Source organism: Sphaerospermopsis sp. FACHB-1194, assembly GCF_014696235.1.
GTDB lineage: Bacteria > Cyanobacteriota > Cyanobacteriia > Cyanobacteriales > Nostocaceae > Sphaerospermopsis > Sphaerospermopsis kisseleviana.
Genome location: NZ_JACJPU010000035.1, coordinates 1 through 57,491, shown reverse-complemented (window position 1 = coordinate 57,491; position 57,491 = coordinate 1). Strand labels below are relative to the sequence as shown.

The following is a 57,491-nucleotide window of genomic DNA, read 5'->3' as shown; positions in this document are numbered from 1 at the left end:
GAGTCAGGAGTCAGGAGTCAGGAGTCAGGAGTCAGGAGTCAGGAGTCAGGAGTCAGGAGTCAGGAGTCAGGAGTCAGGAGTCAGGAGTCAGGAGTCAGGAGTCAGGAGTCAGGAGTCAGGAGTCAGGGGAAAGTTAATAAACCAATTACCAATTACCAATTACCAATTACCAAATAAAGTTTATTTTATTAAATCATCGGTTGCAGGTTCACCGGGTAAAAAGCTATCTTTGACAATTTCATCTAAACTATAATTACATTGTTCTGGAAATGTTGAAAATGGTAAGTTTGTTTCTCCTGATGCTAAATCTCTACCATTTTCATAAGCTTCACTGTTCAATATTTCTAGTTGAGATTTTAAACTAGGATTTTCATTTAATAATTTTAAGATATCCCTTCTTTGAATGCGAATTGTTGCTAACCAACTGCGACTGCGTTTACCTGGTTGATATTCCCATTTTAATAAATGTCCGATTAAAATACTCAGACGGTTTCTTAATTCTTGTCGTTCCTTTCTACCCAAAGATTCAATTTCCTCTATTAAATTTGATAAGTCTAAATCATGCCATTGTTGATGTCGTAGAAAGTTAGCTTGTTGTTGAGTCCATTGATAAAAGTCAATTTCATAGAGATGATCTTGAAAATGATCTTTCAGGTTTGCTGCGGTTGGTTGAATTTTAGGGATTTGCATAATCAAAAATCTGGTGAACTGTAATAATTATAATATATACATCATGGAATAGGTGACAGGTGACAGGTGACAGGTGACAGGTGACAGGTGAAAGTTCATAGATACAGCATATTTCATTTTAGTGAGGTACAAACGGAAATCATAAAACCCTTGTGGAACAGGCATCCTGCCTGTTAGCCTTGTACCTCATAACTTAGGAAACGGCTGTAATTATTTGTTACCAATTACCAATTACCAATTACCAATTACCAATTACCAATTACCAATCACCAATTACCCATTACCTAAAATGTCACCACACTTCTTATTGATTCCCCTCTGTGCATTAAATCAAAAGCATCATTAATTTTTTCAATGGGCATTACATGAGTAATTAAATCATCAATATTGATCTTTCCATCCATATACCAATCTACAATTTTCGGTACATCTGTCCGCCCTCTTGCACCGCCAAAAGCTGAACCTTTCCAAACTCTTCCAGTTACTAATTGAAAGGGACGAGTGCTAATTTCTTGACCTGCACCAGCTACCCCAATAATAACACTTACTCCCCAACCTTTATGACAACATTCTAAAGCCTGACGCATAACTTTTACATTACCAATACATTCAAAAGAATAGTCAGCACCACCTTTAGTTAAATCTACTAAATACGCAACTAAATCACCTTCAATTTCGTTAGGATTAACAAAATGTGTCATCCCAAATTTTTCAGCTAAGGCGCGTTTATTGGGATTAATATCCACACCCACAATCATATTCGCGCCAACCATTTGTGACCCTTGGATCACATTTAAACCTATTCCCCCCAAACCGAAAACTACGACATTTGCACCAGGTTCAACTTTAGCTGTATTAATAACTGCACCTATGCCCGTAGTTACACCACATCCGATATAACAAACTTTATCAAAAGGCGCATCTTCCCGAATTTTAGCAACTGCAATTTCTGGTAACACCGTATAATTAGCAAAAGTAGAAGTACCCATATAATGATGAATCATGTCACCACCAATACTAAATCTACTCGTACCATCGGGCATCACTCCCCGTCCTTGGGTAGCGCGAATAGCTTGACAGAGGTTGGTTTTAAAGCTTAAACAATATGCACACTGCCGACATTCGGGAGTGTATAAAGGAATGACATGATCTCCGGGTTTAACACTTTTGACACCTTCCCCCACTTCCACAACCACACCAGCACCTTCATGACCTAAAATAGCGGGAAATAAACCTTCTGGATCTGCACCAGAAAGGGTATAAGCATCAGTATGACAAACTCCACTAGCTTTAATTTCTACTAATACTTCCCCCGCTTGTGGTCCTTGGAGTTGCACGGTTTCAATGGTTAGTGGTTTTCCTGCACTGTAAGCGATCGCTGCTTTCACTTCCATTATTCACTTCTCCCCTAAATTAACTGATCTAATCTAAAGTTAATACTACTGTCACCTGTCACCTGTCACCTGTCACCTGTCACCTACTCACTCAAGATTTTTTCTGAGCGATCGCTTGCCAAACTCTATTACCGTATAGTACATTAGTACCGATTACAAGAGAAACCCCCCAGTCTCACAAACTGGGGTTTTATTGTTTACTTCTAACTCCTGACTCCTATTCCTAACTAGCAACTTGGGTTATTATTTTTGAATGTTTTTTCAATGATTTTCGGGTACGGTGATTCGCAGATTTTGTTAAAATCTAAATCTCAATAACAATTCCTTTATTTTGTAACAAACATGATGAAACCTGCCCTTACTAAAATCGGCACTCAAATGTCTAACTTGACTGGCGTAAGAGCGATTATGAAAGATATTAATGAAACACTCCGAGCCAATCAGGGGCAGGTATTGTATAATTTGAGTGCGGGTAATCCCCTGATTTTACCAGAGGTTGAGCAGTTATGGCGTGACTGTACCGCAGATTTATTAGCTAGTTCTGAGTATGGTGAAGTTGTTTGTCGTTACGGTTCTTCTCAGGGTTATGCACCTTTCATTTCCGTGATGGTGAAGGATTTTAACGAGCGTTATGGTTTAAATTTAACAGAACGGAATATTTTAGTTACTGCTGGTAGTCAAACTATTTATTTCTACGCTGCTAACTCTTACGGTGGCTATACTGATGATGGGGATTTAAAAGAAATTGTTTTACCTTTAAGTCCAGATTATACAGGTTATGGTGGGGTGAGTTTATGCCCAGAAGCGTTAATTGCTTATAAACCTACTTTAGATATTGACAGCGCCAATCATCGTTTTAAATATCGTCCTGATTTTAGCCAACTTTCTATTAATGAAAATACTGGTTGTGTGATTTTCTCCCGTCCTTGCAACCCTACAGGTAACGTTTTAACTAATGATGAGGTTGAGAAAATCGCCGCTTTAGCTGCACCTTACAATGTACCAGTTTTGATAGACTCAGCTTATGCGCCTCCTTTCCCAGCGTTAAATTTTACAGAGATGAAACCTGTATTTGGTGATAACATTCTTCATTGTATGAGTTTATCCAAGGCAGGTTTACCAGGGGAAAGACTGGGGGTAGCTATCGGTGATGAAAAACTGCTGCAAGCTTTAGAGTGTTTCCAAACTAATGCAGGGATACATTCTTCTAGATATGGTCAGGCGATCGCTGCTCGTGCGATAGAATCAGGTGCATTAGCGGATATTGCGGAAAATGTGATTAGACCTTTCTACAAGAATAAATTTGATGTATTAGAAAGTACATTGGAAGCAGCTATGCCTAAAAATTTACCTTGGTTCTTACATCGGGGTGAAGGTGCAATTTTTGGCTGGTTGTGGCTGCAAGATTTACCGATGACTGACTGGGAATTTTACCAGGAATTAAAGAAAGTGGGTGTGATTATTGTTCCTGGTAGTGGTTTCTTCCCTGGTTTAAAAGATGAATGGGAACACAAACATCAATGTCTGCGTATCAGTTTGACTGGTAGTGATGAGGAAATTACTATCGGTATGCAGCGTTTGGCTAAGGTAGCAGAACAGGTTTATCAACGTGAAGCGGTGAGTGTGTAAGAGGAATGAACCACGAAGACACGAAGGACACGAAGAAGAAAGAGAAGAGAAGGAAGGGAAAGGGAGACAAAAGTATAAAATCTTTCCCAGTTCCCAGTCCCCAGTCACCAGTCACCAGTCCCCAGTCACCAGTCCCCAGTCCCCAGTCCCCAGTCCCCGATCTTGATGACTGGATCGAGATTGGTAAAATTGTTGCACCTCAAGGTTTAGGTGGGGAGGTGCGGGTTTATCCTAATACTGATTTCCCGGAACGGTTTGAGGAGGCGGGTACTCGCTGGATGTTGCGGCCAGGGGAGTGTGAACCGCAACCGGTGGAGTTGTTACAAGGGCGGTATATTGAGGGTAAGAATCTATATGTGATTCAATTAGAAGGGGTGAGCGATCGCACTGCTGCGGAAAATCTGCGAGATTGTCGGTTGTTTGTCCCTATTAGCGATCGCCCTGAATTAGAAGAAGGGGAATTTCATGTTATAGATTTAATAGGATTGTCTGTCTTCATGCAGGAATCTGGGGATTTAATCGGAACAGTTGTAGATTTATTACCTTCTGGTCATGATTTATTAGAGGTGAAGTTTGATCCTGCTTTTGATGAAAAAAAAGCTGGAAAAACTGTTTTAATTCCTTTTGTGATGGAAATTGTTCCTGTTGTTGATTTGGAAAATCGGCGGATTGAAATTACTCCTCCTCCTGGTTTATTATCAATTAATGATTAGAAGTATTTAATCAAAAATTCTTGTGGGGTAGTCAAGATGTCTACCCTACTGATCAATTGATAATTGACAATTGACAATTGATAATTTTTTCATCCAACGACGTGAACCAAAATATTTACAAGCTTCCGCAGCAATATTACTTGCTAATTCCAAGGATTGAGGAAAGTTATTTTGTAGGATATAATGACAAAAAGCACCATGAAAAATATCACCCGCGCCTAATGTATCAATGGTTTTAATTTTGGGAACATTGATCAACCCTTTTTCTTTATTACTTAAATATTCTATGGGTTTTTCTCCATGAGTAATGGCAATGTAAGGGATGTTAAAACCTTGCAAATAATTAAAAATATCTGCTTGATTTTTGCACTTGGGAGGATAAAAGTTAGCCGAACAAATAGCATAATCTACAAAAGGTAAAATTTCTTCAAAACCCGCTTTCCAACTTCCTCCATCAATAACAACAGGAATATTTTTATTTTTATTTTTATTTTTATTTTTCGCTGTTTCGGCAATTATTTTACTTACTGCCATTTGATGTCCATCAATTAAAATAATATCAATATTATCTAATATATCATCAGGAATAGAGTTAATATCAGCTTGGGTTTTTACGGCATTTATAGAAATTACTGCTCTTTCTCCTGTACCTTGGGTGACAATGATTGAAGATACTGGTGGGGATGTTTGTTTATTAGGATCTAAGTCAATTATTCTTACTTGGTAATTTGCTAAATCTGTAGTAATTAATTGTGTCATGGAATGAGAACCCAGAACACCTAAAAGTTGAGATTTATTACCCAAGTAACTAAATGTAACAGATGCGTTGGTTGCTGGTCCACCTGCTGCTACAGTATAATCATTAGCAACTAATTTTTGATTGTTCTGGGGTGGTGATTGGGCAAGGTAAATTAAATCTAAAGTAATTAAACCGACAAATAAAGCTGATTTAGTCATTGGTGATTGGTGATTGGTGATTGGAAAATTATACAGGAGAAACAGAAATTATGTTTAAGAACATGGCAATGGACGCACTGGGTTTAAGTGATATTGGTGCTGTGATTAAACCAGAAGATTATAATAAGGTTGATAGTGATGATTACGTAATGCACGAAGAAGGGGAAAAAATCTACTTTTTGATTAAATCAAAAACTGATGAATACTGTTTTACAAATTTAGCATTAATCCATCTTGATGGTAGTTCTGCCATGAGCAAAAAACGGTTACTAAATCGTTATAGCTACAGTCAAAATATCATTAGAGATGTAAGGTTAGAAACCGCAGGAACGGTAGATTTAGATATTGAAATTAAGTTTGTTATGGGGGATAAATCCTATTCTATTGATGTGGCAAAAAATTTTATTGCTCCCTTAAAAGATTTATACAAAGCATTGGTAAAAATTTCTTCCATTCAAAAAGAAAATGGAGTTTATTACCAATATGCTCAAACTAGCTTAAATACTGCTTCTAGTACAGTAGGTAGAGCAACTAATATTTCCACTTCAGAAGAACAGTTTAAGGCTATTAACTGGTATGCTTTTAATTGGTTAAAATATGCCCATGAAACTTATGTGAGAAAAGATTTTGGGGAAATTTTTGAGAAGTTTATTAATAATTAAGCAAGCATTCAGCTATCAGTAATCAGTCATCAGCTTTCAGCTATAAGGTTTGTTATCAAATAAGCAAAATTTTATTGATTTTTTTTAGTTGTTTGCTGATAGCTGACAGCTGAATGCTTACACAAAAACAGCCTTCTACCTGTTGTCTTCTAGAAAATAATAATTATGGCAACTGAACCCAAACCAGGAACATTATACATTGTTGGGACACCGATTGGAAATCTCGAAGATATGACTTTTCGGGCGGTGAGAATATTACAATCTGTAGATATGATTGCGGCTGAAGATACCAGACATACAGGAAAATTGCTGCAACATTTTCAAATTAAAACACCCCAAATGAGTTATCATGAACATAACCGTAATAGTCGCATTCCTGAAATATTAGAATCTTTAAAATATGGAAAAGCGATCGCATTAGTTAGTGATGCGGGAATGCCAGGAATTTCTGATCCGGGATATGAGTTAATTAAAGCTTGTGTAGATGCAGAAATTGATGTTGTTCCTATTCCCAGTGCGACTGCTGCCATTACCGCTTTAAGTGCTTCTGGTTTACCCACAAATCGGTTTATATTTGATGGATTTTTACCTGCAAAAAGTCAACAAAGAAGGGAATATTTAGAATCTTTGTTAATAGAAACCAGGACATTAGTATTTTATGAATCTCCCCATCGGTTGCGGGAGACATTAAAAGATTTAGGAGATATATTAGGGAGCGATCGCCAGATAGTAATAGCTAGAGAATTAACTAAATTATATGAAGAATTTTGGCGAGGAACAATAGCAGAGGCGATCGCCCATTATCAACAAAAAGAACCCCAAGGAGAATATACCCTGTTAGTGGCAGGAATAGAACCCAGCAAACCACAAATTACAGAAGCAGAATTAAAAGCCGAACTATTAGCAATGATGAAACAAGGTGCTTCTCGTTCTCAAGCAAGTAGACAATTAGCAAAAGAAATATCAATTTCTCGGAATAAATTATATCAGTTGGCATTAACAATTGAAATAGATAATGAATAACGAACCACTCCAGGCGCAGAAGACACAGAGATTGATAACTAGCTGGTTGTAATTAAATATAAAATGTGGGATGGGCATACTTCGATAAACTCAGTACAAGTCTTGCCCATCAACAGGCTAGAAGCCTGTTCCACATTTATCTGCTTTCATCTATCTGCTTTAAATATCAAAACAAAAAACCAGGAGAAGATAAAAATAAATCTTCTTCCCGGTTCATAAATACTAACACTTATTCCTCTGCGTTATCTGCATCTTTGGGATTCGTTTCTTCCAAAAAATTAAGACACAAACGCAAAATCTGTATTTACATTCAAACCAATCACACCATTAACAACAGCAACAGTTTTACCAAGTAAACCAACTTCCGTATTACCATTGACAACATTGAGAGTCAAAGTAGCTGAGGAAATACCCCCAACACCAATGACATCTACACCCCTTTGGAAGTCAAGGATAGTATTAGCAGTATCAGGTAATTCAGCATCAGCGATCCAGAACTCATCCGCACCTGCACCACCGGAAATACTAAAGTATTTGGATCTTTGGTATTAACATAATTCATTGCCACACCAATAGCTGCATCAGCCCGCCGTAGTGCTTCCACAGTACCTACAGCATTGTTGTTATTAGCGAAGTTATCCGTACCTTCTTCTTCAATAACTACAAAGAAACCCTCAGGATCTTGGCTGAGAATTTTTAAAGATGCCTCTAGCATCTCTGCAACTGTAGGCGCAGTGTTTAGGTAGAGAGGTAAGGGATTAGCAGTGTTTAATCCTAATTGTTCTTCCCGGCGATCGTCAAAGGTGTGGTTAGCAGCAAAAACTCCGAGTAACTTTGTGGAAGCAGTAGCACTTGCTACGGCAGTGTTCATTTGCTCTTCTGTGTAGACCACAGTATAGCCCAAGGACTTTGCTAAATCAATCAGGTTAGTGGTGGGACGATCTTCGGCATCAGCGAAAGCAGCATCAATTGCGGCGGTAACGTGGAAACCTGTAGTACCTTTGGGCAGTAGGTAAACTTCACCACCTGCCATGATGATCTGAGTGCCAGAACGAATTACCTGTTCAGCAATTTCGGCAGTTTTATCACGGGCGCGGGTGTTATTGCCCACGCGGTTTGTAGTCGCAGCAGCAAAGGCGGCGGTTCCAGGTTCACCAATGTGACCTGATTGAATGAGGGCTGTTGCTTTACCAGCAGCGATCGCTTCTTCTAAAATTGTATAGCCAACTTTACCAGAAGCAGGTGTAATAGTTGTGTTATCCTCTTTTAAACCAAAGGATTCATTAAATACCTCGAAGTGCCATGAAGTGAGAGGGACTTGTACCATCCGGGTGAATGAAAATTACATTTCCCGTCTGTCGAGTCGCTTTGGGTGCTGGTGTGGGGTCAGGATTACGAGATGGTAGTTGAACGTTGAACAGCGTCTCATACATCAACTCATAAATTTTGGTATTGTCTAAAGTTGCAGGTAATTTATCTGCATTTAAACCATGCGCTTTAGAAACAATAGAACCAGAAAAATCTGGTGTACCTGACCAACCAACACCAAACTTGAACACATCACCATCTGCATCAGGTGCAGCCACGAAAGGCGCAGTGTTAGCACCGGTTTGTCCATCTAAGGGTACGTTGCGGTTTGATGTAGTGGGGTTATTATTAACAGTACCTACGGTTGCACCAGTGCGGTCTATTACTTGTAAACCACCAGCATCACTATCAGCAGCCGTCAACATCAAGGTGTTAGGATGTCTTTCGATGAAATCTAATGCTACACCAATGGCTGCATCTGTACGACGTAAACCTTCTAAAGTTCCAGCCGCATTGTTGGCATTACCGAAGTTATCACTACCTTCTTCCTCTACGATAGTAATTGAACCATTGTTAAAGTTGGGGTGTCTTTCCATCAACTTCTGGGTGACATCCAACATTTCAGCAATAGTTGGGGCTGTTTGCCGATACAGAGGTAAACTCTGTCCAGCTAAAACTTCCTCTGGGCGATCGTTAAAAGTGTGAACAGGTGCAAATACACCTAACACTTTTGTTGGGGCTGTAGGTAAATCAAGTAGGGATTTGAGTTGATTTGCTGTATAAACAACTACATAACCCAAGCTTTGAGCTAGTTGGATCAGGTTTTGCGTGGGGCGTTGTAAAGAATTTGTGCTAATAGCATCCAGTTCGGCAGCAGTACCATGGAAACCATTAGTACCCACTGGTAATAAGTTAAGTTCACCACCACCCATGATGAAGTTAACGCCTGACCTGATCACCTGTTCGGCAATTGCCGCATTTTGAGCGCGGGGTACAGTGCGAGTGCCATCAGGGTTAACAATTTCTTGTGTCTTAGCAACAAAAGCAGCTGTACCAGGCTCATAGATCGCTCCAGATTGCACTAAAGCAGTAACTTTTCCTGCATCTCTGGCTTCTTCAACAATGGTTTTATTAGTTCCTGAAAGAGAAGTAATTGGTAAATTATTCAGTTCAAAGCCAAAGGATTCAGCGTAAACTTTAACACCTGTAGCGTGAGTCACAGCACCAGCGTTAGATGTTCCACCTAACTGGTCTTCCATGTGTCCCAGATAAACACCAGCATGGCTGAGTTTGTCCCAATTCAAACGTCCGTCGGGTCCTTTGTCTACAAACCGTGCAAAAGCAAAGTGAGATGGACTTGTTCCATCCGGGTGCATGAAAATGACGTGATTACCAGCCATAAAACCTCTGAATAAGTAGTTCAGTGTTTGAGATATATTTTGATCTCATTTAAACGGGTAATTGTTAAGAGAAGTCACGGCAAAAGGTTAATTGAAAGTTATTTATTTCTTAATTTTTGTTAAATTATGTTTTAATTACAAGTTAAGGATGTAAAAATTTTAATTAATTTTAATTATTTTAAAATATTTATGAATCAGCTTAAATGGGCAAGATAGTTAATTCCAAAATAAGATCAAACTCGTTTGACACTATATAGTTTTGCTAAGTTTGCGGCTAATATTACAATGGAGATAATTGACAAATTGAGGAAAGACCCAGAATGACCCAAGTGGTTCTAGGAGAAAACGAAGGAATAGATTCAGCCCTGCGTCGGTTTAAACGCCAGGTTTCCAAAGCTGGAATTTTGGCTGACGTAAAGTATCATCGTCACTTTGAAACCCCCCTGGAAAAGCGCAAACGTAAAGCAGTCGCAGCTAGACGGAAACGCCGTTTTAAATAAACCTATTCGGTTTAGTAATGGATTGCTTGAGATATCCTTATAAATCAAGCACAATACCTTTACCATGTTCTTAAAATAATTCAGGAAGCTGCGACACACCCCTGATGGGGTGTAATTTTATTGGTGGAACTTAGTGCGTAAGCCTTTTGTCTTGCTTAGATGGAGTTAGCGGAAATCGCTTTCCATCTAACAAAAATGGTGATTGGTGACTGGTGACTGGTGACTGGTGATTGGTGATTGGTGATTGGTGATTGGTGATTGGGGATAAATATTTACTTTCTGACTCCTGACTCCTAACTCCTATCCCTCAGCACTCCAGCTATTACAACGGTTCATGGCTTTTTCTACACCTTGCTTTAAGGTGAGTTCTGCACACTCAACCACAAAGTCTAAAACCACATTCATTAATTTTGATTCTGTAGCAGAGAACTTTCCCAAAACATGAGAAACCGTGTCAGCATTATCATCATTTGCTGCACCTTTGGGTTTACCAATACCGATGCGTAAGCGGGGGAAGTTTTGACTATTTAAATGGGAAATAATACTCTTCATCCCATTATGTCCACCTGCTGAACCAGATAAACGCAGGCGAGTTTTTCCTAATGGTAAATCCATATCATCATAAATGACTAACACAGATTCAGGAGGTATTTTATACCAACTTGTTACCGCTTGGACTGATTGCCCGGAACGGTTCATGTAAGTTAGCGGTTTTAAAAGCCGAATTTTACCGCCTCCAGGTGCTAAACCTTCTGCAAAATGTCCTTGAAACTTACGATTTTCGGTTAAAGAAAATTGCCAAGCGTGGGCAAGAGCATCAATAGCCGCAAAACCAATATTATGGCGTGTTTGATCATACTTAGGCTCTGGATTCCCCAACCCGACTATTAACTGGGGAATAACCAAAGCAGGTTGCTTAACAGCTTCTGTCATCCGATTTTTGGATTTTGGGTTAATTTAGAGGATAAATCTGAAATTTGGAGAATTTTAGACAGAATTATCCTGTTTAGTAGATTCTATTTGTTTAGGTTCGAGTTCAGCAGTGGTTTTTACAGGTTGGTCTAGTTTTTCCGCTTCTTTCTTAAATTCGTTTTGAAACTCATTAGAAGCATCTTGGAAACTGCGAATGGTTTTACCCAAACTACGACCGATTTCTGGTAGTTTCTTAGGACCAAAGATTAATAAAGCTACTACCATAATTACAGCCATTTCTGGCAAACCAATACCAAATATATTCATTATTTTTTTTCCTTTAGCTCATCTTCAAATATATCAGGTGACTGGGGACTGGGGACTGGGGACTGGGGACTGGGGACTGGGAGAAAAATTCTTTATCCGTTTCCTGTTAAGAGTTCCCTGTTCCCTATTAACTGAAAAACCCGGACAGGCCGGGTCTATATTAACTTGTATCCAAGTTATAATAGCTGTGTAGCAATTAGCCGCCTAAACTGCGCCAATCAACAAGTACGTCTTGAATTAACAGAGACTTGTTGTAAACTTGCAGAATAATGAGCAAGAATACGAAAAACAAACCCATAAAAACACCCATTAAAGGTGTTGTTCCCCAACCGGGGGATACTTTACCATATTCAGCGTTTAAGGGTCTGAGGATATCTCCCAATTTAGTCCGTTGTGCCATAGTTCACCTAAGATCAGTTGCCAAAACTTTTTTTATTTTTTTTATTCCCCTCTGTAGGGTGCTGCAATATTTCAGCAGGATTTTAACCTTACGTTTGGGATGATTCTGACTATGACGATAATACCACTATCAGGGTAGGGCGGTTTACCTGACTTTAATGAATGGAGAATATAGTATTTACGTTAAGTTTTGTAATATTCTAGAAGATAACGCTCATAATATAACTCTAAATTTATGGACTTAGAACCTGGTTTAGTGCTTGGTGTTTCTTTTTCTGCCATCCTGATTGCTATTACTGGTATGGCAATTTACACATCCTTTGGTCCACCAAGCAGGGAATTAGCTGATCCTTTTGAGGATCACGAAGATTAAAAGCGTGATTAGTTTGGTATAATGGTGGGCTATGCCCACCCTTGGGGAAGTTAAAATTAAGATCCCCGACTTATCTATACAGGTAAACATTTATGAATCAACCTATTTTACAGTTTATTGAAAATAAGAATTATAAAAATCTGTCTTTACCGCATCCTGTAGAGTTAGATAATTTGAATATTTTTATCGGTTCTAATGGTTCAGGTAAGAGTAATTTTATTAGTTGTTTAAAATTTTTAAAGGACTGTTTAACTACTATTCCTGATGAAAGTCGTGGTGTGAGTAGTTTTGAAGATGCTGTTACCAAAATTGGGGCTGATAGAATTTTAGATAATCGTGTAGAAAGTCCTGCTGTAATTAATTTTAGATATTGTTTTTCTCAAAAATCACAAAATGATACACAGCCTGAAAAAAGCACAATGCTAACTATCAACCTTTTTGTGGACAGAGATAAACATAAAGTAATTATTTCACAAGAGTTTTTATTCAGTGGTCAAAGTTTAAGCAAATCGGAATCACAACCTTTTTATTATTATAAATTTCATGATCAAGAAGTTGGTAAAGGGGTTGTTTCAGTTTATGATTCATCAAGACAAAATTCTACATCACGGTTTGAAAGGTTAAATAACATACCTACTAATTCTTTAGGTTTGACTATACTACCAAGGTTGCTTGAAGATAGTGAATATTCACCGGAAAAGACACCTGCGTATAAAACCAGAAGAGATTTAATAGAATCTATTTCTAAATGGCAATTTTATAACGCCAATAATATGGACTTGAACCAAATTAGAAAGTCAGAAAACAAAATAGGAGGAAGTGATATTTATTTATCTGCTTCTGGGGATAATTTACCTTTGGTTTTAAATAATTTAATTCAAGAAAATATAGACTTTGAAGATAGCATTAATCAAGCTATGAGGGCTATTTTACCTAAAACTCGTCGTCTGCGTTCTATTCAATTGGGCAGGTTATATTTAACGGTGGGATGGTATTTTGAGGATAGTAAAAATATAGAACCGTTTTATTTAACTGAAATGTCTGATGGAACTGTGAGAATGTTGTGTTGGGCGACTATTTTACACTCTCCTTTACTTCCTACATTATTAGTTATTGATGAACCAGAGTTAGGTTTGCACGTTTCCTGGATGCCAATTTTAGCAGAATGGATTAAACAAGCTGCTAGAAAAACACAAATTATTATTACCACACATAGTCCTGATTTATTGGATAATTTTACAGATTGTTTAGAAAATGTGTATTGTTTTTATTCTGAAAATCAAACCCACTTTTCAATGAAAAGACTTAATCAGGAAATGCTGAATGATAAATTAGAAGAAGGTTGGGAACTCGGTGATTTATACCGGGTTGGTGATCCGACTGTGGGAGGATGGCCGTGGTAATTTGGGTATTTTCTGGTGGGGGAGAAGCTGAAATTGGGATTAGGAATAAGGATAAAAGGGATGAAGGAGGATTAATTAAATTTTTACAAAAAAATTTTCCTGGTTGTACATTTGTCCGCAAAACACCAGCACGTATAAAACCAGGACCTAAACCCGGTAAATCAGTTGGTTATGGTAGAACAGGTAAAAGTTTAATTGCTCAAATAAATCAAGAATTACCCATTGCTTTAAAAAATGAACCCAATAAATGTGATTTTATTTTAGTGTTTGATGATTTAGATTGTCGAAATCACCTTGAACAAAGGGAAAGATTTTTAGCAGCAATCTCTGAAATACCTGACACCGAAGAAATACCAAAGTTTGTTGGTTTTGCTGCACCGGAAATAGAATCTTGGATTATTGCTGATTGGGATAATACCATAGCTAAGAGTTCAGATTTTCGCGGTAGACATGAAAAAATGCGTTGGTGGTTAAGTACCCAAAAAAATATTCCCTTTGATACCCCTGAATCTTTTAGTAAATATGATAATGACAGAGATTGTTGTCAAGATAAACTATCAGAAGCATTAGTAGAGTCCAGCACTTTGGCAGAATTTGATAGTAGTGTGACACGATTTTCTAAAGGTTATCACACTCCTTTACTGTTATTAGGAATAAGACCTGATGAAGTACAAAGAAAATGTCCTTTATTTCGAGAACTTTATCATTATCTTTTCAATTTTCCTTCCAGCCAGGAAAATAAAAGCAGAACGTAAAGTATATACTGAGATTACACTATAAAATCATGAATGGTTTTTGAATAATGTAAACCATTTAAAAATTATATCCTGTAAATCCTTTAATCATGGATATCCTGATTCAGACAAATACAACTTTAAACACCAAAAAACAATCTATAAATCACATCCTGAACATCCTCAAATCCTGGATATCCTGATTCAGACAAATACAACTTTAAACACAAACAAACCATCTAAAAATTACCATCCTGAAAATCCTGATTCAGACACTAATTTCACAACTTCCTATTTTCCAAGGTGCGATTTTTCCAACTTCCTCATTTACCTTTCTTTCTAATAAATCAACCGCTTCCCCTAACCTAAAATATTCACTTTCTAAACCTAACTCTACTGTTTCTCCATGACATTCATAAAAACGCAAAATGATTTTTTTACTATCATCTTCACTGACTTTAAAAGCTGTGATAATTAAATTATTATCTGCTAATTTGATAAAACTTTGATTCGGTAAAATACCAGATGCAGATTTTTTGATTTCTGGATTTATCAACACATTTAATGGTATATTTAATTCATATCCTTTTTTCACTGTTTCCGCTTCTTGCCAACTGCCAAGATGAGGATATAAACTATAGGTAAATTCGTGTATTCCTCTATCTGTTTCTGGGTCTGGCCAGTTGGGACTTCTTAATAATGTCAGGCGGATTTGATTGGGTTTAACATCGTATCCATATTTACAATCATTGAGTAAGCTAAAACCGTATTTTCCGCTATCTGTTTCTGAGGTTAAATCAGCCCATTGTAAAGCAGGTACTTCCCATTTTGCTTGTTCTGCCGGGGTTTGGGGGTTGGTGGGGCGGTTAATGACTCCACAGGGGATTTCATAAGTTGCAGTTTCGGTGGTAAAATTTAAAGGGAAGCTGGTTTTAACTAATACTTGATTTTCTTGCCAATTTACAGTATTCTTAATTTTAAGAATTGGGGTATTTTTTTGTAAGATGTAATTTTGGGTAAATTCAGATTTACCGATTTTACGAATCACTTGTAAATTTTGTTGAATTTCTCCATGTTCTAACCATTGAATTGATAGTAATTCGCTTGGGTTTAGGGGTTTGGTGCTATAATTTGGATCAATATTCCAAGCGTCCCAATATTGTCCACTATCTTGAAAAGCTTGGAGTTGGTTTCCTGCACCGTTTAATATTTCACGTTGTTGGTTTTTATCAAAGATGCTGTCTATATCTCCAGTTTGAGGGTTAATTTTTACTTGGAGATATTCATTTTCTAAAGTCCAATTTTGGGGAAGTTCATTTTTTACGATGTTTGATTTTTTCGATGTGGGAGAAAGCCAATAAATTTGATATCCTATGGATGGGAGGGTTGCGAGAAATAATAAAGAGTTTGCGCTTTTTTGGGATGGAAGTTCATTTCCTTGAAAGTCGTAAATTTTCCAAGTTTGGTTATTTTCAGGTAAGTTTAAACTAACAACTTCCGATCGCTCCCAGTTGAGAGAGTTAAAAATTATTATAGGAATAGTATTAGGTTCGGGTGGTTGTGGTAAAGTAATGTGAGATGCGATCGCTCTTAAAGCATCATCTAATATTTTATTTCCCACTTGTTGAACTTCTTCCCACTCCGGTAACGCATCGTGATAAACTTGGGTAATAGAAGAACCGGGTAAAATATCGTGAAACTGGTTAAACAGAACTTTTTTCCAAGAAGTTTCTATTTCCATTTTCGGATATTCACAACCATATATAGAAGTTGCCAGAGTTGCGAATAACTCAGCTTGATATAATAGATGTTCAGATTTACGATTGTAGCGTTTTTGATCTGCGTGAGTCGTATAACATCCGCGATGAAATTCCAAATATAACTCATCTTCCCATATTGGTAAATTTTCAGGAAGATTTTCTGATTCCGATTTTATATGTTGTAGATAATTTTCGGCGGTGGAAAATTGTAACTTGGGTAAAATGGGGGAATGTTCCCAGCGTCGTGCTACTTCTAGCATATCACGAGTAGGACCACCACCATGATCACCGACACCAGGAAGCCAAAGCGCATCATTTAAACCCGTTTGAGTTTGCCACTCACACAGATATTGAGTCATCTTAACCGGATCAATAGTTTCCCCGATGAGAGCAGACATATAACTTAATATTTGACTACCATCTGGCGATCGCCACCAAAATAAACCATAATCAAATTTAGTAGTATCATTCCAGCGTAGCTTTTGAGTAACAAAAAACTCAACCCCTGCATTTACCAAAAACTGTGGTAAAGTTGCACAAAAACCAAAAGTATCAGGAACCCAAACTATGGGAGATATTTTTCCAAACTTCTGCAAAAAATAACGCTGACCATATAATAATTGTCTAACAATAGACTCACCAGAGATCAAATTTAAATCTGGTTCAACCCAGAAACCCCCCAAAACCTCCCACCTTCCAGATTTTACCTGACTTTGAATCTCCCGAAATAACAGAGGACGATTTTCCTCAACCCAAGCATACAGAGCAGGAGTAGAATGACAGAATATCAACTCAGAAAAATCTGATTGTAACCTTAAAACCGACTCAAAAGTATTTTGTGCAGCGTTCCAAGTTTCTGAAACAGGCCATAACCATGCTAAATCTAAATGAGCATGACCCAACAAATATATTTTAGATTTTAGATTTTGGATTTTGGATTGAAGTAAAAGCTGACGTAGGCTAAAAACAACATTCTTCCAATCTTCTTCTTCCCTCTCTTCCTCTGCGTTCTTTGCGCCTTTGCGGTTCGTTACCTCATCAACCCCCGCAACCAAACCAGCTAAACCCTGCGGTGAAAACCTTTCCAAAAGAACTTGAGTAATAGCCAACTCATCAGCCACAATACCCGGATCTAAATCATTGTAACCCAAACCTTCAAAAATTAAAAGCGATCGCACCAAAGCACCATCACAATGACCAGGACTCACCAACCGCAAACAAACAAAAAACGCATCACCCGGTTTTACCCCTTGACTTAAAAGCACCCGTGGGGAACAATCAAATAAATCCCCAATTAAAACCAGATTACCATTAACATAAACCTCAACCGCATCAGCCCACCAAAGCAAAGACAACCGCAAAGACAAACCAGATAAAGGATAACCTTGCAAACTTTCAGGAACAGTGAACCTTTGCGCTAACCAAAGAACCTGTTTTCCCCCATCCCAAACAACCTGATTTCTCTGATTTATCTTAACAGATTGCCAGTCAGATAGATCAGAATTTACTACCTCATTAACTTCTAACTCATTAACTTCTAAATTACCTTGCTGATAAACCCAAGAAGAAAGGATATTAATTTGACATAAAGAGCGTAAATTTTCAACAGTCTTTGATATAGATGTAGTATCCATAGGAGTAAAATGAAAAGTTAGAGAAAATCAACAATGAAAATTCACAAGAGAAAACCACGCTCAGAACTTAAACATAAATTGAGATTGTCAAAATTAAACTCATCTGAATTTATTTTCAGTTATGATTATATCACTAACTAAATCTCAATCACATTTTACGAGCAATCACATTTCACAGGAATCGGCAAAATTAATCAAAACTCAGCCTAATTACAGCCTAATTATATTGATATCATGTCCTCCAGTTCATCTCGTCCTTATCAAAGTAAAGTATTTAACTTCTTCAATCAGCAATCTCGGCGGTTGAGTCAAAAATTAGAAAGTACCATCCGTAACTTACAAGTTGCTACAAAATGGAGTGTAGAGGCGTTACTTTATCCGTTGTATCAAGCATTGCAGCCTGATAAACAACCAGGAAAGAAATTACAAACTTCAGCTAAGACCACCCAAACATACTTAAAATCTTATACTCCCCCACCAGCAGACACGCCTATTCAGAACGTCATAGAATTAGTTAAAAATTTACCATCTGCTGCCGCTGCTGAATCAGAAACTTTACAAAATGTCAAATCTTCAGGTTTTTTGGGTAGAACCTGGGAAAAAATTACTCATAGTTTTGGGTGGTTGCAAACTCAAAAAGCTCCGAAATTACCATCAGAAAATACTTTACAGCATCATATACCCACTGTACAGGGAATTGCCGTCAAATTAGAAACTAGAGATTTGGTACTTGTCAGCGACAATAACAAAGTTTTTGATGTTTTGACAATATCCCAACAAAGAAAATTAAATGATACAATTAATCAAGAAATTGCTGAATATTCCCAAGTTTTACAATTAGTAGCAGCCCAAAAAGAGCAGAATTTATTACCAGAAATTGACCGGATTTTAAACAAATTAACTAATAGTTCAGATTCTAGTATAACAAATGTTACCGAAAATCAAAACACCCTAGAAATCAAATCTTATCCTGGTAAAATTTTAGCATTTTTAGATACAGTCTTAGCCAAATTAGAAGCTAAAGCAATTGTGCCTGTAAAACAACAAAGTCAGGGAATTATTAAAGTTGCCAAAACTCAATTATATATCTTTATTTATGGGAAAGAACAGGTAGAAGCTAGGGGAGAAATTTCTGTAAATGCTGATAATTTAACCAGCGAACAGCAAAGTTTGAATATTCCCACTTTAATAGAATCAGCAATTAATTACTTTTTTGGAGGTAGAAAAATTCCCCAACTGAGGGAAGATGAAAAAGATTATAAATTTAATAAAATTAAAATTTCTCACCAAACTGTTAACACATTTATTGATACTCGGCAAATTCAAACATCTGAGTTAACCGGAGATTCTTGGTTAACTTGGGGTGATTTATTTGGTAATTTGGAAATCACAGCAGAAATCAAGGCTAACACCACAGAAGACAAAAATCAAGAAGTATTCAATACAAAGGAAAGGAAGGTTTTTAAAAACAAAAAATCTGTATCATCAACACCTGAATCTAGTTTTGCAAATGCAAGAGAAGCGGAAAAACAACAACAAAAACAACAACAAAAACAACATAAATTAAAACCCGACTGGATAGAAACAACTGCTACATTTATCGGGTATGAAAAACACCCATTAGAGCAAATTTTAGCATGGTTGGATCACGTCATGCTGTGGATAGAAATGATTTTTATGAACATGATTTATTTCTTTAAAGGATTGTTGCAAGGTTAGTTTTTTCAACATTATCCAATAAATTGAGTATGTCAAGACGTGATATCTACCATAATTGTTTACAATAGAACTAGGACAGATTTTAATCAAGAACAAGATTATCAAATTAATTGTATTTGATGATATAATTGAGGAGATAGTAAAATGGATACCAAATTAAGCTATCAAGAAATTATCAAAAAAATTCTTACAGAAAATGCCGAATATCGAGCTTCTATACCCGATGGTTATGAATCTCAAGTTTTATTTGATGATGAGAGAGGACGTTATTTGGTATTAGATATTGGTTGGAATAACGATAAATATTTACACACTACACCTATTCACATAGACTTAATTGATAGTAAAATTTGGATTCAATATGATGATACTGAAGAAGGAATTGCTAATGAATTAATGGAAGCAGGTGTTCCCAAGCAAGATATTGTACTTGGTTTCCGTCATCCCAAAATTCGACCCTATACAAATTTTGCTGTTGGTTAGTTGGGATATTAATTTAATCCATATTTTAAAATGCAAATGTTCCCGACTTTTTCACAATATAAAACCAGAAGTTGGGGTCTAAAATTCACCTAAATCAAGCTACACAAATTCCATATTTAGGTAATAAATCATGAATAATATAAAATTGATGTGCTTGTAAAGCGTCGTGAAATAATTTCCAATTACTGACTAAAAAACTAGGATGATAGTGGAAAATTTCATTATCCTTATCAACTGCTTTTTCAGTTCGTAAAGCTTGATATTTCCAAGACCCTTGACCTTTAGGAATATAGTCTACATTAGCATCTCCAAAACTAAATTTACCTTGAGAAATAGCATCTAACCATTTGTGATGACGTGCATGACCATTTTTATCTTTAATATTTTCTAACATCCAAGCAATTAAACTTTTATCTGCTTCCGGTAAACCTGGTACAATAGCATCAGCATCACCTAATAAATAACGCTGCATAGCCTTACACATATTATCAGCAGCCGCTAAAAAATCTTCAGGATTATTGCGTCTAATTTTCTCACCTCTACCATTAATATAACCCCAACGTAAATAAGGTTTATCAGGATGACTTAAAACCGCACCATGTCCTAAAGGTAAAGCTTCACTAACAAAATAATTTTTCAATCTATCCATTAAATTTTTATCAGGTTTGTCATATTCATCAAGTAATTTTTTCGCTTCATTAACTCGATGGTTCACCCCTGCAAAACCTTGATGCGCCCAAGTATCAACATAAACGTGCATTGTAATCCCTAAACGATGTAAACTATAAGCAGTTTGACGACATTGAATACACTCCCTTACCATCTGCTGTGCAACATCACTATTAGGACGACAAATTAACTTTTCAATAAACTTTCCTTCCGGGTTCTCACCTGCTTTTTTACCCCCATTTCCTGGTAAAAAATGAAAAGGTATCCACACATGATAATTTGCTAATTCTTGAAAGTTGCGATAATCTAACATCTTATGCGCTGAACTGATGCGGGTAAACATTGCCCCATTATCAAATCTAATCATACCGCCATTAATGGCATCATCTACATATTGGGCGCAGTAAGCGATAATACTAGCATCTTCATGTTTAAAACCCGCTAGTCGTGCCACTACGTAGGTAACACCGTGGTGAAAGTCTATTTGCATTTTAAATAACTTCGGTTAAGGATTTTTAAATTTAGGAATAGACTATACCAATTTGGGTACTTATTTCATTTTTCTTCCTCTCTGCGTGAGAAAATAAGAAAAAAATCCTCTTACCACAACATCCGATTCAAAAAACCTTGTAACAACTTTATCCCCTCCGGTTCATGATAATCTGTAGGTAACAAATCCCTTATTGCTTGTTCCAAAGTTTCCAAAGCTACATCTATTTCCTGACGCTTTGGCCGAGAAGTTGCAGGAAAATACAAAGGTTCACCTACCCGAATTGTTAACTTTTTTCTCCAAAATAAATCATGAGTGCCGATTAATGCTATGGGTACAATTGGCACTTCAGCCCGCAACGCATAAATTACAGTTCCCCGTTTTAGGGGATGCAAACGACCCTCAGCATTTCCCAGTCTCCCTTCGGGAAAAATCATCAACCCATCCCCACGGGCTAAAATTGCCGAAACAATGCGGTCTATGCGGCGGACTGTTTGAATATTTCCACCAGGATTAACGGTATTTTTAATAACTTCTGCCAGTTCCTTTAAATCATCCCTTCCCGCTTCAGCAGCAGCAATAACAGCCTGTTCTTCTCCCCAAATTCTTTGTAAAGGAATAACACCACCTGCAAAACCTAAAATCAGGCGTTTCCACCATTTATTATAGAGAGTACGGGCATCACCAAGAATATAATAATACGATTGAGTCGATATTTCTGCGAGTAAAACTAAAGGGTCAAAATGATGGAGATGATTAGCTGCTAAAATAGCTGATGTATGTGGTATATTTTTGATGTTTTCCACACGGACACGGAAAAAGCAATGAATGAGCGATCGCAACACCCAACGTCTGATATTAGCATTAACTCGCGGTTCTGTATTTTCCTGATCAATAGCAGATAAATGATTGAGAGTAGTATCAATAGTATCTCGAATAGAGCGATCGCTCGCCGCCGCCACACCTTCCCAAACCCGTTTAATAGCGTTCTCAGTCAAAAGCGGTAAATTATCAGACTCGTTATTATTTTCCATCTTTACAATATACTGTAACAACCCAATCACCAATCACCAATCACCAATCACCAAAATTTCTGTAATCCTCCCACAGTTAGAAGATATTTTCCCTACAATGTACGTTGATAGGCTAAAAAGTTGCTGGGAAATTAGGTAAAAAACTAATCATGACTATTTACCACAGCGTAGGCACATTTAAAGGTGTTGGGGGAATTGATCTGTATTATCAAAACTGGAATCCAGGGGGTAAAATCAGGGGGATATTAGCATTAGTACATGGACTCGGAGGACACAGCGGACTTTACAAAAATATAATTGAAAATTTGTTACCTCAGCAATATGCTGTTTATGGCTTAGATTTGCGTGGTCATGGACAATCACCAGGTCAAAGAGGTTACATTAATACTTGGTCCGAGTTTCGTAATGACGTGCGAACATTCTTAAAAATGATGCAACAGCAACAACCACAAATTCCCATTTTTTTATTTGGACATAGCATGGGGGGAATGATAGTTTTAGAATATGCTTTGCGCCATCCAGAAGAGATATCTGCATTACAGGGAGTGATTGCAGTTGCACCTAGTATTGGAGAAGTGGGAGTATCACCAGTGCTTGTACTGTTGGGAAAAATGCTTTCGCGCTTGTGGCCGCGTTTTTCCTTAAATACTGGACTCGACACCACCGCAGGTTCAAGAGATCCGAAAATTGTAGCTACCTACACTCAAGATACCTTACGCCATACCCGTGCAACAGCCCGGTTTTCCACAGAGTTCTTTACTACATTAGCTTGGATCAATGCCCACGCCCATGAATGGAAAGCACCTTTATTAATTTTACATGGTGGTGCTGACAGAGTAGTTTTTCCAGAGGGGAGTGAAATTTTTTATCAACGAGTAACTTGTGCAGATAAGTTGCGTATTGAATATCCGGGAGCATATCACGATTTACATTGTGATCTTAATTATCGTGAATTTCTAGCTGATTTGAGTAATTGGATGGAACAGCATTTACCAACAGAACTAGGAAAATTAGAACCAGTGATGAGTAATGAGTGATCGTTCATTGCGGCTGTAGATTGGTAGAGTGGAAAGATAACAAAACATCAACTCGCCAGATTTCATCGTATAACATGGGCAGTATTTGGGAACTCGATTTTTACTCTCGTCCGATATTGGACGCAAATCAAAAAAAAGTTTGGGAAGTCTTAGTGTGTGAAAGTCCTACTGATGTACGCACTAAAACAGATTCCTTGTTTCGCTATGCTCAATATTGCCCTAGTACCCAAGTAAATTCAGTTTGGTTGCGGACAGCGTTACAAGAAGCGATCGAAAAAGCGGGAAAAGCACCAATTAAAATCCGCTTTTTCCGTCGGCAAATGAATAATATGATTACAAGAGCCTGTCAAGATATAGGTATTCCTGCCTTACCTAGTCGGAAAGCATTGATTCTCAATCAATGGATACAGCAGCGCATGGAGGAAGTTTATCCCCAAGAACCAGGATATCAAGGCGGTACAAATCCTTCTGTACGCTTAGAAAGACCTTTACCACAGCGTTTACCAGATGCGTTGGAAGGCAAACAATGGGCATTTGTGAGTTTAGAAGCCAGTGATTTTGCAGATATGCCAGAATGGGAAATTGGCTTTGGTGAAGCTTTTCCCCTAGAATTGGCACAATTACCCCCAGAAACTCGCATTCCGGGGATTTTGATTTTTTCACCTAGAGCTTTACCTATCGCTGGGTGGATGTCAGGTTTAGAGTTAGCTTATCTGCGATTTGATACCAGTCAAGGAGACAGATTGATTTTAGAAACCGGTGCAACAGAAAGTTGGATTTTGGCAAATATCAGAACTCCTCAACTGCTCAAAGAAGCACAAGGTTTTGAAGCAGCCAAACAAAAAGCCAATGGAGTGCATTTTATTGGTGTCCAGTCCGATCCCCAAGCTCAATCTTTTGCTGGTTTTTGGCTGTTACAAGAGGTGAATCTGTAGGGACTGGTGACTGGTGACTGGTGACCAGTCCCCAATTACCCAAAAATAATAACTGTTGATGCACGCTGATGGGATAATGGACTGGTCTATCTGGGGTTCAAAATCCAAAATCCACAATTAATCAAGGGAAATGGGTTCTGCAAAATTGTCACAAGATACACTAGCGGAACAGTTGCTAGAACTGGCTTTAAAATCTGGCGCAGAGGCTGCGGAAGTGTATCAGTCCCGATCGCTTTCTCGTCCTGTGTTTTTTGAGGCCAACCGCTTAAAACAACTAGAAACCAGTCAATCTGAAGGTACAGCATTGCGGCTATGGCGAAACGGTCGTCCAGGACTGACTGTGGCTTACGGTTCTGTAGATCCTCAAGGGATGGTAGAACGAGCTTTAGTTCTCAGTCAGTTAAATCACCCTGAACCTGTAGAACTCAGTCGTAATTCTGAAAAATATTACCCTGATTTGGGGGAAGCTGTTCCAGTGGACAAACTGATAGACTGGGGCAAAAATGCGATCGCTATCGTGCGTGAATTCTATCCTGATGTTCTCTGTAATAGTGATTGGGAATGTGATGTAGAAAATACTCGTTTAATCAATAGCAAAGGTTTGGATTGTCACTATACTGATACTACTCTCAGTTGCTATATGTCCGCAGAATGGGTCAGAGGTGATGATTTTCTCAGTGTTGCTGATGGACAAACCCAACGCGGTGAACTTGAACCCGCCAGAGTGGCGAATCAAATTTTACAGCGATTAAATTGGGCAAAAGAAAACGTTTCTACCCCTAGCGGTCGGTTTCCAGTTTTATTTACTTCCAAAGCTGCGGATATGCTTTGGGGAACTGTCCAAGCTGCATTAAATGGTAAGCAAGTCTTGGAAAAAGCTTCTCCTTGGGCAGAAAAAAAGGGTCTACCTGTTGTTGCACCCTCTCTCACCCTTTACCAAAACCCCCAAGCAGGTCCTTACAGTTGTCCTTTTGATGATGAAGGCAATCCTACCAAGTCTTTGATATTTATCGAAAACGGAATTTTACGCAATTTTTATAGCGATCGCACTATTGGCAGACAATTAGGTATTGGTAGCACTGGTAATGGTTTTCGCCCTGGTTTGGGTAGTTATCCCACCCCTGGTTTATTTAACTTTCTCATCCAACCTGGTAAAGCAACGTTACAAGAATTAATTCAAGATATGGATGAAGGTTTAATAGTCGATCAAATGCTAGGAGGAGGAGGAGGAATTTCTGGTGATTTTTCTATCAATATTGATTTGGGATATTTGGTAAAAAAAGGTCAAATAATTGGTAGAGTTAAAGATACAATGGTCGCCGGCAATGTTTACACAGCCCTCAAACAAATAGTTAAACTCGGTGGGGATGCAGATTGGAATGGTTCTTGTTATACTCCATCTTTGATAGTGGAAGGACTTTCTACAACTGGGAAAAATAGTTGATTTCAGGTGACAGGTGACAGTTGACAGGTGACAGGTGACAGTAAGAAGGTAAGAGAGAATAGCTAATAATTTTACCAATCACCAATCACCAATCACCAATCACCAATTATAGAGAATTATGATTTATGGAGGTTATTTTTCAATTTTGAATGTTGAATTTTAAATTTTAAATTATGATTTTCCCGGACATACTAACCCAGCGTTTTCGCAACTTGTGGCAGTCCAAAAAAAGTTTAGCAATATCTTCAATGGGCTATGCCAATATTGAAGCTTGTGTCATAGGAATTATTGCGGCTTTATCAGCAGTATTACTTAAACAAGGTTCAGGTTGGTTGGGAACATGGCGAGTTCACAGTACCCAACTTTTACCAGCTTGGCTAACTTTACCTTTAATTGGGATGAGTTTTGGCTTTTTAGCAGGTTGGTTGGTACAAAGGTTAGCACCAGAGGCCGCTGGTAGTGGTATTCCTCAAGTTAAAGCTAGTCTTGCCAATGTTCCTATTAAGTTATCCTGGCGAGTGGCATTAATTAAGTTACTCAGTGCTATCATTGCCTTGGGTTCGGGGATCACATTAGGAAGACAAGGTCCCACGGTCCAAGTAGGTGCAGGTTTAGCGGCCGGAATGAGTCGCACTTTTCCCACTTCCCCAGAACATCGCCGCCAAATGATCGCCGCAGGTGCGGGTGCTGGTTTATCCGCTGCTTTTAATGCCCCTATTGCTGGGGTATTATTTATTATTGAAGAGTTACTCCAAGATTTATCAGGACTAACTTTAGGAACTGCCATTATTGCCTGTTTTATCGGTGGTGTAATTTCCCGGTTATTAGGTGGTGGAAGTTTGCAACTAAACCTAGAATTAATGGACTATTCTAGCCAATTTTCCCTGCAAGAAATTCCTATATTTTTATTGTTGGGTGTGTTGGCAGGGTTGCTAGGTGCTGTATTTAATCACGGTTTAATATTCAGTATTAAAACTTATCGGAGATTACACATTAGCTTATCTTTAAGAGTGGCTTTAGCTGGCTTGATTTCGGGTTTAATTGTGGCTTTACTCCCGGAATATTATCGTGATAATGCTGGTTTGCGGGAGTATATGATTGCCAGTCAACCGAATCTTTTGTTAGCAATTATCACTTTTATTAGTCAATTTATTTTAACATTAATTGCCTTTGGTTCTGGCGCTCCAGGGGGATTATTTGCACCCAGTTTAATTTTAGGTTCTTGTTTAGGTCATATAGTTGGAGTTTGTGAGTTTCAACTGTGGGGTTTTGGTTCTCCTACTACCTACGCTTTAGCAGGAATGGGGGGCTTTTTTAGCGCCGTTTCTAAAGTTCCGATTACAGCTATTGTGATTATTTTTGAAATGACGACAGATTTCAATCTTGTATTACCTTTGATGATTGTTTCTGTCACTTCTTATTTAGTTGCGGATCAAGTTTTACCTGGTTCACTGTATGAAAAACTTTTACTATTAAATGGGATCAAACTTCAGAAAAATGCTCCAATTGAAGGGGTATTAACTGAATTAACAGCCAAGGATGTAATGCAGCAACGGGTAGAAACTCTAGAGGCAGAAATGTCTATAGAAGAATCAATTCAAGCCTTTTCTCGTTCTCATCATCGGGGGTTTCCAGTGGTAGAAAAAAATCAATTAGTGGGAATTATTACTCAATCAGATATACAAAATATTTACCCCTTCCGGCATACAGTTTTAAGGGAAATCATGACACCAAAACCAATCACAGTTAAGCCGACACAAACTTTGAGTGATGTACTGTATTTACTGGATCGTTATCAAATTAGTCGTTTACCAGTGGTAGAAAAACAAAAATTGATTGGTATTATTACTCGTGCAGATATTATTAGAGCAGAAGCAGATCGTCTGAACTGTAAAAATGGTATGACTGGACCACAACCAGAACCATCTTATGTAGTGTACCAAACGCGATCGCCTAATATTGGTAGAGGTAGATTATTAGTTACACTTGCTAACCCAGATACAGCAGAAACTTTATTACAAATGGCTGCTACTATTGCCCGCGATCGCCATTATGAATTAGAGTGTTTACAAATTATTTTAGTATCCCGTAACAGTTCCCCATCAGAAACAGAAGTCAGAACTACAAGAAGTCGTCGCTTACTCAGACACGCGGAAGCTTTAGCCAAAAAATTGCACATTCCTATTCATACACAAATACGAGTTGCCCATGATGTTGGGCAAGCAATTTTAGAAACAATCAAAGAACGTCATATAGATTTAATGTTCATGGGTTGGAAAGGAAATACTTCTACCCCCGGCCGTATTTTTGGTACTGTTGTTGACACTATAATTCGTCAAGCTACCTGTGATGTAGTTGTTGTGAAGTTAGGCAATTATTCAGAACCTCCCCATTTTAACCGTTGGTTAGTACCAATGGCAGGGGGACCAAATGCACCTATAGCCATTAAATTATTACCAGCTTTAGTCACATTAGGAAATGAGCCAGAAATTCGCCTCACTCAAGTATTTAAACCATCGGAATTAAAACCAAATCTGCAATTTTTAGAAGAATATACTCGTCAGTTAATCCGACACCGCAATTTACATAGTAATGTTTTTGCAACACCTATAGAAGCTGATTCTGTTACCGAAGGGGTAATTAATTTAGTCAAGAAAGAAGATTTTGATGTTGTAGTTTTAGGTGCTTCCCGTGAGGGTTTATTACAACAAGCAATTCACGGTAATATTCCTGAAAATATTGCTTCTGGTGTTGATAGTACAGTAATTTTAGTGAGAGGAGAAATTAATTCATAATAGGTGATTGGTAATAGGTGATTGGTAATTGGTGATTGGTGATTGGTGATTGGTGATTGGTAACTAGAGGAACAAAACCCAACATTTATAAGCTTTTGTTGGGTTGCGCTATCGCTTAACCCAACCTACAAAAACTCTTAACCGAACAGTATTGGATTGGTAATAGGTGATTGGTGATTGGTGATTGGTAACTAGATCATGATTTTAGAACGAAATATAACCAACGCATTTCAAATGGATGAAACCACGTAGCAACGCCATGTACACTCTTGGAGTGTGTAGAGTCGCATTGCTACTGTTTTAACACAAACCGTTTAATAATATTTCTTCAACAACTTGTTAGAAAATAACAGTACAAAAACTAACAAACTTAACTGAATTTGCCAAGGTGCAACAATCAGGCTCAGAATCAGCGTTACAGCCGTCAATACACCTGAAATATAAGCAACTTCATCATTATGTTTGTTCCAAAAGTAACCAGTAATTAACCCAGTAAATAATGGAATCAGAAAAAACAAAGGCATTTTACCCAATCCTGAACTAACAGCCTCATGGTTGAAATCCATAGATTCAACCTATAGGAGGAATAAGAATTGATTATAGACTTACGTATGTTTCCTTTACAAGAATTTTACAATATTTTTCTTGAACAAAGCTTAAACTGAGGATAAGAAACAGTTTAAATTATATAACTGGGTATATAATTGGGTATATAATTGGGTATATTATGAAATTTACAGGCTTGTACTGGCATATTGAGCAAGCATATTAAATCTTGAAGTAGCATTTTTAACAAAAAAATCGAATGTTGAACATTCCGCAATTACTAGCAACAGAACTAGAACTTAAACCCCATCAGGTGCAGAACGCACTGGAACTTTTCGCTGAGGGTGCGACAATTCCCTTTATTGCACGGTATCGCAAAGAACGCACTGGAGAAATGAATGAAGTGCAATTGCGGGATTTATCTGATAGGCATACGTACTTAACAGAATTAGAAGAAAGAAAGCAAGTAATTTTAAATGCTATATCAGAACAAGGTAAACTCACAGAAGAACTACAACAGAAAATAACCTCCTGTTTACAAAAAACAGAACTTGAGGATTTATACTTACCATACAAACCAAAACGCCGCACCCGTGCAACTATCGCTAGAGAGAAAGGACTAGAACCTTTAGCAGCATTTATTAAATCATTAAATGTGAAAAATGGCGTAGGTGCTGACTTAGAAATAGAAGCAGCAAAATATATTTCTGAAGAAAAAGGCGTAAAAAATGCAGAGGAAGCATTAAAAGGCGCATCAGATATTTTAGCTGAAGAAGTAGCAGAAAAAGCAGAATTACGCGCCTATCTGCGGGATTATTTCTTAGATGAAGGGGTGTTTGTTTCCCGTATTAAAGAAGAACATCCAGAAGGTACAACCAAATTTGAAATGTACCGCAATTATCAAATCAAAATCAAAAATATCGCCCCTCATAATATGCTGGCTTTGTGTAGAGGAGAAACAGAAAAAATCTTAAATTTTGACATGGATTTTGATGAAGATTTTGTACTTTCCTATTTAGAATCCCAAGAAATTAAAACCAAGGTCAGAAATATCAGAGACTTTTATCAAGCAATGTTAAAAGATGCCTTTAACCGCTTGATGAAAACTTCTCTTATCAGTGAAGTAATTTCTGAGAAAAAAACTTATTCTGATATAGAATCAATCAAAACATTTGAAGCTAATTTGCGGGAATTATTATTATCTGCACCTGCGGGAATGAAACCCACATTAGCCATAGATCCAGGTTTTAGAACAGGTTGCAAAGTTGCAGTTTTAGATCAAACAGGTAAATTCTTAGAATATCAAGCCGTATTCCCTCATCAAGCAGCAGAACAACGACAAAAAGCAGCACAAACACTAAAGAAATTAATTCAAAAATACAACATTGAATTAATCGCCATTGGTAACGGAACAGCATCCCGTGAAACCGATGAATTTGTAACAGAAGTATTAACAACTTGTGAACGCAAACCTGTTAAAGTCATAGTCAATGAATCTGGTGCTTCCATATATTCAGCCAGCAAAGTTGCACTTGCAGAATTTCCTGATTTAGATGTTACCGTCAGAGGTGCAATTAGTATCGGGAGAAGATTACAAGATCCCCTAGCAGAATTAGTAAAAATTGACCCCAAATCAATTGGTGTGGGACAATATCAACACGACGTTGATCAAAAATTGCTGAAAAAGAAACTCGATGAAACAGTAGAAAGTTGTGTGAATTATGTGGGAGTAGATTTAAACACTGCATCCAAAGAATTGCTAACCTTTGTTTCAGGAATTACCCCCACAGTTGCTAACAATATTATTGCTTATCGCAACCAAAACGGCGCATTCAAAAATCGCAAACAACTGTTAAAAGTAGCGAAACTAGGACCAAAAGCTTATGAACAAGCAGCAGGTTTTTTAAGAATTAGAGATGGAGAAAACCCCCTAGATAACACCGCAGTTCACCCAGAAAGTTATCCTGTAGTAGAGGCGATCGCTAAAGATTTACAAGTACCATTAAAGCAGGTAACACAAATAGCTGAAAACCTGAAAAAAACCAACCTCAAAAAATACGTAACTGACACCATTGGAGAACCAACCCTGCGTGACATTCTCAACGAACTAGAAAAACCAGGAAGAGATCCCCGTGCAGAATTTAAGTATGCAACATTCAAAGAAGGAATAAAAGAAATTAGCGATTTAAAAGAGGGAATGGAATTAGAAGGAATAGTCACCAACGTTGCTAACTTTGGTGCATTTGTTGATATCGGAGTACATCAAGATGGTTTAGTTCACATATCCCAACTTGCAGATAGATTTGTAGATGATCCCAAGAAAATAGTTAAAGTTGGACAAGTAGTAAAAGTCAGAGTATTAGAAGTGAACGAAAAATTAAAACGCATTGGTTTATCAATGAAAGCAGTCAAACAATAAGCAAGGAGTCAGGAGTCAGGAGTCAGGAGTGAAAACCGCTGACTGGAAAAGACTCCAGTTTCCTATAAGTGAAAAATCCTCCTTCCGATATACCTCAATCCTATCTAGCAACAGATGTGAAAACTGCAAAATTCTTTAAAAATAAAGGTAGCAGTTAGAGAGGTAAAAATAATGTGGGCGACATTTTTAACCGCACTCGCTACAGCATTAAGCTTGTTAATTGTCGATATCATCTTTCCAGGTGTTAGAATTGCCAATTTTCCCGCAGCTTTAATTGCTGGGTTAGTAATTGGTGCGATTAATGGTTCAATTAAACCAATTATTTCCACCCTGTCTTTACCATTGACTTATGTAACTTTCGGTGGATTTTCTTTAATAGTCAACGGAATTTGTTTTTGGTTAGCATCAGTTTTAGTTCCTGGTTTTAGAGTGCAGGGAATTATCGCTTTTCTTCTCGCTCCAGTAGTTCTATCTTTGGCTAATACCTTCATCAATAAATACTTTGCAGAAAGAAATCTGGAGTTACAAGGCAATAATAGTCAAATCACGACTGAATCTTAAATGAAAGCAAGTAAGTAGTTTTGAAAAAATAGGAATCATCCCATGAAATTAACTCGTTTGCTGCTTGGTTTGTTCTTACCTCCTGTGGGAGTATTTCTGACAGAAGGTGTAGGTATAACTTTGATCATTAACATTTTGTTAACCTTGCTAGGTTGGCTTCCCGGTAGTATTCATGCACTGTGGGTAATTACCAAACATGAAGAAAGATTGAATAGAGGGGAAGGTTTTTAGTTGAATTTTTGCAGAGAAATAGCAGTTTGTGTTCAATAAATTTCTTCCACTAATAGATTTTCTGCTGCTTCTAACATAGATGCAGCAATATTTTTTAAATCTTCCCGATTATTTAAATAAGTTCTTAAAGCTTCCATCGGATCAATACTACTGCTGGCGCTTAATTCAGGAATACGCGGTTTAGCTAATTGACTAACTAATTCTGGTTGAATTGTATAGATGTGCGCTGTACTTAAAGCTTTATGAATTACGGAATTTTCAATTAAATCTAATTGTTCAGAACGCAATTTATAAATTAACCTAACTACAGTTTCTTCGAGTTCATATTTAGCGATCGCCTTCAACAAAACTTCCTGCGGATCATCACTTTTAGATAAATCTACCTCAATAGTGCGAAATGTACGCACAGGTAAAGAGCAAAATTCCCACTCTACATTACCTTTTTCCAACTCCACCATTACATAACCTTTATCTTCCTTCTCCTCACTAAAATCTACCCTTTCTATACTCCCAGGATAAATCACAGGTGGATCATTAGATTTATTCAGATTTTGATGGCAGTGAACATGACCCAAAGCCACATAATCAAAACAAGGGCGTGTTAACAAAGATAAAGGTAAAGTAAAGCCCTTACCCACAGCTAACAAACGTTCAGCACCTAACATAGCATTATCAGCCATTAAATGGGCTAAAAGTACGGTAGGTACATCAGGATCAAGTTTTCTCACTTCTCCTTCTAAAACCACTTCTAAGCGTTCTGTTAAAAGTTGATTGACTTCAGCCATAGATAAACCCGCTGTTTCCTTGCGAGTCATCAACATGGAACGAGTCAACCAAGGGAGTGTAATTACTTGTACTTTACCGTTACGGGTGGGGATATGATGAGTAGTTAAAGTATCACCAACTACAAAACCAGGAACGCCAAGAGTACGGTAAATATTTAGACTTGCGCCGCCCACACCTTGGGAATGTAAGTCATGATTACCAACTAACAAAACTGTCGGTATATTGGCATCTACAAGGCGGCGGAACTGACTAGCAAAGGCTTCTTGTACGTAGGGTGCGGGTGTGGCATCGGGAAAAGCATCACCACCAAAAATCACCATATCTACTGGTTCTGATAAAGCGCGATCAATACACAAAGATAGGGTATTGACAAAATCTTCTAATCGTGTATTTAAGCCTGTGGCGGGGTTGATGCGGCCGTGGGAGAAACCGCTTCCTATATGGATATCTGAAAGGTGTAGGATTTTAATCATGTTGCTGAGTGGGATTTTTTTTAACGAACCGCAAAGAACGCAAAGGACACGAAGGAAAGAGAATTTAAGAGATATTTTCCATAGGTCTTATAATAACGAACCACAGAGGCACAGAGGACACGGAGGTAGTAGGTTTTAGTTTTTATCTGCGTTTATCTGCGTTTATCTGCGTTCGATTATTTTTGATGCTTGGGTTATGTTACAATTACGGGCATATTTAAGCATACATCTTTTTATGTTACAACCTGGAAAGCCTTTACAACAACGTCCCCAATATGTAATAGAAGAAGAAATAGGTTCTGGGGGTTTTGGTGTTACCTATAAAGCTAAACATCAAGAGTTGAAGTTACCAGTTGTTATTAAAACTCCTAATAGTCGTTTGTGTAGAGATGCTAATTATCCTAAATATGTGGAAGGTTTCCGCAAGGAAGGAAGAAGATTAGCAGAGATTACCCAACTTCAACATCCCAATATTGTCAGAATTATAGACTTTTTTGAGGAGGATGGTTTACCATGTCTGGTGATGGATTTTGTTAAGGGTGAAAATTTATATCATTTAGTACAGGATAAAGGTATTGTATCAGAATCTACTGCTATTGATTATATTAAACAAATTGCTGATGCTTTATCTCTTTGTCATGAAAATGGCATTATTCACCGGGATGCACATCCTGGAAATATGATATTAAGAGAAAATAGCAATACTGTAGTTTTAATAGATTTTGGTTTAGCAGGAAATGTGGACAGTGAGAGTATTAACCAAGCTGCTAATTTAGCTTTTGCACCTTGGGAACAAATGTTAGAAACGGAAAAGTCAGCAACTCTTGATGTTTATACTTTAGCTGCTTCTTTGTTTTATTTATTGACTGGAGATACTCCCACACCTTGTTTAGCAAGAAAAGTTTTATATCATGATTTAATAGAACCGAAGGAATTAAATTCAAAGATTAGTGATAAGTTAAATTATGCAATTGTTCAAGGTTTGGAATTAGAACCTAAAAACCGTCCGCAAAGTATGAAGGAATGGGTGGGTTTATTTCCTGGTATAGATGATGATAAAAGCCAAAATAATGTACAATCAAAATTAGCTTCACGACAGGACTATACAAAACTGGGTAACTACCTTGCAGGAGGTAAATGGAAAGAAGCAGATAAGGAAACAGCACGTTTAATGTTGGTAATTGCAAAACGGGAAAAAGCTGGTTATTTAAGTAGCTATTGTATTGATAATTTTCCCATAGAAGACTTGAAAATTATTGATAATCTCTGGTTGAAATACAGTAATGGAAGGTTTGGTTTTTCTGTACAGAAAAAGATATATCAAGGTTTACGTAGGACAAATAGTGATGATAAGATAATTTGGGAAGCATTTGCGGAAACTATAGGGTGGAAAAAGAAAGGATGGATGCTAAAACCAGGAGAGTGGTTATACTACCAAGATATTACTTTTGATATTAAAGCACCAAAAGGCCATCTGCCAGGAGCAATTGCTTCGGGATTTGCAAAGATAGGGGAAGCTGTTGCTTCAAAAGTATCTTCTCTTCTCTCGCGTCGAGACTTGTAGATTGTAACATTTAAAAGTTACAGAAAATTATTAAGTCTGAATCAGGATAACCAGGATTAAAGGATGTACAGGATGGTAATTTTTAGATGGTTGATAATCATTGAAAAACCATCATCAAAAAACATCCTGAAAATCCCAATATCCCCACAAACTATCATCAAAAAACATCCTGATAGCGAAGCGTGGCGTTAGCCATAAATCCTCAAATCCTGGACATCCTGATTCAGACAAAAAAATTCTAACTTTTGACTTTTGACTTTTGACTTCCCGAAGGGTGTCCTGGACATCCTGATTCAGACAAATACAAAATATTAATATTAGTCATTAGTAATTAGCCATTTTTTAACACATTACCAATGACCAATGACCAATGACCAATGACCAATAACTAAAAACTAAATGTGAATACCACACTCAGTTTTACCAGTTCCTCTCCAACGTCCAGCGCGTTCATCTTCACCTTCACGTACTTTAGTAGTAATAGGTTCATCACCAATGCTAGGATATCCTTGATCATGAAGTGGGTTATAAATCACTTTGTGTTCTGCAACATAATCCCAGCTTTGTTTACGAGTCCAAGCAGCTAAAGGATTAATTTTTAAACGTCCTTGGTTGTCTAATTCAAAAATAGGCATATTCGCACGGGTAGCAGCTTGGTCACGACGGCGACCTGTAATCCAAGCTACGGTGTTTAGTTCGTTTAAACCGCGTGTTAAAGGTTCAATTTTAGTAACGTCGTGGAATTTGATAATATCTGTATCCCATAATGCTTCACCGTACTTAGCCGCAAAAGCTTCACGGGTGTTTACATCAGGTGCTTTGTAGGTTTTTAAATCTAGGTTATATAGGTCTTTTACTTTAGCAACTAATTCTAAAGTTTCTTTGAAGTGATACAGAGTATCTAGGAAGATAACGGGTACTGGATGCTTGAGTACAGTATATAAAATGTGGGTGAGGATGATGTCATCAACGTTAAACGCGCTGGTTTGTACTAAACCTGTGGGTATGTTTTCCACAGACCAAGCTAGAATTTCTGTAGGGGTAGCGGTTTCAAATTTCTGATTTAAGCTATCTAAATCAAAAGTTGCAGCGACTGTCATGATAATTCTCTAGTAAGGTATTTTTACTTTGTGTTAAGTTTCATCCTACCTTATAAAGACACCTATTCCTATCGTTATTGTTGATATTTAGGTAATTATTTTGTACGGTTATTACCACAGGGGATATTTTAAAGTCTGTTTTTAAACGCAGATAGACGCAGATAAACGCAGATATTATATATAATATAATACTATAATACATATTTATTGCCATTTTTCACTACCAGGTAATTTAATAATGATTTCTGTGATAGCTTTTGGTAAGTCTTTTACAGAATGTACATAGGTCAATTCTAGAAAATTTAAAGCAGTGGAAATTATGCTATTTTTATCAACCATTTCTGCTAGTTGAAATTCTGTATAGATACCATTCAAAACTTCTACGCTTGCATCACCTATTGCTAATTCTATTTCTTCTTCTAAATAATTATCCCATTCATCTTTATTGATGTAATAGGATTTTTTATTTTCTTTAAGATTGATTTTTTTGATTTCTACTAAAGAGTTACGAATAGACACAACCCAAGAGTTTGTTAACCTTTTTTCTATTTGATTTTTAATCAAATGTATTAACAAAACCCTTAAAAATGATTGAATATTCCTTAAAATTGCTTGTTTACTCATCCCCTCTAACTCATCAACAATAGCCAAAGCATCTTCATAACGTCCGGCTAAAATACTATTTCTCAAGTCTATTAATTCCTGTGTCATCTTTTTTCACCTCTTAGCTTTTCCCTAACTGCTAATTTTCCCCACTGGGTAATTTACCTAAATATTCATCTATTATATCAGGTAATTCTCGGATTTGATAATTATAGATAAATGTGAGTAATTCTGTTGCTGTTAATATTAATTGTTCTTTATTGAGAAGTTGTGAAAGTTGTTTTCTGTTAAATTTACCATTCATTACTTCTAAACTTGCATCACCTATTGCTAATTCTATTTCTTCCTGCAACCAGGTATCCCATTCATCTTTATTGATGTAATAGGATTTTTTATTTTCTTTGAGATTGATTTTTTTGATTTCTACTAAAGAGTTACGAATAGATGCAACCCAAGAGTTTGTTAATCTTTTTTCTATTTGATTTTTAATCAAATGAATTAACAAAACTCTCAAAAATGATTGAATATTCCTGAAAATTGCTTGTTTACTCATCCCCTCTAACTCATCAACAATAGCCAAAGCATCTTCATAACGTCCGGCTAAAATACTATTTCTCAAGTCTATTAATTCCTGTGTCATCTTTTTTCACCTCTTAGCTTTTCCCTAACTGCCAATTTTCCCCACTGGGTAATTTACCTAAATATTCATCTATTATATCAGGTAATTCTCGGATTTGATAATTATAGGTAAATTCAAGTAATTCTGTTGCTGTTAATATTAATTGTTCTTTATTGAGAAGTTGTGAAAGTTGTTTTCTGTTAAATTTACCATTCATTACTTCTAAAGTAGCTGGACGAATAGCAGACTCTAAAGCATCTGTTAATATTTCACCCCATTCATCATTATTGATATAATAAGATTTTTTATTCTCTTTCATGTTCAATTTCTTAATTTCTAAAATCGCATTTTCAATAGATGCTGCCCAAGAATTTGTTAATCTTTGTTCTATTTGATTTTTGATCAAATGAATTAACAAAACTCTCAAAAATGATTGAATATTCCTGAAAATTGCTTGTTTACTCATCCCCTCTAATTCATCTACAATTGCTAAAGCATCTTCATATTTTCCAGCTAAAATACTATTTCTCAAGTCTGTTAATTCCTGTGTCATATTAATTAACCTCAAAGGTTATTTAATAGTATTATAACAAATAATTCATAAATTTGATCAAAATAAGATCCCGGACTTCTTAAATAAGTCCGGGATCTGAGGTTATTTAGTCGTTACGGTTTAATAAGGCCATTTCCAGTCTCTAATTTCTGGCATATCTTCACCGTGTTTCTCGATGTATTGCTTATGTTCAATCAATTTATCTTGTAAATTTTGTTTCACATAAGCGGCTTTATAACCCAATTTTGGTACACGATCTATTACATCCATTACTAAATGGAAACGATCTAAATCATTCATTACCACCATATCAAAAGGTGTGGTTGTTGTTCCTTCTTCTTTGTAACCACGAACATGAATATTATTGTGGTTTGTATGGCGATAGGTGAGACGATGAATTAACCAAGGATAGCCATGAAATGCAAAGATAATTGGTTTATCTGTGGTAAAGATGATATCAAAATCTTTGCTGCTTAAACCGTGGGGATGTTCACTTTTTGGTTGTAGTGTCATCAAGTCTACAATGTTCACTACCCGCACTTTTAATTCTGGGAAATTTTGCCGTAAAATATCCACCGCAGCTAGGGTTTCTAAAGTGGGAATATCCCCCGCACAAGCCATAACTACATCGGGTTCACCATCTTGATCATTACTTGCCCATTCCCAAATTCCTAAACCTTTGGTACAGTGTTTAATGGCTGCATCCATGTCTAAATATTGCAGTGCCGGTTGTTTTCCAGCTACTATCACATTTACATAGTTGCGACTTCTTAAACAATGGTCGGTGACAGATAACAAAGTGTTAGCATCGGGTGGCAGATAAACACGAATAACGTCGGCTTTTTTGTTAATTACATGATCCAAAAACCCAGGATCTTGGTGAGAGAAACCGTTATGATCTTGTCGCCAAACATGGGAAGTGAGAAGATAATTTAAAGAGGCGATCGGTCTTCTCCAAGAAATATGACGAGTTGTTTTTAACCATTTGGCGTGTTGGTTAAACATCGAGTCAATGATATGAATAAATGCTTCATAACAGGAGAAGAAACCATGTCTTCCTGTTAGCAAATATCCTTCTAACCATCCTTGACAGTTGGTTTCACTCAGCATTTCCATTACCCGACCATTTGCTGATAAATGATCATCTTCGGGCAAAGTTTCCGCCACCCAAGTTCTGTTAGTAACTTCTAGTACAGGATCGATGCGGTTAGATGCGGTTTCATCGGGTCCAAAAACTCGGAAGTTCTTGCTTTCCAGGTTTTCTTTCATCACATCCCGCAGGAATTTTCCAGTAACTTTGGTTGCTTCTGCGTTGACTGTTCCGGGTTTGGGGACTTCTACTGCATAGTTGCAAAATTCTGGTATGATTAAATCACGCAGCAAGATACCACCGTTAGCGTGGGGGTTGTCTCCCATGCGTCGCTGGCCTTTGGGTGCGAGTTCTGCAAGTTCGGGAATGAGTTGACCGGTTTCGTCAAAGAGTTCTTCGGGTTTGTAACTCTTCATCCAGTCTTCTAAAAGTTTCAAATGTTCTGGTTTACCAGCTATATCACTAAAGGGGACTTGGTGCGATCGCCAATAGTCTTCTGTTTTCTTCCCGTCTACTTCCTTCGGTCCAGTCCAACCTTTGGGAGTTCTTAAAATGATCATTGGCCATTGCGGGCGTTTTTTGAAACCATGTACCCGCGCTTCTCTTTGGATACCTTGAATTTCCGTAACAATAGTATCTAAAGTTGCTGCCATTTGTTGATGAACATCCGCCGGATCAGCACCTTCGACAAAGTAAGGTTTATAGCCGTAGCCGATAAATAGGCTTTCTAGTTCATCATGGGGTATCCGTGCTAATACGGTGGGATTAGCAATTTTATAACCGTTCAAATGTAAAATCGGTAAAACCGCACCATCAGTAGCAGGGTTGAGGAATTTGTTAGAATGCCAGCTTGTAGCTAAAGGTCCGGTTTCGGCTTCCCCATCACCCACAACCGCCGCAACTAACAGGTCTGGGTTGTCAAAAGCAGCACCAAAAGCGTGTACTAAAGCATAACCGAGTTCTCCCCCTTCGTGAATAGAACCGGGGGTTTCCGGGGCAACGTGACTAGGAATACCACCAGGGAAGGAGAACTGTTTGAACAGTTTTTGCATTCCCTCTGCATCTTGGGAGATGTTGGGGTAATATTCGCTATATGTTCCTTCTAAGTAGGTGTTAGCTACCAGTCCGGGTCCACCATGTCCGGGTCCTGCGATGTAGATGGTGTTGAGGTCGTATTTTTTAATGATGCGGTTGAGGTGGACATAAATAAAGTTCAGTCCAGGGGTAGTTCCCCAATGTCCTAATAGTCGCGGTTTTACGTGGTCCTGTTTAAGGGGTTCTTTCAGTAGGGGGTTGTCGAGGAGGTATATTTGTCCGACTGAGAGATAGTTGGCTGCACGCCAATATGCGTTAATTTTGTGTAATTCTGTGTCTGTTAAGGGTTTTGGTTTGGGAGTGCTGGCTAATGTCATTTTCAACTCCGGTAGTATTTACACCAATGTCTAGTGTAATGGTTTGCTGTTTTGGTGTCATCTTACCTGTGATTTGTTTTTTCGGTGGGATGTTACAGATTTTTTTGATGTCACGCAGAGGCGCAGAGGCGCGGAGAGAGGAAGAAGTGATGATAAGTTTTTTTCTTATAAACGCCAATTATCTAATATTAATGAATAGCCTAAATTTTAAATTATTATTAAGTAATGATTTTTCTATTTTATTAGTCTTTAATATTATGTCCTCTTTTTTCCATAGCTTCAGCTACTATTTCATCAACAACTTCTGGAATATCGGCATATAATCCCATTAATGGGTCTTTTTGTTCTTGAATTTCTGCTAATCTAGCAATTACTTTTGTGAGCAATTCTGATACACTAGATTGGTTAAGCATTGCTAGGGTTTTGGCTCTTTCCAATGTGAGTCTGTCTATTTCTAAGTTAATTTGTTCCATGATGACTTTGACCTCTATTTTATGGTTTTATCTAATTGTATCATAGTAGTTGGCGTGTCGGTTTGATGATTGCTGCGAATTTCAAATACTCCATTAAAACCTTTTAAGGGTTTTATTTTGGTATGAGTTTGATTAGTTTGCACTCGATAGAGAATATACCCAATTTCGTCAATTACATCTTCAGGAAATTCTAAAAGTTCTTCTTTGGAGGTTTTGAATCTTACGACACATCCTTTTTTATTGTATATGATAGCACATAGTCTTAGTTAAAGATACAAAAATATACAAAATGCGTGTCAAACTAGGAAATTCAACTTCTTGAAAAAATCGAGTATTTGGGAAAATTTACTGATTATTATAAAACCTGAAGAATTACAAATTAACACATTAGCAAAAAATCAAAAAATGCAAATTGTTAAACGCAATATCGAATTAAAAGTAGATGATAGTTTAATGCGGGTTTATGTCGCATCTCCTAAACCAGAGGGTAAATATCCAGGAATTGTTTTTTACAGTGATATTTATCAATTAGGTGGGGCAATAATTCGCTTAGTTAATTATTTAGCTGGGTTTGGTTATGTTGTCGCTGCACCGGAAATTTTTCACCGTATTGAACCTATAGGTTCTATCATTGAACCTGATGATCTGGGGAGAATGCGCGGTAATGATGATGCACGCAGAACTTTAATTTCTGAATATGATGCAGATACTCTCGCTGTAATTGATTTTCTCAAAAATGACAATTCAATTATTGCTGAAAAAATCGGCACTTTGGGTTTTTGTATTGGTGGACATTTGGCTTTTCGGGCTGCTTTTGAAGATGAAATAAAAGCTTGTGTTTCCTGTTATCCTACAGGTATTCCCATCGGTAAATTAGGTAAAGGTATGGCGGATACTATTCACAGATTTTCAGAAATTAAGGGGGAAATGTTGTTAATTTTTGGTACTCAAGATCCCCATATTCCTGAACAGGATAGACAGACTATTATTAAGGGTTTAGAAACTGCAAAAATACCTCATCAATTTTTCTGTTATGCAGCGGAACATACTTTTATGCGAGATGACGGTTATCGTTATGATGCGGAAGCGGCGACATCTGCATGGCGAGAAATAATTGCTTTTTTGGAGAGGAAGTTTAAAGGGTAATTTCTAATTTTAAAACAACTTATTTAAGGGTTTAGCACTGCTAAACCCCTACCCAACAAAATATAAAATCGCTGAAAGTCTCTTCCCTTTTGCCTATTGCCTTTTGCCTTGCCATAAGGATAAATTTCAACGCCTACCTACTTAGTCGAACTCATGTTATGTTATGTTTGGTGAATTTATCACTTCAAGCTTTTCATGTTTCAACTAACAAATGACAAACTTACCAGAAATACTCAAAATTACTCGTGAGGTGGGTTGGGGTGCTGCTAAGTTACTGCGATCCTATTATCAAGCAACCGCTAACAACCTAGAAATAGAATATAAGCAAAATGAACCCATAACCATTGCTGATAAGGCTGTCAGTGAGTATATCCTATCTCACCTACAGGCAGCATTTGTTGATGAAGATTTTGGTTATATTAGCGAAGAAACCTATAAATCTCAACAAGGTAAATATCCTGGGGAGTTAGTTTGGATTATTGATCCTTTGGATGGTACAAGAGATTTTATTAATAAAACTGGGGAATATGCAATACATATTGCTTTAGTGCAAAACACAAGGCCAATTTTAGCGGTGGTAGCAATACCGGAAGCGGAAAAGATATATTATGCTACTAAAGGTGGTGGTACTTTTGTCGAAACTGTTAATGGTTCTCATCCTTTGAAAGTGGCTGCTGCTAAACCACTTGAAGATTTAATCTTGGTTGTCAGTCGTTCCCATCGTCATGATAAGTTAGAATTTTTACTGAAAAATCTACCCTGCCAAAAACAAAAAGCCATTGGTAGTGTAGGTTGTAAAGTGGCTGCTATTGTCGAACAACAAGCAGATGTTTATATTTCCCTGTCTGGAAAGTCAGCCCCTAAAGATTGGGATCTGGCAGCACCAGAATTAATTTTAACAGAATCTGGTGGTAAATTTACTCACTTTGACGGCAGACCATTAGAGTATAACACCGGTGACATCAACCAATGGGGTGGTTTGTTGGCTAGTAGTTCTCAAGATCACGAAATATTGTGTCAGAAAGCAGAACTAACATTAACTGAGTTTGCGGCTAAATGAAGCCCGTACACAAAAGATAAATTATTTTCCATGTAGACGTGAGTTATGCTATAATTATAATTCATGCTAAATGAGAGTGATAATTCCTAAAATCCTTAATGATTTTTTAGCTTTCAGCCTTCTATCAGCACCTAGTCAGATGTTCAGTTGGATCTAGTCTATGGGTAGCTGAGGAAATGTTACTTATTAGGAGTTCATATTCAAAGGCTGTGCTATACTCGCGGATATAAAGATTATTTTCGGTTGAGTAAGTCGTTTTAATTTGTTTTAAATGCGTCTCTCCGAATCTAACTCTCTACACTCTCTGGTTTGGGAGACCATCTATGTCAATTTACGTTGGAAATTTGTCCTATCAGGTGACAGCAGAAGATTTGAAACTGGCTTTTGCTGAGTACGGTACAGTTAGCAATGTGCAGCTACCCACTGATAGGGAAACAGGCCGTCCACGTGGTTTTGCCTTCGTGGAAATGTCGTCTGAAGCTGAAGAAAAAGCAGCTATTGAAGCACTTGATGGTGCTGAGTGGATGGGGAGAGATTTAAAAGTGAACAAGGCTAAACCCCGTGAGGAAAGAGGTTCTTCTCGTGGAAGTGGAAGCTGGGGTGGCGGTGGCCGTTCTGGTGGAGGTCGTGGAGGCGATCGCCGTTATTAATCCTGTTCTGAAGAAATTTTAAATCTTTTAAATCTAGAGTCTCCAGCAGATAAAGCCCAGGGTTTGACTCTGCTGAGATATTTTTATACTCTAGTTTGTATGTGTTAAACCAAAAAAGGAGGACTAGGAATGACACAAGTAGTTTTAGGGGAAAATGAAGGTATTGAATCAGCTTTGCGGAGATTTAAACGTGAAGTTTCCAAAGCCGGAATTTTCCAAGATATGCGGAAGAATCGCCATTTTGAAACACCTTTAGAAAAAGAGAAACGTAAAGCAATAGCTAGACACAAGCAACGTCGTCAACAGCGTTCTCGCTTCAAGTAAGATAGTAGGTGACAGGTAACAGGTGACAGGTGACAGTAATGTTCACTGCAACTGTGTAGAAATCAGTTACCATCTCTTCGTTATTCCGCTGAAAATCTGTTTTTTTGTGGTGATACAATCTACCAGCCACAAGTAATTAGTAGAAACTAATAGAAAACCTGTTTGTAGTAGTGCTGCATTTATTGATTTTCGGCACTACTACAAGTTGTATTTAGGCTCAAAAATTAGCTAAATTTCTGCAACTGCGCGTTCAATCAAACGTCGTGCTAAAGTTTGAGTTCCTGTATGTTCATAGTAATTAGTGGACATATCTAGAAAAGCGGCTACATAGTCTAATTTGTCATCACTAAATTCAAGAAAACCTTGTAAATTGCCAAGAACTTTCTGAGCAGTTAAAGCATTAGCACTAACTATACCATTCATCCAACCCTTAACAGAATCAACACTTTGACCAATAAAGTCTAGTTTACCACCAGTACCATTGCCAGGAATTGCATCTTTCATGGTTCTAAAAGTAGAGTTTTGATCCAACTCTTGGGGTTTCATGTTACTGAGGAAAGTTAATGATTTTTGGATAAAATCAGGACCTAGAGGAATAATACCATCAACAGCAACCAAAGCTGCCATGCGAATCATTGACTCACCACTATATTCACCTAAAGCACCAACAAAATCGCCAATACTATCACCGGGAATACCATTAATTTGGCAAAAAGCGACTAATTCAGCGACTATTTTTAAAGTTAAATCAATAGTTTGAGCTTTATCTGGTTTGGGAGTGATAGAGTTTAAAAAACCAAATAAGGGAATGGTTTCACCAACTTTATTAGCCAAAGCGGCTGCACCTAAAGCCTTATCAGTACCATCAACAGTTTGATAAAGCCATAAAGCAGTTTGATAACCTTGGGATTTATCATTAAAAAGATAAATTGCCCGTTCACCAATTTGCTGAATTAGATCCTCATCATCTTCACCAGTCACAGTTTTAATAGTATTGACAAAACCCACAGTATTTTGCCATTCACCGGGAGCAATAAAATCCAAAGCATTTAACATAGAAACAGTTAAACCGCTGGTTGGTAGTTCATCAACTAACTCAAAAATTGGTTTACTCACAAAAATCTCCTGATTGATATGTTGTTATCCGAAATTTAGAGGTCATTTCAACTTAGCTAAACCATCAAGATCAAATTTTTCAATCCAATCTTCCCTGTCACTAGCGTTAAATAATGGATCTTTAGAAATCACTTTGACTTGATACTTACCCACCAAAACCGAAGTTTGGGTTTTACCCGTTTCTACAGCAGGATAACCTTCAATTTTCTTGGTGCTATTGGCATATTTTGATGCTACTGTAGGCGTGCTGGTAGTATCAGAAATAGCTAATTGAGCAACAACTTTACCGTCTTTTTTCAAATTCGCTTCTGAAAAGCCTTTTTTCTCTTGGGTATAAACTCGGTCGTAATCATCATCACTTTCAGGAAAGAAAGCATTTAATTTACTACCCTGAGTGGCATTTTTAACAACAGCCTGACCACTTTTTTGTTTTGTGCTTTCCTGTTGTGCTTGATCAAAACGATTAGGTACTTTTTCCGCACAAGCGGTAGTCAGCAATAAAACACACAGTAGTAAACTGGCTAAAATTCTACGACTACGAGATAAGATCATGTTTTTTCTCCTTCAATGCTTGAAGCTTGAGGCAATTATCTGCTTTACTTGAGTATTTGCACCAAAAAATTTACTATTTGATCATGATTGGTAGTCCAGATAACCAATTTTTTCCTAACTTGATGATTCCACACGATAAGCTATCACAGTATAGAAGGGATCTCCTCCTGGTAAACCCAACCATTGTAAAAAATTCGGCGCAGTTGATTTATTGATGATCACTTCGGGAGTGGAAAACCCTGGTACTGAAGCAAAGTAACGCTTAACTAGCTCAACTCTAGACGCTTCTGAGGCATCCCGCCAGATTTGAATCGCCTTTTGATAAAACATCCGGTTAGAAAAGCTGATAATAGCCACACCACCAGGTTTAAGAATACGGTGAATCTCGGAAAATACAGCTTCTGGATATTGAATATACTGGACAGAAACACAGTTGACAACAGCATCAAAATCCTGATCTGGCAAGGGTAGCTGAGGTTGTGAGTTGAGATTTTGCACGAAATAATGGTTCAGTCGAGGATTGCGTGCTAGTTCCTCGGCGTTGAGTCCATGTCCCTCCACATGAGCAAATTCTATTTCTTCTGGTAGATGAGACACCCAACTGCTCATCATATCAAAAATGCGCGTGTTCGGTTGCAGTCGCTGACGATATAAATCTGTTAATTGTTGAATAAAGCCTTCATCAACGTGGGTGACAAAGCGCGGGTAGTCGTAAAACAATTTATCATCGGTGTCATCTAACTTGAGACGTTGATCTGGTCGCAACAGCATACGATTTGTTTGAGAATTTGTCGGGTAAGTTTGGGTAAGAAAAAATTGCCTGATTTGTGTCAATTTGGTGAGTATTCTGATTTTGAATTGTGTATACTAACCAAACTAATTCATGACTTACGCAGAACAGAACGCAAGTAGGGGTAATTCATGAATTACCCCTACGCAATAATCAGGTTTTTAGTCCAATTTTGCCTAAGTCCTATAATTTTAAAACAAAACTGTTACACAATCTACAGATCAACTGATGATTCTCATTAATTAAATGTTCTATAAATCACCTTTATTGAAAGATGTCTGGCTACAAATTCGTTTATTGACAAAATCACACTATGCTCTTTTGTTAATTTGGTTACTACCTTTATTGCTATTTACTTCTGGTGAAACTAGCCTCATGGCACATGACGAAGCTCTTTATGCAACAAGAGCGCGTTTGATGTTTGATTCTGGTGACTGGATAGCACCTTGGGAAAATGCCCATCATAAAACCCCTGGTTTTTATTGGTTAATTGCTGTTTTTTATCAGTTATTTGGTGTCAGTGATACCACTGCCAGAATACCTGCTATGATTGCGGGAATTTGTTGCACATTAGTTATATATGAAATAGCTAAAATATTACTGGGTAAAAAGTTAGCTTACCTATCGACGGCTATTTTGAGTGTAGAATTTCTCTGGCTACAATATTGTCGTTTAGCTGCACCTGATGTACCTACAATTCTATTAGTGTGTTTAGGTATTTTATGTTTATTAAATTCTGAATTATATCCAAAATATAGATGGATTTATGGTTTGATTGTTGGTTTATGTTTTGGTTTAGGTTTCTTGATAAGAAGCTTTATGATTTTTTTGCCGATGGTGGCTTTATTACCTTATTTAATTGGAGAAAATCGCCGTCATCGTCATCTTACCAACCCGATGTTATATGTAGGATTTTTAATTGGGTTTATTCCTACTTTAGTTTGGTTATGGTTTAGCTGGCAGCGTTATGGTGGTGATAGTTTTGGCCAGTTGTGGGATTTTGTCGTGCGACTGGGTAGTCGTGAACAACATGGAAATAATATATTTTTCTATTTCTGGAATATTCCTTTAAAATCTTTTCCTTGGTTCTTTTTTAGCCTTTTAGGTTTAGCTTTAGTAATTCGTAAACCTATCCCTCGCTACCAATTATTATTAGTAGGTTTTCCTGTTGTTTTATTTTTAGAAATCAGTTTATTTTTGACTCGATTTTCTCATTATAGTCTTTGTCTTTATCCTTTTATTGCTATGTTTGCCGCTGTGGGTTTAGACTGGTTGGGAAAAATTTACCAACAAAGAAAATCGAGTAAAGTTAGTAACTTTAGTAAAGTTCAAGCATCTCTTACCCGCAATATTAGTTATGTATTTGGTGTTTTAGGTATTATCTTTATTTTAGCTGGTGTAGTGGCTTTGGTTGCAGGGATTCTTGATATTCAAAAGTATGCAATTCTGGCGTTAATTTCTGGTTTAGGTTGTTTAATTGTACCTTGTGTTTGGATTGGACGCTATCATTTTTATCAGAAATTTCTCACTTATCGTTACTGGATGGGTGGTTGGTTAATTGCCTGTTGGTTATCTATCGCTACGGCTGGGAGTTTAGGTTTATTAGGAGACTTAAACCCTGAATTTAGAATGTTTTTTCAGCAAGAATATATTGCGTCAATTCTCCAAAATTATCCGGTAGCTTTTGTCAAATCCGATGATAAATATTCTGTTTTGATTAATTTTTATACTCCTATTCATGGTCAAAAAGTACAGTCAATTTCTCAATTACCAGCTTTGAGTTATGCTTGGATTTATCCGCCTAATTCTGATGATTTAGTTAAGAATTATCGTGTTGTTGGTAGTATTAAAAATTATCAATTAATTCAAGTTTTACCAGTTGAAAATAAAAGTTCGTAGTAAGGGCTTTAGCCCTTGAGAAAGCGATGAATCGCTTACTACGAACCAACTTTATTTGACATTAGCTTCTGGTTGATGAGAGTCTTTATCTTTGAATAAATCAGCCGCTGCTAATAATAACTCTCTCAAATTTTGTTTTAATTGACGTTCTTTTTTCGCTATGGATGCACCTGCTTCACCGAGTTTGTTTTCTAACTGAGAGTGTTTTTCTCCTACTTGTGTAGCCACATTTTCCGCTTGGGGACGAGCTTGATTATACCAGGTTTTGGCATCGTCTAAATATTCTTTGACTTCTACAGAACGTCCGCCATAACGTGCCGCTAAATTAGCACGAATAATGGCTAATTGTGCTTGTAATTGGGCGTAGCGTTTCTTTAATAAAGCGACTTCTTCACTATTTTGGATAGTATGAATTGCTGAGGCGATCGCATTTTTAATACTATCCGATTTTTCTTGACTTGTATCCTGAATTTCTGCTAACATTCCCTCAACTTCTTGTTGCAGTTGTTCTTCTTCTTGATCTAATTTCGCTTGAATTTGTTTGAGTTCGGTTTGGGTTTTGACAATAGCTTCATGTCTTTTGCTATTCACCCCTTCTAAAGCACCTTCAATAGAAGCTGTGACTTCTTCTTTGATTTCGCTACCTTTATCTTGGAGATTTTCAATTACTGTAGAAACAGCATCTTTAACTAAAGTGCGTAACTCACTAGAACCTTCTTTGACTTCAGCAGAAACTTGAGAAACTGCGGTTTTAACAATTTCTCTAATGTTTTCTGTTCTTAATTGTCCCGTGGCTTTGGCTTCTTGTAAATCTGCTTGGATTTTTTCTTTAATGTTGTTAGTCATTGTTAATCCTGATAATAATCATAATGCTACATAGTCATTATGACTCATGATTTTTTTGTCTACACACCTCCTGGAGATAGAAAACAGCAAATCAAAAGTTAGATTTGTGCAAAGTCACCAATTATGAGATGATAAATAATCAGATCTCCGACTTCTTTGAGAAGTCGGGGATCTATATCCTGATGATGAGAAATAAATAATTAACTATGTGGCGTGTAAATATCACTTGTTCGGGAGATGCTTGGAAAATTCATGGTGCTGAGTTTAAAACAATGGCACAAAATTATCGAGGTGAAGTGATATCTTCTAAAAAACTGCCCGATGGTACTCGCATCATGGCTTATAAAATTGAAGATGTCAGTGATGCGGAGGAATTTCAAGAAAAGTGCGCTAATTTTCCAGGGTTTACATCTGATTTTGAATCATTATAACCATGAAAAAACTCATAACTTTGATTTTGTTGACTTTCTGTTTGTGGATAATCAATTTTCCCTTACCAGCTAACGCTTTAGATACCCAAAATGGGGCGGAAGTTTTTAGCGTTCATTGTGTTGGATGTCATATCAATGGTGGTAATATTATTAGAAGAGGCAAGAACTTAAAAAAGAATGCTTTGAAAAGATATGGTATGGATTCTTTAGAGGCGATTACAAATATCATCACTAATGGTAAAAGTAATATGTCAGCCTATAAAGAAAAGTTGACAACGGAAGAAATCAAAAATGTCGCGGCTTATGTTTTGGAACAAGCAGAAAACAACTGGAAATAATCAGATCAACAATAACACAAACAATAAGATCAAAAATATCATGTTACCTGAAGCAAGTTATTTACAATTTACCCCTGATTTAAAGATTTGCCGAATTTTAAATGGAATGTGGCAAGTTTCTGGAGGACATGGACGCATTAACCAGAAAGCTGCTATTGAGTCAATGTTTCAATATGTGGATGCTGGGTTTACGACTTGGGACTTAGCAGATCATTATGGACCAGCAGAAGATTTTATTGGTGAATTTCGTCGTCAGTTAATAGCAACTCGTGGAGAAGAAGCGGTTAATAATATTCAAGCTTTTACAAAATGGGTTCCGCGTCCGGGAAAGATGACGAAACAAATAGTAGAGGAAAATATTAATATTTCTCTGCGTAGAATGGATGTTAAATCATTAGATTTGATGCAGTTTCACTGGTGGGAATATCGAGACTCTAATTATTTAGATGCTCTCAAATATATGGCAGAATTGCAAACAGAGGGCAAAATTAAGCATTTAGCTTTGACTAATTTTGATACGGAACATTTGCAAATTATCACGGAAGCTGGAATTAAGATTTTTTCTAACCAGGTGCAGTATTCTTTGGTTGACAGAAGACCACAGGTAAATATGGCTAAATTCTGTCAAGAACATGATATAAAATTGTTTACCTATGGTAGTGTGTGCGGTGGTTTGTTATCAGAAAAATATTTAAATCAACCAGAACCACGGGGTTTTGATTTGAATACAACCAGCTTGAAGAAATACAAAAATATGATTGATGCTTGGGGTGGTTGGAGATTATTTCAAGAATTGCTTTCCACCCTGAAACAAATTGCCGATAAACATCAAGTGAGTATTGCTAATGTGGCTGTGAATTACATTTTAAATCAGCCCGCAGTAGGCGGTGTAATTGTTGGTGCTAGGTTAGGAATTGCAGAACATATTGCCGATAATGCGCGGGTGTTTGGGTTTAGTTTGGATGCTGAGGATGTGAAAAAAATTGATGCAGTTTCGCAGCAGTCACGGGATTTATATCAGTTAATTGGTGACTGTGGGGATGAATATCGAAGGTAGTTAAGCAGGGCTTGGGGAATAACTAACCCCTCATTTATTCTTCGTGAATCAAAGCTTGAAACTGAAAACTGACAACTGAAAACTGATAATTGATCACTGAATAAATCAACAAATAGTTATTTTTTTAGTTAGGGTTTGCTGAATAAACCTAAAACCTTGATATATCAAAGGTTAGAGGCTGATAAACACAGAAATTAGTGCAAGGGTTTTGAAGGGTATACCGGAAAAAGTGTGCATTTTTTGGGATTTCAAGAGATGGCAAAGAAATTTTCAAATCTCCTCCTGACTCCTGACTCCTGACTCCTGACTCCTGACTCCTATGCCCTCACGGAAAGACTTTCTCAGCAAACCCTAGTTAGGGTTTGCCGAAAAAGTTATCTGTGAGGGGTCAGTAAATAATTTAACCTCTGTGTAAGATTTTTGGCTTGGTCGGTGATTTTGTGCCAATTCCCTTCTAAAACCCAATTTTTCGGGAATAATTCCCCACTTAAACCCACGGCCACCGCCCCAACTTGTAAAAAATCTTGAGCATTTTCTAAAGTCACACCACCGGTAGGAATTAAGGGAATATGACCAAGAGGTGCTTGTAAACTGTGGATATAACTTGCACCTCCCACTGATTGTACAGGAAATACTTTGACACAACTTGCGCCCTGAGTCCAGGCGGTAACAATTTCTGTAGGTGTAAGTGCGCCAGGAATAATAGGAACATCTTGAGATACTGCAACTTTGATCATTTCTGGGTCAGTATGGGGAGTGAAGAGAAACTGCGCCCCAGCAGCGATCGCATCTTGTAATTGTTGCACATTAAACAGTGTACCAGTACCAATTATACAATCAGGTAATTGACTACGTAATTGAGAAATTAATTCCCCAGGGCGATCGCTATTCCAGGTAATTTCTATTAACTGCATTCCCCCAGATGCTACCGCTAAAGCCATTTTTTCACCCCAGTCCATTTTCGGGGCGCGAATAACTGCGATCGCTCGATGTTTCTGTAATTGTGACAACCAAACTTGATTAGACATAAAAAATAGGCATTGCTATTATTACCCTGGAAATATGCACACTTAAAACCGCGTTGTTTATACATATTTATTACTTTTATCACTTTTATCACTTAGTCATTAAATTAAATCGGCTGCCTATAGGTACGGGTAATTGGTAAAAAACACAGCAGTTAATTACCGATTACCCATAACCTATGACTTAAAAATTAAGCAATATCTTCGCGTTCAATATATAAAAACATAAACGCGAAAGCGACTGCTGGGAAAACCAAACCAGTCAAAGGAACGAAAATGGAAGGCAAAAATGAAGAATAAGCCAGAATTGAAGGCAAAAATGAAGTTGACATAGTAAGAGTCCTTGGAAGTCACACTACAATTCACTTAGGAGCTTACTGCAAAATTCCGCCTCTTTTTGGAAATTCTAAAGATTTTTAACAAAACCGTTTACATTCCCAGTACCTCGTCGAGTTCTATTGTCGGTAAGTTAGGAGGTATGACAGTTTTAACTATTGTAACTTTGTGGCTTTCCTGTTGGGTATTCGTATCGAGAGCGATCGCCCCTACTAACACTTCTAGACAACCTAAAGGTACAATTAATTGAGTGATCGCTTCCCAATTTCCCCAAGGGGTAGTCCGTAAATCTTGGATCAGATGAGGTCCGTCTAGCAACCCACGAGTTTGGTAATCTTCCACCCATAACTTTAATACAACTGTTGATGATGCTTGGGACAGTTCTAAGCGCACTTTTATAGATGAGCCAGCAAGTAATTCACCATTGGGTAAAAACAGTTGGGGTGTGGGTAAAGATGTTAGTACCGGAGGAGATACATCCAGCAGTTGTTCCTGTGGTTCAGATGGTTGATTGCTGTCTTCATTGCTCAAGGTCATATATGTATCATCTAGAACTATTTCTTGAGACAACAATTGAGATATGTTGGGAGATGATTCTGGTTCGGGGGTTGGTTCACTTGTGCCTAGAATCATGTGTTCTGGCAAATCTATAACTTCTTCCATTTCTATTTCTGCATCTAAATTTAAATTGAGAAGTAATTCATCTGTAAAAGCGGGTGGAACAGCAGGATTTTCATCATTCAGAATTACAGGAGGCTCATCTGTTGATTCACTGATATCATCAGTATTATTAGCGTCTTGAGTATCAACTTCATCATTAGTATTATCCTCTTGATATACCAACTCGATACCTTCATCTAATAAGTACCCTTGACTCTTGATCCATTTTTGAATCAGAGGAGATGTTTCTGGTATGATTTCTGGTGTGTTGACTGTGGTTTCTTGTGGTGTGATTTCTGGTGTGTTTAATTCCTCGATATCGAGAATAGGAACTTGAGGAATTGTATTTTCTATCAATTCATTGTCTATCAATTCCACAGCAGAAGTTTCTTCATGTTCCTTGCTGGGTAGTAATTCTGGTGTATTTTCTGGCTTTGATAATTGAATTTCCATCAATTTTGGCAGATTGTTTTTGGTTTTTGAATTTGGTTCTGTTGCAGGTTTTAAACGTTTCAAGTATGGGAAAGAAGTTGTGACCTGTTTGATCACCAGTTTGTCCAGATTTATGGGTGGTATCTGACTAGCATTATTGACAATTCCTGCTGATAAGCTGGAGTCTGCATTGGCAGAATTGCCAGCGATCGCATTTTTGTGAATCCGGGGTAATTTTGGCAGTGTGGGTGAACTTCCATCCAAAACAATGACTGGTTTTATTCTTGGGGGTAGAGGTTTGTTAGCTGCTGGTTTTAAAATATGAAACTGTGCTAATTTGGGAGTTTTGACGATATTGAATAGTTCTAAACTTACACGATGAGGTGGTTCTGGTTTGGTTGCTCCATCCTCAGTTGGTGGTAAGTTATCATCAGGTAACAAGTCTGGTGGACTAGATTTTTCTCTAGATTTTGCTGAGGTAACGGTCAGTAATTCTGTGACATCTGCTGTAATTATAAAAGTATGGCTGGCTAACAGTATGACTTCGCCGGCTTTAGTCAGTGTGCCATATAAATTAATATTGGCCAAAATCAACTTAGATTCACAGTTTTTAGGAATTTCAATAATGCTACTAAATGTAAAAGGTAAGATTTGATCTGTTAAAGGCTGTGTGAATTGAGCTAAGATATTGGATTCTAAAGGCGATCGCAGTTGACTAATTAGTTGCAGTTGAAAACAATGATTAATATTAGTTGTAGATAATATTTCATTTGCCAAATTGTCAATTTCTGCCAGTTCCACATACCCATTTATTGTCAAAGTTTTTCCCCAACGAGCAATATAGGTATCCCGTTCTAGAGATAAATGGAGGGGTGAGGGTGGGGATGCGACTGGTGAAATATCCTCATCTGACTGTTCTTCATCCCAAGATTCAGAACTGGGTAAAGCTAAATCGAGAACGCTTTGTAAAATTTGTTCGGCTGTTTCCCCTTTGAATAATACTGGGCTAACCGGCTGATTGATGATTGTATCTTCTACGGTTGCTGTAGACAAAGGATTGATGTCCAGGTTGCTGGGTGAAGCAACTGCAAATTCATCTTCCTGAGTGGGTGTCACCTGGGACTCTTCGTTAAATTGATCACCACTACCTAATAATGGTTGCTCATTCAACTCTAGGGGCAAAACTTTAAGGATGAGGCTATATTGCCAGGATTTCCCCAGCATATTTGTCATTAAGTCGGCAGAGCAACGTAATTCCCAAATTCCCGGGTTGAGGTCAGTAAAGGGAATTACTGCCATCAGCCCCTCTGCATTGGTACGACGCAAACGCTTAAAAATGCGGCGTTTGGGTGGAACTTCCTGAATTGAGGAGTGAATTACCCGCACTTCTACATTTGTATTAGCAAGGTGAGAACGAGCCAAAACTCTGTACTTACCTGCGAAAATTCTTAAATTTGGCGATTCCAGGGGTTGCCAATTGCGATCGCCCTGCTTCTGTATCAGAAATTGCCATTGTTCCATTGGAGTCATGCCCAAGCCCAGGATCAGCCGATTAATTTTTTGTATTAACTTGTTTGTCAGTTTAACTCAGTACGAGGTAAGAAAGTAAGCTTTATTAACTTTTTCTACTTTTTTCACTGGATAGTTATTTTCGCCACGTCACGGGATGTTTTACAGCACAAGATTGTGACATCCCAAGGTGCGAAATGTGGGTTATAAACTCAACCAGCTAAAGACTTCTTGAACAGTAATATTTAATTCAATCCCTGTGAGAACTGGCAAGTAATCGCTATTTTTAAGTTCCTTAACTCGGCGATCGCTATCTACTACCAAAATACTTTCATCGTCACTATCAACCAACCAACCTAACTCAGTTCCATACTCCGCACAGTGTAGTAATTTGCTGAGAACTTGTTTATATTTCTGTTCGGGAGAGAGAATTTCCATTACCCAATCTGGATGGAGTTCAAACCGATTGGCGATGCGTCCTGATGGCAACCGAGGGATTCGCTCCCAACGAAATACCGCTATATCTGGCACAATTGCTAATCCACCAAAAATACAGCGTAGTTCTGGAAAAGCTTTGGCAATTTTCTGAGGTTTAGTAATTTGATTAACAGTAAACCAAAAAGTTTTTCCCAAAGAGCGATTCCTATGTTGCGCTGAACGCTATCACCTCCATCCCCAAACGCTTTAATACCTGCAATACACTATAAAGCTCATTATCAGGGTTTACCAAAGAAAACAGCCGAGAGTTAGCATATTTATGTTCCAATACCTTTAAAAATAAAAACTCATTACCATTGGTAATCATGCCAAAGGTTGGTAGCACAGTTTCCTCATTACTCAACATATAAGCTAAAGCTTGAGGAATTGCGCGTGTCACCGCAAAATCACTCCGTTTTGATTCAATTACCAACAACCAAAGCCGATTTTTTAACACCAAAACATCAATCCGCCCCCGAATAATCGTTCCTTCATCCTCCATTTCTAAAGCCACACTCGTTTCTGTTTCAATCCTAAATGGCCTATGATAAAAACCAGCTAAATCTAACAAGGGCGCAAGTACCACCATCTTCACCGTATTTTCTAGCATTGGGGGATCATCCATCAATTCTAAAAAATTAGCCTTCACCCGATCTAATAAATGTTGCTCTTCCTCTTTCAAAGCCTCAAGCCCATCCAACCACTCAGGAAAAAAGGTAGCATCTTGAACGATTTGAATGCCAAAATTTTGCTTTAATTCCCGTAGTGTCACATCCTTGGCTGCAATAGACTGAACCATCTTGATATTTCTCCTGACGAAATTTTAGGCTCAAGTGTATAGAAAAACCTATTAAGCCTGAAACCCTTACTCCCATATTTCTCACAAACAATGTAATCGCAATTTGTATAACCCGTATAGAGAATCGGTTTCAGGCAACTCTACATTAGATTCCTCTCAACCCTTCTGTCAAGCCTAATTGAGATGCTCCTACTCATCCTCCTGATACTTACCCATTTAACTAACTTCCCAATCTTCAAACTTTAACCCATCAATTCTGCTACACTCTCTCACATTATTAGTTACCAATATTACAGCTATTTTCAGGTAAATAAACCACATTTTGATTTACGTTTCGCGTCAACAATGTAGGGGCGAAGCATTCGGACAATTAATTATCGGTTTTTACCTATTAAGATGCTTGCTTACTTGGAAGTTTAAATATTAGTTTAGCATACTATGTACTGATGAACCATTTTTTAGAAGTACCAGTTTGATTATGACCAATTCCCAAATTTTTTCTACCTCTTTAAATTTTCAGGAAGAATACCCCTGTCCTGTTTGTCGGATCGGTAAAATCTCTGCTATGCCGTTAATGGAAACTATGTCTTGTGACTTTTGTCACGAAATTTTTACTGTCAATTTAGAATCACAGCAAATCAAGATGCCTTCTAGACAACCGCCCCTGGTGTGGCAGTGGAATGGTTTTAAGTGGAATCAAGCCCAGTTAGAAGGTGTGGAATTAGCATGGGGTTATGTGTTAGCTGCAATTGCTTTTGTGATTTTCCCGACTACTTTAATTGGCATTGGCGCTTATTATTTACCACCAAAACCAGATGTTCCTCTTTCTTGGATACCTTATGTTTGGACATTACTCACATTTTTGTCACATTCAGCAATTATAGTTTGGATTTTTATTGAAGTTTATCAAATTCCCATTAGGGCATATTGGCGTGGGATCACTCAGTGGACAAATGGCATAATTCGTAATTCGTAATTCGTAATTCGTAATTCGTAATTCGTAATTCGTAATTCGTAATTCGTAATTCGTAATTCGTAATTCGTAATTCGTAATTAAGAATAACTGCTATATAAAACCTAGACAAAACTAGACTTTACTTTCTACTTCAACGGGAGCATGGGAGCAGTTATCCCTCAGTAGACTTTCACGCCTTAGCCAGACGCGATAAATTAATTGCAGCGTTTAGATC

General features: G+C 37.5%; 56 protein-coding genes. 27 read left to right on the top strand and 29 right to left on the bottom strand.

Features of this window, described 5'->3' with window-relative positions; translation table 11 throughout:
* Positions 1-180 precede the first annotated feature (180 nt).
* Together H6F45_RS18585 and H6F45_RS18580 are read right to left on the bottom strand one after the other, a co-directional pair.
* A complete protein-coding gene (locus tag H6F45_RS18585; RefSeq protein WP_187041601.1) occupies positions 181-690 on the bottom strand; it encodes a DUF29 domain-containing protein in 510 nt (169 codons plus the stop codon).
* Between the two features lie 284 nt (positions 691-974).
* Positions 975-2,084: an S-(hydroxymethyl)glutathione dehydrogenase/class III alcohol dehydrogenase gene (locus H6F45_RS18580; protein ID WP_190348045.1), complete on the bottom strand. Its 1,110-nt coding sequence runs from the start codon at positions 2,082-2,084 to the stop codon at positions 975-977.
* Between the two features lie 345 nt (positions 2,085-2,429).
* Here H6F45_RS18580 and H6F45_RS18575 point away from each other — a divergent pair, with 345 nt between their 5' ends.
* Both H6F45_RS18575 and rimM read left to right on the top strand, forming a co-directional pair.
* The gene (locus H6F45_RS18575) at positions 2,430-3,713 is read left to right on the top strand and encodes a valine--pyruvate transaminase (RefSeq protein ID WP_190348049.1); all 1,284 of its coding nucleotides are present in this window, start codon (positions 2,430-2,432) and stop codon (positions 3,711-3,713) included.
* 5 nt (positions 3,714-3,718) lie between these two features.
* Positions 3,719-4,426: a ribosome maturation factor RimM gene (gene rimM, locus H6F45_RS18570; protein ID WP_190348044.1), complete on the top strand. Its 708-nt coding sequence runs from the start codon at positions 3,719-3,721 to the stop codon at positions 4,424-4,426.
* Between the two features lie 45 nt (positions 4,427-4,471).
* Here the strand turns inward: rimM and H6F45_RS18565 are convergent, their stop codons facing one another.
* Positions 4,472-5,383, bottom strand: a complete 912-nt coding sequence (locus H6F45_RS18565; protein ID WP_190348043.1) for a sugar kinase — start codon at positions 5,381-5,383, stop codon at positions 4,472-4,474.
* 20 nt (positions 5,384-5,403) lie between these two features.
* Between H6F45_RS18565 and H6F45_RS18560 the strand changes: the two genes are divergently transcribed.
* Positions 5,404-6,045, top strand: coding sequence for a PH domain-containing protein (locus H6F45_RS18560; protein ID WP_236104057.1), 642 nt, complete (start codon positions 5,404-5,406; stop codon positions 6,043-6,045).
* Between the two features lie 165 nt (positions 6,046-6,210).
* Positions 6,211-7,068, top strand: coding sequence for a 16S rRNA (cytidine(1402)-2'-O)-methyltransferase (rsmI, locus tag H6F45_RS18555; RefSeq protein WP_190348042.1), 858 nt, complete (start codon positions 6,211-6,213; stop codon positions 7,066-7,068).
* Positions 7,069-7,498: 430 nt separating this feature from the next.
* Here rsmI and H6F45_RS26655 read toward each other — a convergent pair whose 3' ends face one another.
* Both H6F45_RS26655 and H6F45_RS26650 read right to left on the bottom strand, forming a co-directional pair.
* Positions 7,499-8,395 carry an alkaline phosphatase gene (locus H6F45_RS26655; protein WP_242052673.1) on the bottom strand — a complete coding sequence of 299 codons (897 nt, stop codon included), beginning with the start codon at positions 8,393-8,395 and terminating at the stop codon, positions 7,499-7,501.
* Positions 8,352-9,776 (bottom strand): alkaline phosphatase, encoded by a 1,425-nt coding sequence (locus H6F45_RS26650; RefSeq protein ID WP_242052671.1) that lies wholly within the window; start codon positions 9,774-9,776, stop codon positions 8,352-8,354. The genes H6F45_RS26655 and H6F45_RS26650 overlap by 44 nt, the downstream gene beginning before the upstream one ends.
* Positions 9,777-10,096: 320 nt before the next feature.
* Here H6F45_RS26650 and rpsU (H6F45_RS18545) point away from each other — a divergent pair, with 320 nt between their 5' ends.
* A complete protein-coding gene (gene rpsU, locus H6F45_RS18545) occupies positions 10,097-10,276 on the top strand; it encodes a 30S ribosomal protein S21 (protein ID WP_008226419.1) in 180 nt (59 codons plus the stop codon).
* Between the two features lie 300 nt (positions 10,277-10,576).
* Here the strand turns inward: rpsU (H6F45_RS18545) and pth are convergent, their stop codons facing one another.
* The 3 genes from pth to psbH all read right to left on the bottom strand — a co-directional run bounded on the left by pth (position 10,577) and on the right by psbH (position 11,915).
* Positions 10,577-11,209 carry an aminoacyl-tRNA hydrolase gene (gene pth, locus H6F45_RS18540; RefSeq protein ID WP_190348041.1) on the bottom strand — a complete coding sequence of 211 codons (633 nt, stop codon included), beginning with the start codon at positions 11,207-11,209 and terminating at the stop codon, positions 10,577-10,579.
* 54 nt (positions 11,210-11,263) lie between these two features.
* Positions 11,264-11,515 carry a TatA/E family twin arginine-targeting protein translocase gene (locus tag H6F45_RS18535; RefSeq protein WP_137667466.1) on the bottom strand — a complete coding sequence of 84 codons (252 nt, stop codon included), beginning with the start codon at positions 11,513-11,515 and terminating at the stop codon, positions 11,264-11,266.
* A gap of 196 nt (positions 11,516-11,711) precedes the next feature.
* Positions 11,712-11,915, bottom strand: a complete 204-nt coding sequence (gene psbH, locus H6F45_RS18530) for a photosystem II reaction center protein PsbH (RefSeq protein WP_096566033.1) — start codon at positions 11,913-11,915, stop codon at positions 11,712-11,714.
* A 234-nt stretch (positions 11,916-12,149) separates the two neighbouring features.
* On the opposite strand from psbH, the gene psbN reads away from it, so the two are divergent.
* From psbN to H6F45_RS18515, 3 genes are all read left to right on the top strand, one after another.
* Positions 12,150-12,287, top strand: coding sequence for a photosystem II reaction center protein PsbN (psbN, locus tag H6F45_RS18525; protein WP_096566031.1), 138 nt, complete (start codon positions 12,150-12,152; stop codon positions 12,285-12,287).
* Between the two features lie 92 nt (positions 12,288-12,379).
* On the top strand, positions 12,380-13,690 hold the full coding sequence (locus H6F45_RS18520; protein WP_190348040.1) for an AAA family ATPase: 1,311 nt from the start codon (positions 12,380-12,382) through the stop codon (positions 13,688-13,690).
* Positions 13,684-14,445 (top strand): DUF4276 family protein, encoded by a 762-nt coding sequence (locus H6F45_RS18515; RefSeq protein ID WP_242052669.1) that lies wholly within the window; start codon positions 13,684-13,686, stop codon positions 14,443-14,445. The genes H6F45_RS18520 and H6F45_RS18515 overlap by 7 nt, the downstream gene beginning before the upstream one ends.
* A gap of 247 nt (positions 14,446-14,692) precedes the next feature.
* Here H6F45_RS18515 and H6F45_RS18510 read toward each other — a convergent pair whose 3' ends face one another.
* Positions 14,693-17,818 (bottom strand): alpha-mannosidase, encoded by a 3,126-nt coding sequence (locus H6F45_RS18510; protein WP_190348038.1) that lies wholly within the window; start codon positions 17,816-17,818, stop codon positions 14,693-14,695.
* A 234-nt stretch (positions 17,819-18,052) separates the two neighbouring features.
* Here H6F45_RS18510 and H6F45_RS18505 point away from each other — a divergent pair, with 234 nt between their 5' ends.
* Positions 18,053-19,537 carry a hypothetical protein gene (locus H6F45_RS18505; protein WP_190348037.1) on the top strand — a complete coding sequence of 495 codons (1,485 nt, stop codon included), beginning with the start codon at positions 18,053-18,055 and terminating at the stop codon, positions 19,535-19,537.
* A gap of 144 nt (positions 19,538-19,681) precedes the next feature.
* Entirely contained in the window at positions 19,682-20,020 is a 339-nt protein-coding gene (locus tag H6F45_RS18500; protein ID WP_137668827.1) for a XisI protein, read from the top strand.
* Between the two features lie 94 nt (positions 20,021-20,114).
* On the opposite strand, the gene H6F45_RS18495 is transcribed toward H6F45_RS18500, so the two are convergent.
* Positions 20,115-21,179 carry a DUF6765 family protein gene (locus H6F45_RS18495; RefSeq protein ID WP_137668826.1) on the bottom strand — a complete coding sequence of 355 codons (1,065 nt, stop codon included), beginning with the start codon at positions 21,177-21,179 and terminating at the stop codon, positions 20,115-20,117.
* Between the two features lie 110 nt (positions 21,180-21,289).
* Complete coding sequence (locus tag H6F45_RS18490) at positions 21,290-22,213, bottom strand: 1-acyl-sn-glycerol-3-phosphate acyltransferase (RefSeq protein WP_190348036.1); 924 nt, start codon at positions 22,211-22,213, stop codon at positions 21,290-21,292.
* 149 nt (positions 22,214-22,362) lie between these two features.
* Here H6F45_RS18490 and H6F45_RS18485 point away from each other — a divergent pair, with 149 nt between their 5' ends.
* Both H6F45_RS18485 and H6F45_RS18480 read left to right on the top strand, forming a co-directional pair.
* Positions 22,363-23,250, top strand: coding sequence for an alpha/beta hydrolase (locus H6F45_RS18485; protein WP_137669048.1), 888 nt, complete (start codon positions 22,363-22,365; stop codon positions 23,248-23,250).
* Between the two features lie 74 nt (positions 23,251-23,324).
* The gene (locus H6F45_RS18480) at positions 23,325-24,185 is read left to right on the top strand and encodes a Tab2/Atab2 family RNA-binding protein (RefSeq protein ID WP_190348048.1); all 861 of its coding nucleotides are present in this window, start codon (positions 23,325-23,327) and stop codon (positions 24,183-24,185) included.
* Here the strand turns inward: H6F45_RS18480 and H6F45_RS27095 are convergent.
* Entirely contained in the window at positions 24,165-24,293 is a 129-nt protein-coding gene (locus H6F45_RS27095; protein WP_277876997.1) for a hypothetical protein, read from the bottom strand. The two genes, H6F45_RS18480 and H6F45_RS27095, sit on opposite strands and share 21 nt — an antisense overlap.
* A 22-nt stretch (positions 24,294-24,315) precedes the next feature.
* Here H6F45_RS27095 and H6F45_RS18475 point away from each other — a divergent pair, with 22 nt between their 5' ends.
* Together H6F45_RS18475 and H6F45_RS18470 are read left to right on the top strand one after the other, a co-directional pair.
* Complete coding sequence (locus H6F45_RS18475) at positions 24,316-25,629, top strand: TldD/PmbA family protein (protein ID WP_190348035.1); 1,314 nt, start codon at positions 24,316-24,318, stop codon at positions 25,627-25,629.
* Between the two features lie 173 nt (positions 25,630-25,802).
* Positions 25,803-28,424: a chloride channel protein gene (locus tag H6F45_RS18470; RefSeq protein WP_190348034.1), complete on the top strand. Its 2,622-nt coding sequence runs from the start codon at positions 25,803-25,805 to the stop codon at positions 28,422-28,424.
* 314 nt (positions 28,425-28,738) lie between these two features.
* Here the strand turns inward: H6F45_RS18470 and H6F45_RS18465 are convergent, their stop codons facing one another.
* Positions 28,739-28,948 (bottom strand): hypothetical protein, encoded by a 210-nt coding sequence (locus H6F45_RS18465; protein WP_096572584.1) that lies wholly within the window; start codon positions 28,946-28,948, stop codon positions 28,739-28,741.
* Between the two features lie 281 nt (positions 28,949-29,229).
* Here H6F45_RS18465 and H6F45_RS18460 point away from each other — a divergent pair, with 281 nt between their 5' ends.
* The 3 genes from H6F45_RS18460 to H6F45_RS18450 all read left to right on the top strand — a co-directional run bounded on the left by H6F45_RS18460 (position 29,230) and on the right by H6F45_RS18450 (position 32,181).
* Positions 29,230-31,389: a Tex family protein gene (locus H6F45_RS18460; protein ID WP_190348033.1), complete on the top strand. Its 2,160-nt coding sequence runs from the start codon at positions 29,230-29,232 to the stop codon at positions 31,387-31,389.
* A 171-nt stretch (positions 31,390-31,560) separates the two neighbouring features.
* Positions 31,561-31,950, top strand: coding sequence for a phage holin family protein (locus H6F45_RS18455; RefSeq protein WP_096566009.1), 390 nt, complete (start codon positions 31,561-31,563; stop codon positions 31,948-31,950).
* Between the two features lie 42 nt (positions 31,951-31,992).
* Positions 31,993-32,181, top strand: a complete 189-nt coding sequence (locus H6F45_RS18450) for a YqaE/Pmp3 family membrane protein (RefSeq protein WP_096566007.1) — start codon at positions 31,993-31,995, stop codon at positions 32,179-32,181.
* A 32-nt stretch (positions 32,182-32,213) separates the two neighbouring features.
* On the opposite strand, the gene H6F45_RS18445 is transcribed toward H6F45_RS18450, so the two are convergent.
* The gene (locus tag H6F45_RS18445; protein ID WP_190348032.1) at positions 32,214-33,440 is read right to left on the bottom strand and encodes an exonuclease SbcCD subunit D; all 1,227 of its coding nucleotides are present in this window, start codon (positions 33,438-33,440) and stop codon (positions 32,214-32,216) included.
* 196 nt (positions 33,441-33,636) lie between these two features.
* Between H6F45_RS18445 and H6F45_RS18440 the strand changes: the two genes are divergently transcribed.
* Positions 33,637-35,004: a serine/threonine-protein kinase gene (locus tag H6F45_RS18440; RefSeq protein WP_190348031.1), complete on the top strand. Its 1,368-nt coding sequence runs from the start codon at positions 33,637-33,639 to the stop codon at positions 35,002-35,004.
* Between the two features lie 395 nt (positions 35,005-35,399).
* Here the strand turns inward: H6F45_RS18440 and cysH are convergent, their stop codons facing one another.
* The 6 genes from cysH to H6F45_RS18410 all read right to left on the bottom strand — a co-directional run bounded on the left by cysH (position 35,400) and on the right by H6F45_RS18410 (position 40,854).
* Complete coding sequence (gene cysH, locus H6F45_RS18435; RefSeq protein ID WP_190348030.1) at positions 35,400-36,104, bottom strand: phosphoadenosine phosphosulfate reductase; 705 nt, start codon at positions 36,102-36,104, stop codon at positions 35,400-35,402.
* Between the two features lie 204 nt (positions 36,105-36,308).
* The gene (locus tag H6F45_RS18430; protein WP_190348029.1) at positions 36,309-36,815 is read right to left on the bottom strand and encodes a DUF29 family protein; all 507 of its coding nucleotides are present in this window, start codon (positions 36,813-36,815) and stop codon (positions 36,309-36,311) included.
* Between the two features lie 31 nt (positions 36,816-36,846).
* Complete coding sequence (locus H6F45_RS18425) at positions 36,847-37,347, bottom strand: DUF29 family protein (protein WP_190348028.1); 501 nt, start codon at positions 37,345-37,347, stop codon at positions 36,847-36,849.
* Between the two features lie 13 nt (positions 37,348-37,360).
* Complete coding sequence (locus H6F45_RS18420) at positions 37,361-37,879, bottom strand: DUF29 family protein (protein WP_190348027.1); 519 nt, start codon at positions 37,877-37,879, stop codon at positions 37,361-37,363.
* A gap of 120 nt (positions 37,880-37,999) precedes the next feature.
* On the bottom strand, positions 38,000-40,381 hold the full coding sequence (locus H6F45_RS18415; protein WP_190348026.1) for a phosphoketolase family protein: 2,382 nt from the start codon (positions 40,379-40,381) through the stop codon (positions 38,000-38,002).
* Between the two features lie 242 nt (positions 40,382-40,623).
* Positions 40,624-40,854, bottom strand: coding sequence for a hypothetical protein (locus H6F45_RS18410; RefSeq protein ID WP_190348025.1), 231 nt, complete (start codon positions 40,852-40,854; stop codon positions 40,624-40,626).
* A gap of 405 nt (positions 40,855-41,259) precedes the next feature.
* On the opposite strand from H6F45_RS18410, the gene H6F45_RS18405 reads away from it, so the two are divergent.
* The 4 genes from H6F45_RS18405 to rpsU (H6F45_RS18390) all read left to right on the top strand — a co-directional run bounded on the left by H6F45_RS18405 (position 41,260) and on the right by rpsU (H6F45_RS18390) (position 44,034).
* The gene (locus H6F45_RS18405) at positions 41,260-42,000 is read left to right on the top strand and encodes a dienelactone hydrolase family protein (protein ID WP_190348047.1); all 741 of its coding nucleotides are present in this window, start codon (positions 41,260-41,262) and stop codon (positions 41,998-42,000) included.
* Between the two features lie 211 nt (positions 42,001-42,211).
* A complete protein-coding gene (locus H6F45_RS18400) occupies positions 42,212-43,060 on the top strand; it encodes a 3'(2'),5'-bisphosphate nucleotidase CysQ (protein ID WP_190348024.1) in 849 nt (282 codons plus the stop codon).
* A 323-nt stretch (positions 43,061-43,383) separates the two neighbouring features.
* On the top strand, positions 43,384-43,710 hold the full coding sequence (locus tag H6F45_RS18395; RefSeq protein ID WP_137667557.1) for an RNA-binding protein: 327 nt from the start codon (positions 43,384-43,386) through the stop codon (positions 43,708-43,710).
* 129 nt (positions 43,711-43,839) lie between these two features.
* Positions 43,840-44,034 carry a 30S ribosomal protein S21 gene (gene rpsU, locus H6F45_RS18390; RefSeq protein ID WP_013192888.1) on the top strand — a complete coding sequence of 65 codons (195 nt, stop codon included), beginning with the start codon at positions 43,840-43,842 and terminating at the stop codon, positions 44,032-44,034.
* 228 nt (positions 44,035-44,262) lie between these two features.
* On the opposite strand, the gene H6F45_RS18385 is transcribed toward rpsU (H6F45_RS18390), so the two are convergent.
* The 3 genes from H6F45_RS18385 to H6F45_RS18375 form a co-directional block, all read right to left on the bottom strand.
* Entirely contained in the window at positions 44,263-45,150 is an 888-nt protein-coding gene (locus H6F45_RS18385) for a hypothetical protein (protein ID WP_096565971.1), read from the bottom strand.
* 42 nt (positions 45,151-45,192) lie between these two features.
* On the bottom strand, positions 45,193-45,702 hold the full coding sequence (locus H6F45_RS18380) for a hypothetical protein (RefSeq protein WP_137667556.1): 510 nt from the start codon (positions 45,700-45,702) through the stop codon (positions 45,193-45,195).
* 114 nt (positions 45,703-45,816) lie between these two features.
* A complete protein-coding gene (locus H6F45_RS18375; protein ID WP_137667555.1) occupies positions 45,817-46,473 on the bottom strand; it encodes a class I SAM-dependent methyltransferase in 657 nt (218 codons plus the stop codon).
* A gap of 265 nt (positions 46,474-46,738) precedes the next feature.
* Between H6F45_RS18375 and H6F45_RS18370 the strand changes: the two genes are divergently transcribed.
* Entirely contained in the window at positions 46,739-48,391 is a 1,653-nt protein-coding gene (locus H6F45_RS18370; protein WP_190348023.1) for a glycosyltransferase family 39 protein, read from the top strand.
* 51 nt (positions 48,392-48,442) lie between these two features.
* On the opposite strand, the gene H6F45_RS18365 is transcribed toward H6F45_RS18370, so the two are convergent.
* Positions 48,443-49,237 carry a histidine kinase gene (locus tag H6F45_RS18365; protein WP_137667553.1) on the bottom strand — a complete coding sequence of 265 codons (795 nt, stop codon included), beginning with the start codon at positions 49,235-49,237 and terminating at the stop codon, positions 48,443-48,445.
* 206 nt (positions 49,238-49,443) lie between these two features.
* Between H6F45_RS18365 and H6F45_RS18360 the strand changes: the two genes are divergently transcribed.
* Genes H6F45_RS18360 through H6F45_RS18350 form a run of 3 tightly spaced genes read left to right on the top strand, consistent with a single transcriptional unit; the run spans position 49,444 to position 51,063 of the window.
* Complete coding sequence (locus H6F45_RS18360) at positions 49,444-49,668, top strand: hypothetical protein (protein WP_096565963.1); 225 nt, start codon at positions 49,444-49,446, stop codon at positions 49,666-49,668.
* A 2-nt stretch (positions 49,669-49,670) separates the two neighbouring features.
* On the top strand, positions 49,671-50,006 hold the full coding sequence (gene petJ, locus H6F45_RS18355; RefSeq protein WP_190348022.1) for a cytochrome c6 PetJ: 336 nt from the start codon (positions 49,671-49,673) through the stop codon (positions 50,004-50,006).
* Between the two features lie 37 nt (positions 50,007-50,043).
* Positions 50,044-51,063, top strand: a complete 1,020-nt coding sequence (locus H6F45_RS18350) for an aldo/keto reductase (RefSeq protein ID WP_096572581.1) — start codon at positions 50,044-50,046, stop codon at positions 51,061-51,063.
* A 374-nt stretch (positions 51,064-51,437) separates the two neighbouring features.
* On the opposite strand, the gene H6F45_RS18345 is transcribed toward H6F45_RS18350, so the two are convergent.
* From H6F45_RS18345 to H6F45_RS18325, 5 genes are all read right to left on the bottom strand, one after another.
* Complete coding sequence (locus H6F45_RS18345; protein ID WP_137667548.1) at positions 51,438-52,091, bottom strand: bifunctional 4-hydroxy-2-oxoglutarate aldolase/2-dehydro-3-deoxy-phosphogluconate aldolase; 654 nt, start codon at positions 52,089-52,091, stop codon at positions 51,438-51,440.
* A 188-nt stretch (positions 52,092-52,279) separates the two neighbouring features.
* A complete protein-coding gene (gene psaI / locus H6F45_RS18340; RefSeq protein WP_096565957.1) occupies positions 52,280-52,420 on the bottom strand; it encodes a photosystem I reaction center subunit VIII in 141 nt (46 codons plus the stop codon).
* Between the two features lie 97 nt (positions 52,421-52,517).
* Positions 52,518-55,046: a hypothetical protein gene (locus tag H6F45_RS18335; RefSeq protein WP_242052667.1), complete on the bottom strand. Its 2,529-nt coding sequence runs from the start codon at positions 55,044-55,046 to the stop codon at positions 52,518-52,520.
* Between the two features lie 183 nt (positions 55,047-55,229).
* A complete protein-coding gene (locus H6F45_RS18330) occupies positions 55,230-55,658 on the bottom strand; it encodes a Uma2 family endonuclease (protein ID WP_137667547.1) in 429 nt (142 codons plus the stop codon).
* 10 nt (positions 55,659-55,668) lie between these two features.
* Positions 55,669-56,301 carry a type I restriction enzyme HsdR N-terminal domain-containing protein gene (locus tag H6F45_RS18325; RefSeq protein ID WP_137667546.1) on the bottom strand — a complete coding sequence of 211 codons (633 nt, stop codon included), beginning with the start codon at positions 56,299-56,301 and terminating at the stop codon, positions 55,669-55,671.
* Positions 56,302-56,779: 478 nt separating this feature from the next.
* Here H6F45_RS18325 and H6F45_RS18320 point away from each other — a divergent pair, with 478 nt between their 5' ends.
* Positions 56,780-57,277 carry a hypothetical protein gene (locus H6F45_RS18320; protein WP_096565955.1) on the top strand — a complete coding sequence of 166 codons (498 nt, stop codon included), beginning with the start codon at positions 56,780-56,782 and terminating at the stop codon, positions 57,275-57,277.
* Positions 57,278-57,491: the final 214 nt, after the last annotated feature.

What these genes read in the sequence shown, in the direction of transcription:
- cysH (WP_190348030.1), bottom strand. Translation starts at nt 36,104, where the DNA reads ATGACAGTCGCTGCAACTTTTGATTTAGATAGCTTAAATCAGAAATTT.
- rpsU (WP_008226419.1), top strand. Translation starts at nt 10,097, where the DNA reads ATGACCCAAGTGGTTCTAGGAGAAAACGAAGGAATAGATTCAGCCCTG.
- H6F45_RS18405 (WP_190348047.1), top strand. Translation starts at nt 41,260, where the DNA reads ATGCAAATTGTTAAACGCAATATCGAATTAAAAGTAGATGATAGTTTA.
- H6F45_RS18470 (WP_190348034.1), top strand. Translation starts at nt 25,803, where the DNA reads ATGATTTTCCCGGACATACTAACCCAGCGTTTTCGCAACTTGTGGCAG.
- H6F45_RS18505 (WP_190348037.1), top strand. Translation starts at nt 18,053, where the DNA reads ATGTCCTCCAGTTCATCTCGTCCTTATCAAAGTAAAGTATTTAACTTC.
- H6F45_RS18425 (WP_190348028.1), bottom strand. Translation starts at nt 37,347, where the DNA reads ATGACACAGGAATTAATAGACTTGAGAAATAGTATTTTAGCCGGACGT.
- H6F45_RS18480 (WP_190348048.1), top strand. Translation starts at nt 23,325, where the DNA reads ATGGGCAGTATTTGGGAACTCGATTTTTACTCTCGTCCGATATTGGAC.
- H6F45_RS18575 (WP_190348049.1), top strand. Translation starts at nt 2,430, where the DNA reads ATGAAACCTGCCCTTACTAAAATCGGCACTCAAATGTCTAACTTGACT.
- H6F45_RS18365 (WP_137667553.1), bottom strand. Translation starts at nt 49,237, where the DNA reads ATGACTAACAACATTAAAGAAAAAATCCAAGCAGATTTACAAGAAGCC.
- H6F45_RS18535 (WP_137667466.1), bottom strand. Translation starts at nt 11,515, where the DNA reads ATGAATATATTTGGTATTGGTTTGCCAGAAATGGCTGTAATTATGGTA.
- H6F45_RS18580 (WP_190348045.1), bottom strand. Translation starts at nt 2,084, where the DNA reads ATGGAAGTGAAAGCAGCGATCGCTTACAGTGCAGGAAAACCACTAACC.
- H6F45_RS26655 (WP_242052673.1), bottom strand. Translation starts at nt 8,395, where the DNA reads ATGGTACAAGTCCCTCTCACTTCATGGCACTTCGAGGTATTTAATGAA.
- H6F45_RS18375 (WP_137667555.1), bottom strand. Translation starts at nt 46,473, where the DNA reads ATGCTGTTGCGACCAGATCAACGTCTCAAGTTAGATGACACCGATGAT.
- H6F45_RS18325 (WP_137667546.1), bottom strand. Translation starts at nt 56,301, where the DNA reads ATGGTTCAGTCTATTGCAGCCAAGGATGTGACACTACGGGAATTAAAG.
- H6F45_RS18565 (WP_190348043.1), bottom strand. Translation starts at nt 5,383, where the DNA reads ATGACTAAATCAGCTTTATTTGTCGGTTTAATTACTTTAGATTTAATT.
- petJ (WP_190348022.1), top strand. Translation starts at nt 49,671, where the DNA reads ATGAAAAAACTCATAACTTTGATTTTGTTGACTTTCTGTTTGTGGATA.
- rpsU (WP_013192888.1), top strand. Translation starts at nt 43,840, where the DNA reads ATGACACAAGTAGTTTTAGGGGAAAATGAAGGTATTGAATCAGCTTTG.
- H6F45_RS18400 (WP_190348024.1), top strand. Translation starts at nt 42,212, where the DNA reads ATGACAAACTTACCAGAAATACTCAAAATTACTCGTGAGGTGGGTTGG.
- H6F45_RS18430 (WP_190348029.1), bottom strand. Translation starts at nt 36,815, where the DNA reads ATGACACAGGAATTAATAGACTTGAGAAATAGTATTTTAGCCGGACGT.
- H6F45_RS18320 (WP_096565955.1), top strand. Translation starts at nt 56,780, where the DNA reads ATGACCAATTCCCAAATTTTTTCTACCTCTTTAAATTTTCAGGAAGAA.
- H6F45_RS18460 (WP_190348033.1), top strand. Translation starts at nt 29,230, where the DNA reads ATGTTGAACATTCCGCAATTACTAGCAACAGAACTAGAACTTAAACCC.
- psbH (WP_096566033.1), bottom strand. Translation starts at nt 11,915, where the DNA reads ATGGCACAACGGACTAAATTGGGAGATATCCTCAGACCCTTAAACGCT.
- rsmI (WP_190348042.1), top strand. Translation starts at nt 6,211, where the DNA reads ATGGCAACTGAACCCAAACCAGGAACATTATACATTGTTGGGACACCG.
- H6F45_RS18455 (WP_096566009.1), top strand. Translation starts at nt 31,561, where the DNA reads ATGTGGGCGACATTTTTAACCGCACTCGCTACAGCATTAAGCTTGTTA.
- H6F45_RS18475 (WP_190348035.1), top strand. Translation starts at nt 24,316, where the DNA reads ATGGGTTCTGCAAAATTGTCACAAGATACACTAGCGGAACAGTTGCTA.
- H6F45_RS18485 (WP_137669048.1), top strand. Translation starts at nt 22,363, where the DNA reads ATGACTATTTACCACAGCGTAGGCACATTTAAAGGTGTTGGGGGAATT.
- H6F45_RS18445 (WP_190348032.1), bottom strand. Translation starts at nt 33,440, where the DNA reads ATGATTAAAATCCTACACCTTTCAGATATCCATATAGGAAGCGGTTTC.
- H6F45_RS18450 (WP_096566007.1), top strand. Translation starts at nt 31,993, where the DNA reads ATGAAATTAACTCGTTTGCTGCTTGGTTTGTTCTTACCTCCTGTGGGA.
- H6F45_RS18465 (WP_096572584.1), bottom strand. Translation starts at nt 28,948, where the DNA reads ATGCCTTTGTTTTTTCTGATTCCATTATTTACTGGGTTAATTACTGGT.
- H6F45_RS18335 (WP_242052667.1), bottom strand. Translation starts at nt 55,046, where the DNA reads ATGACTCCAATGGAACAATGGCAATTTCTGATACAGAAGCAGGGCGAT.
- H6F45_RS18395 (WP_137667557.1), top strand. Translation starts at nt 43,384, where the DNA reads ATGTCAATTTACGTTGGAAATTTGTCCTATCAGGTGACAGCAGAAGAT.
- H6F45_RS18420 (WP_190348027.1), bottom strand. Translation starts at nt 37,879, where the DNA reads ATGACACAGGAATTAACAGACTTGAGAAATAGTATTTTAGCTGGAAAA.
- H6F45_RS18415 (WP_190348026.1), bottom strand. Translation starts at nt 40,381, where the DNA reads ATGACATTAGCCAGCACTCCCAAACCAAAACCCTTAACAGACACAGAA.
- pth (WP_190348041.1), bottom strand. Translation starts at nt 11,209, where the DNA reads ATGACAGAAGCTGTTAAGCAACCTGCTTTGGTTATTCCCCAGTTAATA.
- H6F45_RS18490 (WP_190348036.1), bottom strand. Translation starts at nt 22,213, where the DNA reads ATGGAAAATAATAACGAGTCTGATAATTTACCGCTTTTGACTGAGAAC.
- psbN (WP_096566031.1), top strand. Translation starts at nt 12,150, where the DNA reads ATGGACTTAGAACCTGGTTTAGTGCTTGGTGTTTCTTTTTCTGCCATC.
- H6F45_RS18380 (WP_137667556.1), bottom strand. Translation starts at nt 45,702, where the DNA reads ATGATCTTATCTCGTAGTCGTAGAATTTTAGCCAGTTTACTACTGTGT.
- H6F45_RS18500 (WP_137668827.1), top strand. Translation starts at nt 19,682, where the DNA reads ATGGATACCAAATTAAGCTATCAAGAAATTATCAAAAAAATTCTTACA.
- H6F45_RS26650 (WP_242052671.1), bottom strand. Translation starts at nt 9,776, where the DNA reads ATGGCTGGTAATCACGTCATTTTCATGCACCCGGATGGAACAAGTCCA.
- H6F45_RS18585 (WP_187041601.1), bottom strand. Translation starts at nt 690, where the DNA reads ATGCAAATCCCTAAAATTCAACCAACCGCAGCAAACCTGAAAGATCAT.
- H6F45_RS18345 (WP_137667548.1), bottom strand. Translation starts at nt 52,091, where the DNA reads ATGTCTAATCAAGTTTGGTTGTCACAATTACAGAAACATCGAGCGATC.
- H6F45_RS18360 (WP_096565963.1), top strand. Translation starts at nt 49,444, where the DNA reads ATGTGGCGTGTAAATATCACTTGTTCGGGAGATGCTTGGAAAATTCAT.
- H6F45_RS18495 (WP_137668826.1), bottom strand. Translation starts at nt 21,179, where the DNA reads ATGCAAATAGACTTTCACCACGGTGTTACCTACGTAGTGGCACGACTA.
- psaI (WP_096565957.1), bottom strand. Translation starts at nt 52,420, where the DNA reads ATGTCAACTTCATTTTTGCCTTCAATTCTGGCTTATTCTTCATTTTTG.
- H6F45_RS18370 (WP_190348023.1), top strand. Translation starts at nt 46,739, where the DNA reads ATGTTCTATAAATCACCTTTATTGAAAGATGTCTGGCTACAAATTCGT.
- H6F45_RS18440 (WP_190348031.1), top strand. Translation starts at nt 33,637, where the DNA reads ATGTTACAATTACGGGCATATTTAAGCATACATCTTTTTATGTTACAA.
- H6F45_RS18410 (WP_190348025.1), bottom strand. Translation starts at nt 40,854, where the DNA reads ATGGAACAAATTAACTTAGAAATAGACAGACTCACATTGGAAAGAGCC.
- H6F45_RS18520 (WP_190348040.1), top strand. Translation starts at nt 12,380, where the DNA reads ATGAATCAACCTATTTTACAGTTTATTGAAAATAAGAATTATAAAAAT.
- rimM (WP_190348044.1), top strand. Translation starts at nt 3,719, where the DNA reads ATGAACCACGAAGACACGAAGGACACGAAGAAGAAAGAGAAGAGAAGG.
- H6F45_RS18510 (WP_190348038.1), bottom strand. Translation starts at nt 17,818, where the DNA reads ATGGATACTACATCTATATCAAAGACTGTTGAAAATTTACGCTCTTTA.